The sequence below is a fragment of the Candidatus Fermentibacter sp. genome, assembly GCA_030373045.1.
In the GTDB taxonomy this organism is placed as follows: domain Bacteria; phylum Fermentibacterota; class Fermentibacteria; order Fermentibacterales; family Fermentibacteraceae; genus Fermentibacter.
This window is the reverse complement of the sequence record JAUCPW010000018.1, coordinates 1-57,671: the sequence shown is the minus strand read 5'-3', so window position 1 is coordinate 57,671 and position 57,671 is coordinate 1. Positions and strand designations below refer to the sequence as shown.

The following is a 57,671-nucleotide window of genomic DNA, read 5'->3' as shown; positions in this document are numbered from 1 at the left end:
GCACCTGACGCCCTCACCCTCACGAGGCGGGGCGTCGAGAGGGAGATGCCGATCCGCATGCCCGGGTAGTAGCTGCGGGTGAGCCTCGCGAGCTCGATCTCGGCCTCCGCGATGGTCAGGCCCTCGACGGAGACCTGCCCGATGCCCGATACGGCGAGCACGCCGTCGGAGGAAACCGTGCAGACCGACTGCGGGAACAGGCCCGAGGCCAGGACGGCCGGGGTGGCGCCTCCCTCCACGATGACGTCGAGCACGTCTCCGGGGCCGAGGATGTACGCATCCCGGTCGGCAGGCTCGAAGGCATGGGACGGGACCGCAGCCGTCGACGACGTCTGGGCCGGGAGCGACAGGGTCGCCGTGGCGGCGAGGAGGAGGGCCGTGTTCAGAGGCATAGCTTCTCCCTGAAGTACGAAATGGTACCGGAGACGCCCTCGTCGAATCCTACCCGCGGCGTCCACCCGAGGGATGATTCCGCCCGCGATATGTCTGGTCTCCTGATCCTGGGGTCGTCGACCGGGAGGGGCTCGAACACGATCCTCCCCGACCCGCTTATCATGTCCCTTATGGTCTCGGCGAAGCGAAGAACGGTCATCTCGTCGGGGTTGCCTATGTTGACCGGCCCGGGGTCGCCTCCGCGGGCCAGCCTGATCAGGCCGTCGACCGTGTCGGAAACGTAACAGAAGCTCCTGGTCTGGCTCCCGTCGCCGAAGACCGTCAGATCCTCGCCGCGCAGGGCCTGGCAGATGAAGGCCGGGACCACCCGGCCGTCGTCGGCCCTCATCCTGGGGCCGTAGGTGTTGAAGATGCGCGCGATCCTGACCCCGAGCCCGTGGTAGCGCATGTACGCGAAGGCCAGAGCTTCGGCGAACCTCTTGGCCTCGTCGTACACACCCCTCGGCCCCACCGGGTTGACGTTGCCCCAGTAGTCCTCGGACTGCGGATGCACGAGCGGATCGCCGTAGACCTCGCTCGTGGAGGCGAGCAGGAATCCGGCCCCCTTCTCGAGTGCGAGCCCGAGCGCCTTGTGGGTGCCCAGGGCGCCTACCTTGAGGGTCTGAATGGGATAAGTCAGGTAGTCCACGGGGCTCGCCGGAGAGGCGAGGTGGAAGACGAAGTCGAGCGGACCGCTCACGAAGATGTATTCGGTGACGTCGTGGTGGATGAACCTGAAGCGCGGGTTCCCGGCCAGGTGGGCTATGTTGTCCGTGCTGCCCGTGATCAGGTTGTCCAGAGCCACGACGTCGTGCCCGTCGGCCACCAGCCTGTCGCAGAGATGGCTTCCGATGAAGCCGGCCCCCCCGGTCACGAGAACCCTCAAGACCCGCCTCCCATGCCGCGGCTCGAAGCGAGCCTCCGCCCGTACATCGACAGGTAGTACTCGCGGAACCGTCCGCTCTTGATCTCCTCCCACCAGGCCCGGTTCCCGCGGTACCAGTCGACCGTGGCCGACAATCCCTCCTCGAATCCGACGGCGGGGGACCAGCCCAGTTCGCCTGCGATCCGGGAGATGTCCAGCGCGTATCTCCTGTCGTGCCCGGGCCTGTCCTCTATCATCCTCACCCTGGAGGGATCCGTACCGGTCAGCCGGAGCACGGCCCGGGTGACTTCGAGGTTCGTGTGCTCCTCGCCGGCCCCGATGTTGTAGACCCTGCCGGGGGTCCCCCTCTCGAGAACGGCCAGGAGGGCCCTGCAGTGATCCTCCACATGCAGCCAGTCCCTCCGGTTCAGACCGTCTCCGTAGACAGGCAGTTCCAGCCCCTCGAGGCAGTTGGTCACGAACAGGGGGATCAGCTTCTCGGGATACTGGCGGGGTCCGTAGTTGTTGGAGGCCCGGGTCACCACGACCGGGACCCCCCAGGTATGGAAGAAGCTCATCGCGAGAAGCTCCCCGCCAGCCTTGGACGCGGCGTAGGGGCTCCTGGGCGCGAGCGGGTCGTCCTCCGAGGACCTCCCCTCCTCGACGCTGCCGTACACCTCGTCGGTGGAGATCTGCAGGAAGAGGTCGCCTCCGGAACTCCTGAAGGCTTCGAGCAGGGTCCTGACCCCCTCCACGTCCGTTCTCACGAATGCCGACGGGTCGTCGATGGATCGGTCGACGTGGGTCTCCGCGGCGAAGTTCACGACGGCCGAGCACCCCTCGACAGCCTTCCGGGCATCGCCGGGATCGCAGATGTCACCCTGCATGAATTCGACGGGCCCGGGGGATTCCAGGCCGGCGAGGTTCTCGCGCCTGCCCGCATAGGTCAGCTTGTCCAGGACGCGGATGGACCATCCCCGGCGCTCGGAGGCCAGGTGCCTCACGAAGTTGCTGCCTATGAAGCCGGCGCCTCCCGTCACCAGGATCCTCATCCCGCCGTCCCTCCGCACGCCGATCTGCGCGAGAGTTCGGCCACCCTGACGTTGGCCTCGAGGTAGCCGTCGATGCTCGACCCGGCATCGCTCCACCAGCCCTCGAGGACATCGGCCTGGAGCAGCCCTCTTTCGAGATAGGCATTGTTGAGGTCGGTGACCTCCAGCTCGCCCCGGGCCGAGGGCTTGAGCCTCCCGATGAAGTCGAACGCGAAGCCGTCGTACATGTAGACGCCTATCACGGCGTGGCTGCTCCGCGGTTCGGCCGGCTTCTCCTGGATCGAGACCACCCTGCTCCCGTCGAGTTCGGCGACTCCGTAGTCCCTGGGATTGGGCACCTCCTTCAGCAGGATGCGCGCCCCTCCGGCCTGACGCTCGAAGGCCTCGACATAAGGCCTTATGGAGCCTTCGAGGATGTTGTCCCCGAGGATGACCACGAACCTGTCGCCGCCGACGAAGGCGCTGGTCAGCCCGATGGCCTCGGCTATCCCCCCCTCGCGGACCTGGTAGGCGTAGTTGAGGATGCGGAGACCGAACTGGGAGCCGTCGCCCAGCAGCCTGAGGAAGTCTCCCGCGCTGTTGCCGCCCGTCACGATCATCACTTCGGTGATCCCGGCACCGACGAGAGTGTTGATCGGGTAGAAGATCATGGGCTTGTCGTACAGGGGGAGCAGATGCTTGTTCGTGATGTTGGTGAGGGGTCTGAGCCTCGTACCCAGGCCTCCGGCGAGGATGACTCCCTTCATCGCGCCTCCTATCGGACCAGGGCCAGCCCGGTCAGGGCATCGTAGCCGTCCTGGACGACCTGGACGAGATAGACGCCCGACGATGCGGGCTCGCCGCCCGAATCCGTGCCGTCCCAGGCGATGCCGTCCCTGTCGGGGGACGCGAACTCATAAACAAGAGCGCCGGTCAGGTCAAACACCCGGATGGTCGTGGGGACGTCCGGAAGCCCCGCCACGCCCAGGACTTCGCCCTCGCCCGGCATGAACGGGTTGGGGTAGATGACAGCCCCGCCCCCGTCGCCGCCGAGCCCCTCGCCGAGATCGACCCGCCACATGCCGTGATCGGTGCCGATGTAGAGGAGGCCGGAGTCCCTGTCGCAGGCCAGGTCGTGCATCACGGTCGACAGCAGGGGGCAGTTGAGGGTGTTGTACTCCTCCAGCCCGCCTCCGGGCAGTATCCTGTACAGAGCCTCGTCGGTAGCCGCCCAGACGGATCCCGTGTTGTCCTCCACGAGGGCGGTGACCGCCCCGTCCACCCCTTCGACCTCTCCGGCCGTGAGGGCGCCCGGTTCGACCACGCCCAGGCCGAATGCCGTGCCCACGAACAGCCGACCCGTCCTGGCCAGGGCGAGGGCGGTGACCTCGTCGTCCGGCAACCCGTCCGAGGCATCCATGACGGCGGAGACCTGGCCGACGGCCGGGCCTGCGAGGGCCAGCCCGGTGGCTGTTCCGACCCAGGCGCTCCCTCCCGGCAGGCCGAAGACGGCCTGGACGGCGCCGGCAGGCAGCCCGTCGGAAGCCGTCCAGGAGACCCAGGAGGCACCCGACGTCTCGCCGGGGGTCCAGTCGAGGCGGGTGACCCCGGCCGCCTCTCCCGGGGCGACCTGGGTCTGTCCGAACCAGGTCTCTCCGGTCGGGGCCCTGTCGATCGCGCGGATCCTGTCGCTCAGCAGGCCGCTGTTCCCGATGTTCAGGTCGATGACCGTGTCGTCGGAGGTCTCCGGGGTGCCGGAATTGTCGAGCCATGCCACGCCGTAGGCGTAGGGGGAGATGAACACCGATCCCCCGGGCTGGCTCTCGCTCGTGAATACCTGGTGCTCGCCCGGGAGGACCGACAGGTAGGAGACCCACGAGCCGTCCATCAGAACCCCCGCTCCCATGTTCTCGGTCGTCACCCAGCAGGTCCCGTCGTCCGCGAGCGTCACGGAATGGATCGTGCAGGAAGGGATCCCGGCGGGCGCGGACAGAACGTAGAAATCGTTCCAGCGGACGCCTATGCCCGCCCCTGAATCGTCGGCGTCCAGCTCGTTGGAGACCCCGGCGCAGACGAGCCCGCCCGGGCCGAATGCGATGGCCTTCACGTCCTGCCCGCCCCTGACGGTACGGGATGTCCAGACGCCGCCCTCCCTGACGTTCGCGAGCCAGCCGGAGCCCGCAGCCAGGTCGGTGCCGTCGGAGGCCAGGCACAGGGCTTCGTCGAGCGGGAAGGTTGCATCCTCGGCCCATGTCCCGCTTCCCGGGGGCAGGAAGTACAGCCCGTCGTCAGCGGCGGCCCAGAGGGTGTCCGAGCACCATGCGAACTCACGGAGCTTCTTCCCGTCCATCTCCGGGTACATGGTCCAGGAGGAGGGGCTTCCGGGGTACAGCCCGGCCCCGAGATGGGAGATTCCGGCCTCGGTGCCGACGAACAGGCCCGAGTCGGAGGGAGCCAGGCACTTCACGATGTCGGACGTGAGCCCGCCCCCCGTGCTGAGCCCGGTCCAGGTCTGGAAGTACGCGTACTCCATTATCGCGAGCCCCTGGGTGGTGGCGGCGAAGACGGATGTATCGGGCAGTATCGCGTTGATCTGCTGGGAGATGGGAAGCCCCTCGAGCTGGCCGAAGTGGGTGAAGCCCGAGCCCGGCCTGAAGAGATCTATCCCTCCGCCCCAGGTCCCGACCCAGATCGATCCGTCCGGTTCGGCCGCCAGGCATCTGCAGTTGGAATGGGACAGCTCGCCGGGATAGGTCCACACGGAATCCCAGGCGGTGAGTCCGGCTTCACCTATCGTGCCGAAGGCCACTCCGCCGGTGGAGGCGCAGACCACCGAGCCTCCCGAGGAGACGATGTCCGCCACGCTGCCGAAATGGGCGTAGTGGGTCCACTGAGAAGGAGAAACCGCAGAGACGGCAGCCATCACCAGGAGGTTCATGTCCTCTCCCCCCACCAGCCGAGGAGGAGGCGCAGCCCCTCCTCGAGAGTGTATCTCCTCCTCCAGCCGAGTGCCTCCATGCGGGAGGCGCTGCCGACCTGGACGGAAACGTCGGATTCCCTCAGCAGGGAGGGATCGGGTACCGCTTCGACGGCCGATCCCGACATCCCGATCAGGATTTCCAGGATCGAGGCCATCGTGCGGCCCTCCCCGCTCGCGATGTTGTAGACCGTCCCGGCCCTCCCTCTTGCGAGGAGGATCGAGTAGGCCTCCACGACGTCGCCTATATAGGTGTAATCCCTCACGGGCGCGAGGTTGCCGACGGAGATCGAAGGCGGCCCGCTCCTGGCGGCCTCGAGTAACCTCCGGCAGAAGGAGGGGAGGGCGAACCGGGGATCCTGCCACGGACCGAAGTGGGGGAAGGGTCGGGCGATCACGATGTCCATGCCGGAGGACCTGGCGAACTGCCTGACCGCTTCCTCGGCGGCGGCCTTGCTGCCGCCGTATGCGTTCCTGGGCGCGACGGGAGAGGACTCGGTCAGCAGGCCGGACGACGAGCCGTAGACTTCCGACGAGCTCACGAAGAGGATCCTCGCGCCGGGGGACGACGAGACGGCCCATTCGAGCATGGCGGCCGTCCCGGCGGTGTTGACCGTGTAGATGCCCGCTGCGTCCATCCCCGAATGGGCGACGGAGGAGACTCCGGCCAGGTGGACGATGTACCTCGCGCCTCCGCCGAGCGCATCCGGAACAGGACCTCCGGGCAGCCTCCACGAGAGCCGGGCGACTCCCGGCGGCGCCTCGAAGGAGTCGCCGAGGTCGGTGGCGAAGTCGCCCGCGCCCATCTCGAGCTGATACATGAGGTGGCGCCCGACGAAACCCGCGGCGCCCGTGACGAGGATGGGGCCGTCATCGAGCACCATTCCACCTGCCAGTGTCCTTGCCATGGCTAACGCCCCTCGGTCTGTCCGCCGAAGCGGCCGAGATACCTGATCTCCTCGACCAGGGAGACCCCCGACGTCTCGTAGACCGCCCTCCTGGCATCCCCCACGAGGTCGGTGACGTCGCCCGATGAGGCACCTCCCGTGTTCACGATGAAGTTGGCGTGCAGGTCGGATATCATGGCTCCCCCCGCCCTCCTGCCCTTGAGCCCGGCCTCCTCGATGAGCCTGCCGGGGGGAGGAGCCCCCTCCGTCCTCCTGAACACGCTGCCTGCATTGGGCAGCTCGAGGGGGAACGACTCCCGCCGCTTCCGGAGGATGCCCGATGCGGACTCCATGAGGGCGGCCGCGTCCCCGGCGCGGAGTTCGAGGACGACCGAAGCCACGATTCCGGAGGACGACTGGAAGGCGCTCGTCCTGTACCCGAACCCGCATCCCTCCCTGCCCGCCGTCGCCCATCCCTTCTCCGACAGGAACCGGACGGAGGACACCAGTTCGGAGATGCTGGCCCCGTAGGCCCCGGCGTTCATGAAGACAGCCCCGCCGACGGTGCCCGGTATGCCCGCGGCGAACTCCAGCCCTGCCGCGCCCTTCATGCACGAAGCGCCGGCAAGACCCGGGAGCATGGCGGATGCGCCCGCCTCGACCCTCCACAGGTCGCCTTCCCTCCGCCACAGGACCTGGCGGAATGCACCGGAGAGCCTGATGACGAGCCCGTCGCAACCGGAGTCGGAGGCCAGGATGTTGGAGCCCCGGCCCAGGACGAAGATGCCGACGCCCAGATCCCTCGCAGTTCCGGTGACCTCCTCGAGCATCCCCGGCGAGTCGGCCTCCATGACCGAAGCTTCACCTCCGATGCGCCATGTCGTCAGGTCGGCCAGGTGGGCCGTGCGGATGCGGCCGGGGAAGGCTGCGGACAGGGCTCCGATGGCGTCAGGTTCCGTCATGGCTCCTCCGGGTGTAGCCGCGAAGACATGCTCCGACCGATAGATATGTGAACAGGAGGCCCGGACGGCCCACGAGCTCCATCAAGCGCAGGATCGAACGGTAGACGGGGTCGGAGACGGCGGCCTTCACCAGAGCGGCCCTCAGGCGTCCGGCCGGACCCCGCGCGTGCTCCGGGACCCAGGCGGTTCCCAGCAGCCCGACGAGCCCGGGGTGCTTCGAGAGGGTGTACGCCAGGCCTGTAGAACCGTACTCCTCCATCTTCGCGGAATGCCTGCGCACCGACACGTCGTCGAGATGGTCCGCCCTCAGGGACGGGTCGCGGAAGAACGAGGCCCCGGCGAGGTGGAGCCGGTATGCGAACTCGGTGTCCTCGCCCCCGTAGCCCGTTATCATCTCGTCGAAGAGCCCCGCCTCCACGGCCAGATCCCTCGGCACCGATGCGTTCCCGGTTACGAAGTGCCTCCAGGGCATGGCGGAGAGAGTGCCTCCGGCTCCGCCCGCCCTCGTGTCGAACCACTTCTGCCAGCGGGTGGCGGAGACCGACCAGGCGTTGATCCGCAGGCCGCGAAGCACGGCCCTGCCTCCGCGGGATCCGTGGAAGGCGGCGTGTCCCGCCAGGACGCCCGGAGCCAGCCTCAGATCAGCGTCGGTGAAGAACGACACCGGCGCCTTCGAGGCCTCGAGGGCCGCGTTCCTCGCCCGGGGCCTGTTGCCGCGCCCCTGGAGCCTGACGAGTTCCATCCTCGTGCAGCCCTCCGGGCGCAGGTCGAAGCGTTCGCCCACGGGTTCGTCGCTGCCGTCGTCGACCACGATCAGTTCGTATTCCGTCCCGCCCGCTCCCTGCACGGACAGCGAGCCGAGAAAGGCCGCGAAGGCGGCCCCCGGATTCCTGACCGGGACCTGCACCGATACTGCTGGCGTCTGATCAGGCATCCCCGCCCTCCTCCCGGGCGTCCTCCCGGAGCAGGGCGCGGCACAGGAGCGCCGAGCCGGCTGTCCACGCGACTGCGATCGTCGCCCTGAGCGGGAGGGAGAGCGTCGAGACGGGGCCCATCGCGGCCGGGACGGCCATGACGAGCGCGATCAGCGGAGCGTTCGCGGGGAACGATGCGCGGCCAGTCCAGAAGAGGCTCGCGGCCATGAAGAGATTGGTGCCCAGGGTGGCCAGTGCGGCGCCCGAAGCGCCGTAGAGCGGTATCAGCCTGTAGTTGAAGACGATGTTGCCGAATGCGCCTATGACCGTGGCCATCGAGACCTGCCAGGTCCTGCCCGAGAGCAGAGGGCCGGTCTGCGCCACGATGAACACCCCGTACAGGGCGGCCGATCCGGCGAGAATGGGGAGCACCCGGGCCGCACCAGAGTAGTCCGGGCCTCCGACCAGCTCCACGAGCTCGCGCGAGGACAGGGCCAGCAGCAGGGCGGCGGCCTCGAGCACGACGATGAAGGCGAGCGCCTGCCTGCCCAGCCTGGCGAGCCCTCCCGGCTGGCCGGCGGCTCCGAAGACCCTCCTGTGCCAGGCCATCCCGAATCCTATGGTCAGCGGCGTCAGGGCCATGCAGGCCGAAGACGACCATTCGTAGTAGCCGCTCTCGAGGAGATCGGGGGCCATGCTCCTGAGCATCATCATGTCCGCGGACGAGAGTACGAGCATCGCCAGCCCCGCGGGCACCAGGGGCAGGCTGTAGCGGAGGAGGCCCTTCGCGCTCCCCGGAGAGGGGCCTGCGAAATGCAGGGCGACCAGGATGGCGGTCGCGGCCGCCAGCATCGCCGGTACCCACCTCGCGGCCAGGAACGAGTTGACCCCTCCGGCCCCCGCGAGAAGGAGGAGGGGCAGCAGGGCCAGCGAGAGGAGCCCGCGCGCGGCCTGAACCCAGAAATAGCTCCCCGCCCTGCCGTCCGCCCTGTGGAAGGTGAGTGCGACCTGCACCAGGGCGGCCCCGGTACCCAGCAGGCAGGCGTGGAGGAGGCCCGAAGGCGTCGATATGCTGAGCACCGACCTGAGCCACGGCGACAGCAGGAATGCGGCCGCACCCAGGATCGCCGCCGCCGCGACGGTGCCTGAGGCGGCGCGGATCACCACCGCCCGCTTCGAAACACCATCCCGGCTCCAGAGCCTGACGATGCCCACGGGCAGCCCGAGCACCGCGATGCCGGCGAAGACCTCGGCGGTGATCCTGAGGACGCCCGACTCGCCCGCCTCCGCCGGATCGAGCCATTCCGACATGAAGGGCAGGAAAGCGAGCATCACGAGGCCGCTCACGATCGTCGAGAGCCCGTACAGCAGCGTCTCCCTGCGGAGCCCGTCAGCCATCGCTCTCCCATCCCATCCTGCGGTAGAGGGCGTGAATGTCGCGGGCCACCTTCAGCCAGTGGTGCCGCGCATCGATCCAGGGCGGGCCGGCGGCACCATATCTCGACCTCATGCCGGGATCGAGGACGAGCTCCCCGAGGACCGCTCCGAGGGTATCGGGGGTCGCCAGGACGAACGGGTGGTCGGGTATGAAGTCCCTGTACTCCTCCGACAGGTTGGTGACCGTGGGGATCCCCATCGAGAGGCTCTCCAGCGAGTTCACCCCGTAACCCATCTCTCCGCTCGCGATCTGGTCTATCGATATGTGGCAGGAAGCCTTGAGGGCGAGCGCCCTGGCGTGCGGCAGGCCCTCGATCAGCACCAGCTCCACGGGCATCCGGCGGGAGAGACGCTCGACCGCCTCGATGACCGTCGCGGTCCCCTTCACCTCGCGTATGCGGGGGGCATGGCAGATCCTCACGGTCCCTCCGTCGGGCCCCCGCGGGGGCATGAGCGAGGGGTCGAACGGCAGGAACATGTACTCCAGCTCGTCATATCTCCTGAAGAGGTCGAACTCGCACGTGACGTGGACGTCGGTGGCGTCCCAGACCGGCCTGATCGCCCCCCTCATCCTCAGATCGAGACCGTGGTAGTTCGACACGATCCTCTTCCCGGCGGCCTTCAGGCGCGTGACGTCCCTGCCGTCCCTGTAGAAGCTCATGCCTCCCTCGTAGTGGTAGATGTCGAAGTCGTCGAGGGACCAGCGCCTCCGCGCCCTGTCTATCCGGGGGGTCCAGACGGCGTTCCGGAGCGAGAGCAGGAGCCTTTCGAGCAGGCCCGGCGTCCAGGTGATCCTGTCACTGGTTCCGGTGAAGGGCACCCTCATGCTCCCGGCGCCCACCAGCCTCTTCACCTTCCAGAGCCACTCCATGGGGCCCACGAAGGGCAGCTCGAGGCAGATGTCCTCCTCGTACCTGTTGCCCGCCCTGAAGAACGTGACGAGGCGGCTCTCGTGGCCGAGGGCGCGATGCCCCTTCGGATACAGCGCGAGCACCCCGGTGTAGTTCTGGGGAGAGACGTGGAGGATTCTCATCCAGGGCCTCCCCTGCGGCGCGCCCCGGCCAGGGCCAGGGCGCCGAGGACCCATGCGCCCTGCATGATGCAGGCGGCCGTGCCGGCGGTGCGCGACTCTGCCAGCACCCCGAGGCAGAACAGGTCCGGGGTGCCCGAGCCGATCGACGAGACCGAGTGGAGCAGGGGCGATCTCGACGGCTGCCAGATCACGGCCTGCCTCGTCGGGTCCTCGAAGGCGTCGGCTCCGAGGGATCTCTCGATCACCGATGGATTGGACCAGACGGCGGCGACTGTCAGGATGACGCCCCAGGCCGCCGTCAGCCCGAAGAGGCCCCCCTCCCGGCGCGGAGCCGCAAGCGGGACGAGGAACGCCGGCAGGGCCGGGAACAGGAACCTCGGGCCCCATCCCGTACCGCCCGTCCAGTCGTGCAGCATGGAATGGAGGACGAGGCTGAATGCGAGCGGGGCGGCCAGCCTCCACCCCCTGTGGCGCGATGCCGCGGGGAGCACGACCGGAGCGAACCAGACGAGCCCCTTGCCCGGGCTGGCGAGAAGGCCCGCGAGCCCGGCCAGCCCGGGTTCCAGGGCCATGGCCGGGTCCTGGGAGTGCCCGTCCGAAAGAATCGATCCGAACCGGTACAGGTTCGCCGCCGCGATCAGCGCGAGGGCGCATGCGACGCCCGGGACGAGCCTCGCGCCCCGCCTCCACCCGTACACGAGCGAAGGGAGGAACACCGCGCTGTCGAGCCGCACCAGCAGCGCGGCCCCGATCAGGAAGCCGGCGGCACGGTCCCTTCCGGATGAAGCCGCACAGAGCGACGCCGTGCACAGGAGCGCTGCGGCGGTGACGTCGAAGGGAAGCCGGGCATATACGAGCGCCATGCCGCCGGTCATCACGGCGAGGGCCTTCCATGCCGGAGGCGGGGCTCCGTTCACGGACACGCACAGCGACCTCCATACCGCGAACAGACAGGCGGAAAGGGCTGCACACGTCAGAGCCGTCGAGATCCTGGCCACTGCCTCCCCGGCGGCGAGGCCCGCCAGGGCGGCAGGCAGCAGGAGGACGGAGTATCCGATCCCGTGGGGGACGTAGCTCCGCCCGTCGACGCCTTCGACCGTCCAGCCGTCGGAGGCGGTGAGGAAGGGCCTCGCCCCCGTGAACGACTGCGCGACCTGGAGCTGGGCGAGGACGTCGGTAGTGCAGAGCCTGCCCCCGAACACGAGCCCCGTGAGCGCTATCCATATCAGCAGCGACCGGGAGGCGGGAGGGATCATGCCCCTCCGGTCATCCGTCTATCCTGCCCGTGAAGGTGTCCCTGAAATGGCCCCTGGCGCTGAACGACTCCTTGAAGCGGCAGAGCCCGCGGTTCACCTGCATGTCGAGGGTGAATGTGCCGAGGTCGAGGTGCCTGTAGCCCGAGTCCCTCGCCCACCTGATCACCTCCTGGTACACCAGGTTGACCGGGCGCAGGGCCTGGAATCGCGCGTCGTGCGAGATGTAGAAGGCCAGGGTGACCCTGGGGTTGCACCTGAACATCACCATCCCGGCCAGGACGCCCTGCTCGCCCCTCGCCACGAACTGCGTGATCATGCCGGGGCCCAGGAGGTCTCTCAGCCTCTCGAGCTCCTCGATGGTGTGCGTCGGCCTCACCCCGTGGCGCTCCTGGAGGTTCGTCTCGAGCACCGGGTAGAAGGCGGAGAAGTCAGGCTCCTCGAAGACCTCGATGCCCATCCTCCTGGCCCGGGAGGCTCCCCTCCTGGCGGCGTCGCGGAACGCCAGCTCCACCTCGTCGCCCATCCTGCCGAGGTCGATGACCGCGGTGAGCTCCCTCTTCCGGTACGTGAAGCCGCGCCTGACCAGGGCGAAGTCGAGGTAGTTCGACGGGCGCCTGTGATAGACGAGGGGCGGGGAGGTCATCTCCATCCCGGCCGCGCCCAGGCCCCTCGCATGGGCGATCAGTGCGTCGACGCACTCCTCGACCGTCTCCAGCCCGGCGCCGTCGTTGAGTACCAGGCCGCCCCACGACGCCCCGGGATACGATCTGAACCAGCGCTCGCCGTTCACGGTGGACAGGGCCCCGGTGGCGATCGCGACGAACGAGCCGTCGCCCTCGTCCTCGAGGACCACGTGATGGTTGTCGAACCGCCCGGGCGGGTGGTAGTCGAAGAATTCCGGGAGGTGGAAGAGGGTGCCGTTGGAGGAGAGCCTGACGAATTCCGCCCACCTCTCCCTGTCACCGAACTCGAGCTGTCTTGCCCTGATCATCTGACTACCGCCAGCTTTGAGACTGCAGTTCCCGATTCCGACACGATCAATGCCAGATAGATGCCGCCTGCCACGGTTTCACCCCCGGAAGCCCCGTCCCAGTACCATTCGTCCGGGGAGGCGGCCTCCACCGACGTGATGAACGCTCCGTCCACCGAGTAGAGCCCCACCTCCACGGGCCCCTCGCCCGCCCCGGCGAGGCGCAGGACGCTCCCGTCGCCCGGCAGGAAGGGCTGGGGGTAGAACGAGGGCCCGCTCGAGGCCCCGGAGCCGGCTCCCGTATCGAGGACCCAGAATCCGATGGCCGAGGAGAGCATCATCCTTCCCGACTCCTCATCCCAGAGGGCGAACTCGTTCTCGACCCTGCCGGAGGGGATGAACGGCGAGTTCGACTCGGAGTAGTACGCCACCGAGGCTCCATCGACCGCCGAGATGCCGGAGGTGCCCAGGCACCATGCCGTGCCGTCGCCGTCCAGGGCGAGGGCCTTGATGGTCCCGGAAACGCCTTCGACGATGGAGAAGCCGGTCGACGGATCCCACCGGGCGAGCCCGGCGCCCGTCCCGACGAGGACGCCCCCCTGGGCGTCGTCGCAGAACGAGAAGACCTGGTTCGAGGGGAGCCCTTGGGATGCTCCGTACGCCTGGCCCGGTGCGGGGAGCCAGGTGTCGTCGGAGTGCACGAGGGGCGTGCCGGCGAAGTCGAGGTACTGGCACCCGGCGTCACCCGAGAATGCGATCCACAGGCCGCCCGCTCCATGCCTGTAAAGGGAGCGGATGTTGCCCGAGGCTAGCCCCTCTCCTTCCCCGAAGGTGGCCCACTGGAGGTCGCCCGAGGCGGGGTCGCCCACGCAGACCGAGATCCCGCTCGGTTCGCCGGGAGCGGACCAGAAGGGCTCGTGGCCGATCCAGAGCGTCCCGCCATCCGACACCAGGCAGACTACCTGGTTGTTGAGGAGAGGGCACTCGATCTGGGTGACCGAGGGCGGCATCCCGGTGCTGTCGCTCACGAATGTGACCAGGCTGTCGTCGGAACCTCCTGGCGTGCCTCCGTCGTCGACCCAGGTCAGGCCGTAGTGGTAGCTGGCGGTCCATACCGTCCCGCCCGGGGCCTCGACGGCCGGGTAGACGCGCAGCGTGGTGGGGAGGCCGTCCTCCTGGTCGAAGGTCGTCCAGGTGTCGCCGTAGCGGGCCATGAGCCCGGCGTTGTGGCTGCCGGAGTAGAACACGCCGTCGACGAAGGCCGGCTGATAGCAGCTCCTCGCGGGCAGCCCCGGGATCTGCAGCGTGGTCCATATCCCCGAGTCGAGCCGTGCGAGCCCCCTGCCGTAGTCGGTATTGGTCCAGTGGAGGGAGCCCTCGCCGCACCAGACCGAGCCCCCGCCCACGGCGAGGAACGTGGCCTGGGTGCCGGGGGGGAAGCCCTCTCCCCAGGGCTCCCAGACGGTTCCGGAGATCCTGCGGCGCACTCCGTAGCATGCCGCCAGGAGCCCGTCCGGGGTCTGGACGAGATCCATCACCGTGCTGTCGGCAGAGCCCGAATAGTCGAGGAGCACCGTCCATGCGGCGGCATCCCTCCTGAAGACGCCGCCCGTGCCGAATCCGTACAGGCTGTCGGGGGCGGCCAGGAATCCCTCGATCCCCAGGCCCTGCGTCCCCGGCCAGAGATGCCACGAATCCTTCGAGAACGGGCTCGCGCCCAGATCGAGCGAGAAGACTCCGAGCCCGGTGGCTATCCAGAGCGAATCGTCCCTCTGTGCGAGGGCGTCGACTTCATCCGCGGGGAAGCCGCCCTGGGTGAGATCCTCGTCGAGATGCAGGAACCCGGTGCCGTCCCATCGCGCCAGGCCGCCGTCCGACCCGGCCCAGATCCAGGACCCGGCCTGCTCCACATCCGTCACCGCGCCGGAGCCCGGGATCCCCTCGAAGGAGGTGTACACGGTCCACTCGCCGTTCTCGAGCAGGGCCAGGCCGTCCTCCGTGGCGCACCAGAGCCTGCCCTGGGTGTCGAGGAGGACGTCGTCCACGGCGAAGTGGGGAAGGTCGCCGGGGTAGCGGTACTCGGTCTGGAATCCGCCCGAGAAGGAATAGAAGAAGACCCCGCCCGACGTGGCGCACCAGAGGCCGTCGGGGGTGGCCTGCGCCGATCTCACATGGGTCATGGACGTCAGGAGGTTCCACTCCCCGACCTCCGGCGATGCAGCGAGGATGACGAGGGCCAGGGCCGGCAGGGTCATCGGGAGAGCCAGGGGAACTTCAGGCGCCAGACCATCCAGACCGCCTCCCAGACGATGCTCCTGGTCATCTTGGAGGTGCCCGCGTGGCGGTCGACGAAGATGATGGGTACTTCGACCACGCTGCATCCCGCCTTCGCCAGCTTGTAAGTCACCTCGATCTGGAACGAGTAGCCGTCCGAGCGGATGCCGTCGAGGTCGAGCTTCTCGAGGGCTTCCCTCCTGAACGCCTTGAATCCGCCGGTGGCGTCGGTGACGGGCAGGCCGGTTATCAGACGGGTGTAGACGTTGGCGAAATAGGACAGCAGGAGCCTGGACAGCGGCCAGTTGACCACGTTCACGCCGCTGCAGTACCGCGAGCCCAGGGCGAAGTCGTGGTCGGCCAGGGCCGCCGTCAGTTCGGGCACCTTGCCGGGGTCGTGGGAGAAGTCGGCGTCCATCTGGATGATGGGATCGTACCCGTGCTCGAGCGCCCAGCGGAAGCCCGCGACATAGGCCTGCCCGAGACCCTTCTTCTGGGGTCTGGTCAGGAGGTGGACCCTGCCTGTGTGCTCGAATTCGCGGACTGCGTCGCCCGTGCCGTCCGGGCTGCTGTCGTCGACGACGAGGATGCAGGGAGAGCCGGGCAGGTCGAGAATGGCGGGTATGAGCCGCCTGATGTTGGATATCTCGTTGTAGGTCGGGACGACGGCCAGAGGCCTCATCAAGCCAAGCCTCCTTGAGGGGTTCCGGTATGAGTATAAACCCCCGGACCGGATGCCTGCCATGCGGCGGGACGGCCCGATCTTCGAATATATGGCCTGATACTGGAGGGGGCAGATGAAGTTCCATCACTTCTTCCCACTGATGGCAGGAATGCTGTCGGCGGGCGCGGAGGCCGGCTGGGCAGCCCTTCCGCTGGTCAGCTACTCCTCCGGGTCGGGCCTGCTCTACGGAGGCAGGTTCGAGGCGGTCACGGGCGGGACGTCTCCCGCCTCGTTCTCCCTGACGGCCTACGGCACCACCCGCGGCGGCCAGTACGAATCCTTCGGCGTGAGGCTCCCGGCGGCAGGGAGCTCGTGGTACCTCACGGGCAGCCACGACCAGAGGCTCGGGAGGGACTTCTACGGCTGGGGCAACTCGGGCGATCCGGACTCCAGCCTCGAGTACGACAGGGAGAGGGACGCCGTCGCCATCGGACGCGCGCAGACCTTCGGCCCGGTGCAGGTCAGGCTCGGCGCCGAGGTGCGCCATTCCTCCGCCTTCGGTTTCGAGGAGGGCGGACTCTGGAGCGGGCTGCCGGGCCTCCTGGCATCCTCCGAGTGGACAGCGGGGCCGTCAGTGGAGATCCAGTCGAGCTCGTGCCCGATCCCGGTCTGTGAGGACATCCGGGTCCGCTTCGACTGGCAGCGCGGAGAGGCAGCGGAGTACTGGACCGGAGACCTGGAGAGGGTGGCCTACCTGCCGCTGGGCGGAGATGCGCTGCTCGCTCTAAGGTACGACCTGGCGCACCATCACGGCGTAGATGCCACGCCCCTCCCCTACCTTCCGTTCCTGGGTCCGGACCAGCTCCTGCGGGGATACGCAGACGACAGATTCTCCGGATCGTGGATGACGGTGGCCAACATCGAGCTCCGCAGGCCGCTCTTCGATCTCGCGGCCGACCCCGCGACCGGACAGCCGCTGGCGACTGTCGGGGCGGCCCTGTTCGGGGATGCCGGACAGGCGTCCGACAGTTTCGGCGGAATAAGATGGGACCGCTGGCATCCCGACGCGGGGGTCGGGCTCTCCCTCGCGGTGGACGGGATCGCGGTCAAGCTGGACCTGACGGCCCTTTCCCCCGAGGGCTTCCACATGGGGATGTCCCTGGGCTCCGGGGAGTTCTAGGAGCCGGAACACCCCGGGTCGAAGCCGAAAAGGGCCTCCTCGAAGGCCCTGCCGTCGGCGACCGGCACCTTCTCGAGCCAGCGCCCGAGCCTTCCGAACCTGTGGAGCAGGCTGCAAGCGAGCACGCTTCGAGCCGTCCCGGGGCTCCTCGGGAGCCCGTAGCCGGACAGCAGGCTCCATGTGAGGTCCGGTTCCCCGAAGCACATGTAGAGGAGAGGGGCTCCGAACTCGTACAGGGGATGCCCGGACATGGCGTCGCCGAAGTCGATGAGCCCCGAGAGGCGGATGCCGTCGCCGTCGCGCATGGCGAACACATGGTCCCAGGTGACGTCAGCGTGGAGGAGCACCGGCTCGAAGGGGCCCGGATCGAGGTGCGCGCGGTCCAGCAGCCAGTCCCTCCACCCGGCGGACGGCGGGTCGTTCCGGGATTCCAGCGTGGCTTCCAGACCGGATGCGAATGCGGGCCAGTCGGTCTGCAGGGCCGATGGAACCGGGGTCCGGTGCAGCCCGCGCAGCAGGCCGCCGAGTTCGTGCAGCAGGGATTCCTTTCCGCTGCGCGGCAGGAGCGGCCAGAGATCCCTCGCCGGTCTGCCGGGGATCCTGGTGATGACGAGATAGGGCCAGCTCTCCAGGGTGCCCTCGTGGGCTATCGCGGGGAAGGGTCCGCCGCCCATGGCTCGAAGCGCGGCCCGTTCCGCCTCGAAGTCCTCCGGCCAGAGCGGCGCGAACACCTTGATCGCCATCCCGGGAAGCATGAAGACCAGATGCGTCCCCGAATCCGCCCTCGCGAGCCCCGACTGCGGGATCCCGTGCCTGCGGCAGATCTCGGCCGCCGCAGGCACGAAGTCCGAACTGCTCTTCGCATCCCTGTAGGAGGCGGGATCGGCCGCCTCCGGCAGGAGCCCTCCGCTCACTCGACCACGATCGGCTGCATCAGGTAGAGCGGCCTGTCGAAGGCCGACACCTGCTCCAGCAGGCTCTCGAGATCGAGCAACGAGGCGCCGCCGAACGGGCTCATGCTGAATCCCTCGAACAGGCCCGGCCTGGGATACACCTCCACGGCGGGCACCCAGTCATCGTCCAGCCCGGCCATGCCCGCCGCGCAGCGCACCGCGTCGGCCAGACCGCCGATCCTGTCGACGAGGCCGATCTCCACGGCGTCGGATCCCGACCAGACGCGTCCCCGGCCGATCGAATCGACCTGAGCCGGGGTCATGCCGCGGCCTTCGGCCACCCTTTGAGTGAAAAGGTCGTAGCAGTGGCCGACCGACTCCTCGACGTTCTCCCTCTGGGCGTCGGAGAATCTCGAGAAGATGCTGAACATGTCGGCCATCGGATAGGGCGAGACCGTCTCCACGTCGACGCCGATCCTGTCGAGCAGGTCTCCCGCCGCGATCTTCCCCCCGATGACACCTATGGAGCCGGTGATCGTGAAGTCGTCGGCGAAGATGCTGTCGGCGCCGCAGGCCATGTAGTATCCCCCGGAGGCTGCGACGCCTCCCATCGAGACGACTACGGGCATCTCGTCGGAAACGTCCTCGATGCAGTGCAGCATCTCCTCGGAGGCGAAGCTGTCTCCGCCGCCCGAGTCTATGCGGATGACGACGGCCTTCACGCCGGGCCGCGCTGCCGCGCTCCTGACGAGCCCGCAGATCGTCTCGCTGCCCATGGTCTCGCCCAGGGGGAACGAGTAGCCGCTCGAGCCGCGGGTGATGAAGCCGGTGGCCACTATGACGGCTATTCGGGGTTCGGGACCCCAGGCGTCGCCGACCGGGATCGAGTTCCCGTACTCGTCCAGGCTCTGCACCGCTATTCCGTGACCGTTGGTCTCGGAAAGCCTCTCCTGGATCTCGTCGGGGTAGGCGGTGCTGTCGACGAGCCCGGCGCTGACGGCCTCGCGAGGGTTCAGCATCCCCTCCTCGAGCAGGGAGACCATCTGCGGCGGCTCGAGGCCGCGGCCGTCCGTCAGGGCCCGGAAGAGCTCGGTGTGGAAGGATTCTAGCAGGGCTGTCTCGGCGATCCTCTGGGCCTCGGACATGTCGGACCGGGTCAGCATGTCGGCGGCGCTCTTGTACTCGCCTATCCGCACGAGGTCCGGGTAGAGCCCGATGTTGTCGAGCAGGTCGCGGATGAAGATGCCGTGGGCGGCGAAACCGGTGAGGAACGTCTCGCCGGCGGGGTGCATCCAGAACTCGGTGCCCGAGCTGCCCAGGTAGCATTCGATGTTGCCGGGGGAACCGGAGTAGACCACGACCTGCTTGCCCATTCCCCTGGCCCGGGCGAGCTGGGTCCTCAGCTCCTCTGCCTGCGCGGCGGTGCCGGTTCCCCCGTCGGTCTCGACTATGAACCCGTCGACCGACGGATCCTCGACCGCCCGCTCCACCAGCAGGATCTCCTCGGAGAAGCTGCGCCCGACCGGGCCCAGGAAGGCGCGGGAGGGCTCCTCTCGGGTCGTTCCCGTCTCTATCCTCACGTATGTGTGCCGGCGCGGGAGGATGCCCGCACGGGGGGAGGACGTCAGCCGGATCTCCGCCCGGCCGCCTGAGTACTCGTCATCCTGGGCGAGGCCCGCGAAGGCGGCGCCGAGATGCCCGAAGTCGGTGGAGATCCCGGCGGACACACGGTCCTCGGCGAGGCCGAGCCTGATCGCGGCCCCCGGAACTGGCCTGTATTCCAGGCCTCCGTCGAACTCGAAATCGTCGAAGTCTTCGCCGGTCACAGCGTTGCCGGTGAAGGTCAGCCGGTCCCCCAGGGGTCTGACGGCCAGGCCGGCTCTCAGGGATGCGTCTCCCTCCACGGAACCGCCGTCGTATCCCCCGTGGCGGACCAGGCCGGCGGAGATCATGGCCGAGGGCCGGAACGAGAGACCGATGTCCCAGGATCCGACCCCGTCCCAGGGCCCGCCCGAGACCGGATCCATCCACGAATAGGCGGCTCCGGCGGCCAGGCTCCCGCCGATCCCGAAGGCGGATCCGGCGGTGAACCTCCTGAGATCGCCCCCGTTCTCCCACCAGCCCGAGAAACCGACACCGGGCGCGCCGAGGAAGACGCGGTCGGGCCGGTGCAGTGAGCTGTCGCTGGACGGGAGCCCGACCGAGAGGAGCATGTCGGGCTGCCACGCCAGGCAGGCCGGGTTGACCGTCTCGACCATGCCGGGCCCGGGGAAGGCCGGCCAGTCGAAAACATCGGCTGGCCCCGGAAGGCCCGCGATCAGAGCAACCGCCACCGTCATCACCATCATGCCCCGCCTCCGTCCGGTGTCAGAGGAAAAAATGTCAAGTAATCAGTTTCGTGTTATCGGACTATTATCGTCTTGCAGTTCAATAGATAGTTCACGCCCTGTCTGGTCATCCCGAGCAACCTGCCCGTTTCAGTGAAACTCAGCCCCGCCTCTGTCACGAGGCGTCTGGCCGCATATGCTCGAGCTTGTGTGACTGAACCCCTTCGAGAATTCCCTGTGAGAACCCCGGGACTCAGATTGAACCTCGAGAGAGTCTCGCTCAGGATTGACTCGACCTTTTCGTGTTCGGCCGCCCTGTTCCTCACATCGATCGAAACCGATCCGACCACAGATCTTGCGACAGCTGCACTGGACTCCACATCCCCCAGCAGTCCTGTCCGGCGAGGGGAGTCCATCGAGATCAGATCTGACAGCCTGCTGCTGACAACACCCTTCCTTCCGAGGATGAAACCCTCTCCTCCGTACTCCCATGCCGGAGAATCCGATTCCATCATGTTGAGATATGACGACAGGGCTTCACTCCTGCTCCCTCCGAAGAGCGACAGCACCCCGTCGATGTCCTGACCGTCGATCGCGACACCTGTGACAACGGCTCTATGGCCGGTCCAGGGATACTTCCCGAGAGTTTCCACGGAATCCAACATCCCCGACGCCACGGGATTGAGATGGATGTACCGGATGACGGACAGAAGGTAGCTCTCGTCGTTGACCAGGATCGATCTGAACCTGTCTTCGAAGAGATGGCCGGTCCTGTCGTGCCTCCGGTTGAAGCAGCGGGCATAGCTCGACAGAATCTGCTGCATGAAGCCGGAAAGGGGATACTCGGCGCATCTCACGAGGAGATGGACGTGGGTTCCCATCAGCGCCCAGGCGAGAATCCTCGTGCCGGTCAGCGAGCAGACCCTGGAAAGCACATCGAGAAATGCGACTCTGTCGGTGTCATCCTCGAACAGCGGCCTTCTCTCGACGGTCCTCGTCATCACGTGGTGCAGAGAATCCGTCTGATCGAGTCTCACTCGACGACCCATCCCCGCCCCTCCTTATAAGGACAGGCCGGTCATGCGACCGGCCTTCACATTTAAATTCGCTCGATCATCAATTACCCTGATTACTTTACATTTTTTCCTCTGACACCGACCGGATGGGGGGGTCAGCGGCGGGGGGCGATCAGGATCGCGATCGGTATCCAGAGCACCAGGGCCCCGAGAAGGAACGGGAGGATCGCCACGATCCCGAGCAGGCCGTGGTGAAGGGCCAGCACCCCGATGATCCCCCACCCGATCAGCAGGAATCCGAGCACCCCGTTCTCCCTGCGGTCGATCCCCCTGCAGAGCGATGCGACACCCCCCATCGACAGCAGGATCGGCCACCAGCGGCCCACGTGCACGCCGAAGCCCCAGAGCATGAGGAAGAGCCCGAGAGAACCGAGAACCACCGTCCAGACGACCCAGCCCCTTGTTACGCCCGGCATGCTATTCCCCTTCCTCTGCGGGTGGCGCGAGGCCCGTCAGATCGACCAGCCAGGCGCCTTCCACCAGCCTGACGGGGACCTCCTGCGGCCCCTCGCCGGTTCTCACCACTACCACGGCCAGGGTCGAATCCCTGTAAGTGACCGACCTGATAGATGTGCTCAGGGCGTGAGCGGTCTCCGAGCGAGCCACCATCAGGGAGAAGAGCCGGCGCCCGTCGAGGGCCTGGAACTCCTCCTCGGTCATTTCGCCGGCCAGCTCAGTCAGCGGCGTCAGCGCCTCCGCGTACCCGAAATGATGGAGTATCACGACGGTGGAGTCGTAGAGCTGCCTGCTCGAGGGCGTGACAAGCTGCCATGCCTCGTCGTAGGAGGAATCCGCCAGTGCATCCGCGAACCGCTCCACCGCGCGGGAGGCGTCGCTCCCCCCGCACGAGGCGGTGATCAGGGCGCAGGCAGCCGGGAGGAGGAGGATCCAGGCCGTTCTCATGGCTGCTTCGCTAGAGCTGGTGGACCACGAGCCCGCTGCGGAGCTTCGGCTCGAACCACGTAGACTTCGGCGGCATCACGTTCCCGCTGTCGGCCACCGACAGGAGCTGGTCCATGGTAACGGGATGGAGCGAGAAAGCCACCGCATACCTCCCGGAGTCGACGAGCTTCACGAGCTCGCCGGTACCCCTGATGCCTCCGACGAAGTTGATCCTCCTGCTGGTCCTCGGATCATCTATACCCAGGATGGGGGCCAGGAGGTTCCGCTGGAGGATGCTGGCATCCAGGCTCCCGACGGGATCGTCGGCCCGGTAGCTGCCGCGGAGGGCCTCCAGGCCGAGCCACCTGCCTCCGATGTACATCGAGAAGTGTCCGGTCTCGGCGGGAGTGGGGGCGGGGTCCTCGTAGATCCTGAAGTTGCCCGACACGAGCCTCATGAACTCCTCGGGGGAGTGGCCCGAGAGGTCGGCGACGACCCTGTTGTAGGGCATGATCTGGAGGTTGCTCTGCGGGAAGATCACGCTGAGGAAGAAGTTGTACTCCTCGCGTCCGGTATGGGCCGGATTGGCGGCCCTTCTCTTCTGGCCGATGATCGTCGCTGCGGCGCTCCTGTGGTGCCCGTCGGCCACGTAGAGGAACGGGATCGCCTGGAAGACGCGGACTATGTCGTCCACGAGCCCTGGATCCCTGACCACCCAGAAGGCATGGCCCACCCCGTCGGCCGAAGTGAAGTCGCAGTCGGGGGCTGCGGCACAGACCCGCGCCCTGGCCTCCTCCATCGCGGGCACGTCCCTGTAGGCGAGGAAGACTGGTCCGATCTGCGTGTTCTGGGCCTCGATGTGCCTTATCCTGTCGAGTTCCTTGTCCTTTCGGGTGAACTCGTGCTTCTTGATGACATCCTTCTCGTAGTCCTCGATCGAGGCGCAGGCCACGAGGCCGGTCTGGGAGTGGGTCCCCATGGTCTGCCTGTAGAAGTAGAAGGTCGGGACGTCGTCCTGGACCAGCACTCCCTCCTCGATGAACCTGCGGAGGTTCTCGGCCCCCTTCGCATAGACCCTGTCGTCGTAGAGATCCATCGAGCCGTCCAGATCGATCTCGGGCTTCGTGCAGTGCAGGATGCTCCACGGGTTCCCCGCGGCCATCTCCCGCGCCTCGTCGGAATCGAGGACGTCGTACGGCGGGGCGGCGACCTTCTCCGCCATGCCCTGTCGCGGCCTGAGACCCATGAACGGTTTGATAGTAGCCATATGAGAGATCCTCCGATGAATGGCTGTGGTTCCCCGGTCGAGCCGGGATTCGTATCCTAATCAGAAACGGCCGGTCACGGCACGGCCGGTTTCTTCTCCATCAGGGCGGCGACCAGCTTCGATTCCTCTCTGTACCGCGGATCCAGCACCGGCCCCTCGAATGACGCCAGGGGCTTCTTCCAGGGGTTCTGCGCCAGGCCGGCCTCCCTGAAGAGGATCATCCCTTCGGCCATTATCCGCCATCTCCACTCCGGTTCCGAGGCTCCCCAGCCGAGGACGATGTCCGGCAGGCCGTAGGGTTTCGCTCCCCTGTGGCAGGATTCGAGCACATGGAGCCCCTCGACGAGGAACCCCGACCCTGCAGGGGCCGCCGGTACGGATGAATCCTTCCCGGAGAGCCTGAGCGCCCTGGCATGCAGGGTGCGCCCCAGCAGGCCCCCGCCCGTTCCTGACGAGAGGCCGAGACATCTCCCGATGTCTCCCAGCCCCTCCGCGGTGCGGTATGCCGGACCGAGTTCGGTCCTGAGCGCCTCGGCCTCCTGCCCCGCCTCCCTCCTGAGGGCCGCGGCCCTGAGGAAGGCCTCCAGGGCGTCCCGCCAGGCGCCTGCAGTGGCGCAGGCGTCTCCGAATACCATCCAGGAGTAGGCCTTGTCCGGCTGCTCCCCGCACAGGAGCCTGGCCTCGTCCATGGCGGCGGCAGGATTCCCGAGCCTGAACAGCAGCCGTACCGCCTGCGCCCTCATCCGGCCGAGTTCGTAGGGGTTGGCCGAGGACATCTTCTGCCTCAGCGCAACGAGTTTCCTGCCATCGGAAGCCTGCTCGCCCGACCTGCTCAACGCGTCCTCCCGCCTGTCGACTCCCTGGGTTCCCTGTCGCCCGGTATCTTCGAACATGCTCAAACTGATCGAAGGACACTACAGGGCGCTCGAATCGGTCCTTCCCGGCGAGGTTTCCAGAGCCCTTGCCCTCGGCCCCGCAGCCCTCGTCCCGGCGGGATCGGCCCTCCAGAGGAGGGTCCTCCGGGTGCTCGCCGATGCCGGCGAGGGAATCCTGCCGGGGCTGGAGGTTCTCCCCGGATTCCCCCAGCTCGCCGCCAGGCTCGCTTCCGATCCCTTCTCCTGCGAGGACCCGGGCGAGGCTGACCGCACGCTGCTCGCCATGGATGCGATGGGATCCATCCCGGCCGGACTGCCCTACTCCGCGCTCTCGGGCGTCGCCCATGCCGCCCGCTCCCTTTCCGCATTCTTCGAGAAGGATCTGCTGGACAGGGGCATAGATCCCGCCTCCTACGACGTGAGCGCCTTCGTATCCGAATCCGGGGGCGATCCCGTCACCGCGGCTGAACGGAGCACGGTCGAGGCCGTCGGGATCGCGTTCCGGAAGTATGTGCGGCTCAGGACGGGCCTCTTCCCCGGCACTCACGACCAGGCCGCCATGTCGGCCCTGTCGTCACGGCCATCCCGGTACCGCTCGATCATCCTCTACGGGTTCCTCGACCTGAACCCCCTGCAGAGGCGCATGCTGAGGCACCTGGTCGAATCCCTCCCCTGCGTGGTCTTCATGTGCCCGGTCCCGTCCGCCCTCGAAGCCTGGAAGGGGATCGGCAGGCCGACGAGACTCCTGCTGGACGGCAGGGCCGGCGACAGGATGCGCGCCGACTCGAACCGCCCCCCGTCCCGGTTCCTCACGTTTGCCGATGCCCTCCTTTCGGGCGACATCAGGATCATCCCGGAGGGATTCAGGCTGGTGAACGCGCCCGGCCCGGCCGGGGTCGCGAGGGCCGTGATCGATTCTCTCGCGGGTCCGTCCGCATCAGGGATCCCCGCTTCGCAGACCGCGGTCGTAGGGAAGGGACAGGCCTTCGAAACCGTCGAGACGTTCCTCAGGGCGGAGGGGATCCCGGTCGCCCGGCCCTGGAAGTGCAGGCTCGGAAGCCTGCCCGCGGGTTCGCTCCTCTCTGACATCGCCAGGCTGAGGAACCTCGACTTCCACCACGGCCTGCTGACCCGCGTGTCCGGTTCGGCGGCGGTGGCGGACGCATTCCGGGCCTCGCCCGACGAGATCGCGCTCGCATTGCAGGCATCGGGGGTCAGAAGGGGCAGGGAGATGCTCGGAAGGATGGCGGCTCTCGACGGGGCCGTCCACGCACGGGCTTCCGCGCTCGCGAAGGCCCTCCTCGAAGGTGACGCACTGATCCCCGGCACCGCCCCGCCGGGGGTCATGCTCGAAGGTCTGTGCAGGGCCGCGATGATCCTCACCGGGCCGGACGGCCATGCCGGAGCGGCGGTCGGATCGCTCCCCGGTCTCGCCGCGCCCGTGTACCGCGGGAGCGTCGGATTCGACAGGTTCGCGGAGATGCTGGACGTGATCCTCGAGACGGTCTTCATGGAGAGGCCGGGCACCCCGGGATCGGTGGAGCTCCTCGAGATGGAGGAGGCCAGGGGCACGAGCTTCCGCCACGTCATCGTGTTCGGCCTCGAGGAGGACGTCCTGCCGGGGGTGGCCAGGAACGATCCCAGGCTGCCCGATGCTCTGCGGAAGGGCCTCGAGCTTCCTCCGTCGTCCCTGCGGGAGACGGAGCAGGCTCTTCTCTTCAGGCAGGTTCTGGAATGCGCTGGCGAGCGCCTCACGCTGGTGAGGATGACCATGGACGCCGCCGGCCGCGAGGTCTCCTGGTCGCCGTTCATCGAGCCCCTCGTGGAGCCTTCGGAGCGGATCGCCGGAATGCTCGCGGGATGTGCATCCACGCTCCCGGCCGACCCCGTCTCCATCCATTTCGGGGGCTCACGGGCCGGCCAGGCGGATACCAGGGACGCCTTCGGAGGGACCCTCCCCCTGCACAGGCCGTTCTTCGCCGAGGCCTGCGCCGTCGAGGCCTCCAGGCTCGACCGCGGATCGCCGTTCGGCCCTGGCGACGGAATCCTGGGCGCGATGCCCGGGCTGGCCGACGGCGCGTTCTCGCCCTCCAGGCTCCAGGACTGGGCGGCTTGCCCGTTCCGCTACATGGCCGCGAGGCTCTGGCACCTGGCCGAACCGTGCGATGCGGCGATCCTCTCGAAGCCTCCCCCCCTAGCGAGGGGCAACGTCATGCACAGAGCCCTCTCCCTCTGCCTCGCCGAGCCGGGCAGGCCGGCCTCCGGGGCGGTCGCGCAGGCCTGTGCGGAGCTCGATCTCGCAGGGCTGATGGGCAGCCCCGTGCTCGCCGGAAGGTTCGCGGAGGCGGCCGCGGCAGAGCTCGCAGGCATCCTGGCCTTCCTAGAGGACGAGGGGCTGGAGCCCGACGGGGATGATTCCATCGAGACGGGGCGCCGTGCACGCACCGGGGCGGGCGGCATCGAGCTCGCCGGAAGGATCGACATGATCCTGCGCAACGGGGCCGGGAGGGTCGTCCTCGATCTCAAGACGGGCAGCGCGACCCCGGGCCTCCGGGCCGTGCGGAAGGGCATCGACGGGGGCGAATACCTCCAGGTGCCTCTCTACGCCGCGATCCTCGAAGCTCTAGGAACGCCCGTGGACAGGGCCGGCCTGCTGTATGCCTCGAAGCCCTCCCTCGAGACCACATTCGGGCGGGACGAACTCGGGCCGGTGATGGAAGCCTCGCTGTCGCGCGCGGAGTCGGCGGTGCGCTCGATCCGTGCCGGCATGTTCCCACCCGCGGGAGCGCTCACCGGTGCCCCGTGCAGGGGCTGCTGGGCGGCCGGGCTCTGCAGGAAGGGGCCGGACGAGAGGATAGGGCCGAAGCTGGCCGCGACAAGAGGGCCCGGTGGCGAGCTGCCTTCCTGGGATGCCGGTACGGAGGGCGTCGATGAGGATGCCTGAGCCCCCCCGCCCTGCCGACGCCGTCGCAAGGGAGATGATAGTCTCCGAAGTGTCGCGGTCCGTGTCCGTCGAGGCCAGCGCCGGCACCGGCAAGACGTTCCTGATGACCGACAGGGTCATGCGGCTCGCGCGGCATTTCGGGGGCATCGACAGTATGGCGGTCCTGACCTTCGGCGAGGCGGCTGCGGCCGAGCTCAGGCGGCGGATCAGGTCGAGGATCGCGGCAATGCCCGACGAAGGCGGCGAAGGAGAGCTCAAGCGCAGGCTGTCGGCGCAGATCCCGGGGGCCTACGTGACGACGATCCACTCCTTCGCATCCTCGATGCTCAGGGAGTACCCGCACCTCACGGACACGGACCCCTCCTTCGAGATCTCTGCGTGCGCCTTCACTTCAGCCGACCTGTCGAGGCTCTGGGAGGAGCACCTGCTGGAGGACCCCGCGAGGCTCGCCGGGTGCGCCGACCTCGTCGCCGCCTGCGGCAGCAGCCTGCCGGGCATCGCGATGACCCTCGCCTCCAGGCCCTGGGCGGGGGATGCCGCCTCTCTGAGCAGCGACGGCGCCGGCGCCCGTGCCGCCGCGTCATCGGCGCTGGCCCGGCTGGAAGCTCTTGCCGGTGAGGCCGATCCGACCGATGCGATGGCCTCGAAGATCGCCTGCTTCATCGAACTTGCCCGGCCCGTGCTGGACGGCCACGCCCCGCCGGGCACGATCGACAGGGCCGTCGGCGCCATCAATCTCCAGGGCGGCAGGAAGGCCTCATGGCCGGACGGGACCCTGGCCGAGGCGAAGAGCCTCTTCGGGCGGTTCAAGGTGATCCTCCGCTCGCTGCCGCTGGCGGAGCAGTTCGAGCGCCTCGTCCCCCCGTTCACGGAGCGGCTCCGCTCGATCCGGGCATCCGACCGGTCGAACCTGTCCTTCGACGAGATACTCTCGCGCCTGTGCGGGGCGCTCGAGAAGTCGGAGGACCTGAGGAGGGCCATCTCCTCCAGGTTCGTCCATTTCCTCGTGGACGAATACCAGGACACGAGTTCAGAGCAGATCGCCATCTTCAGGAGCATCCTCGCGGGCTCCGGGGGCTACGGGCGCGGGTCGATAACGGTGGTCGGCGACCCGAAGCAGTCGATCTACGCCTGGAGGCAGGCCGATCTCGAGCTATACGCCGAGGAGCGCCGGGGCTTCGAGGCCGACACGGCGGGCACTCTCTCGGAGAGGATCACCGTGAGCTTCAGGAGCAGCCGCGCCATCGTCTCGCTGGTCAACGCGGCCGGGCCGTTCATCTTCGGCGGCACCTCCCCCTTCGACTGCGGATACTCGGATTTCGAGCCGCGGCCGGACGCTCCCGAAGGCCCCAGACCGGTCGTCGTCCTTCTCGACGATGCAGCGACCGGTGACGATCCGGGTCCGACACCCGGCGAACTCGTGGACATGGCCGCCGGATGGTGCGCCCGCAGCCTGGCGTGCGGGCCGGAAGGGGAGCCCGCCCGGGGCGGGGCCGCCATCCTCATGACGGCGGGGACACATGCGGGGATACTTCTCGCACGCCTGTCGGAGGCCGGCATACCGTACTCGGCGACAGTGGGGAGGACATTCAAGGCGAGGCCGGAGACCGTCGACCTGAGGGAGATGCTCTCCTGCCTTTCGTTCCCGGGTGACGGGAGGGCTCTGATCCACACTCTGAGGTCTCCCTTCTTCGGTGTGGAGGACGGTGAGATCACGAGAGCGGTGGCGGCGGGCCTCGCTGGATGGCCTTCGCTCCCGGAGGGCTTCGCCGGCAGGGTACCGCAGGCGGCCAGGGCCTGCGAGATGCTGTCGCGGCTCCGCAGCGCCTCCGCCCGCATGCCGGTCGGCGACTTCCTCCATCTCCTGCTCTGCGAGACCGAGATCGCACCGGTACTCGCCGCCTCGGGATGGGAACCCGACCGGAGGCTCTCTAATCTGGGCTTTCTGATCGAGCAGGCCGCGGGCGGGGCTTTCGCCTCGCTCGCCGACCTTAGGGAGGCCCTCGCCGATGGCCCCGGAGAGGGGATACTGGAGGAGCCTTCCCCCGTGACTGCCCCGGGGACCGTCTCGGTGACCACCATCCACAAGTCGAAGGGGCTAACGTTCGACGGCGTCATGCTCATCCCCCCCCTCGGGAAGCACGATTCGAGGAGGTCCAGAGGACCCGTCCTGCTCCACGAGAAGGCCCGCAGGGCAGCCGTCTCCTTCGGTGCGGACCTCGGCACGCCGCTGCTCGACGAGCTCAGGGAGAGGGAGGCGCAGCAGGATGCGGCGGAGGCCAGGCGCCTGGTGTACGTCGCACTCACGAGGGCAAGGACTGGGCTCGTGGTCTTCGTCCGGAGATCCGCCTGGGAGGATCCGCCTCGTGCGCCCGAAGGCTTCGACGGGATACTCGTGAATGCGCTGCGGGGAGCCTGGGAGGCGGACAACGGATTGCTGGACGTCTCGGAGGCCCCGGGAACGGGAGGTCTGGTGCACAGGGCGGTCCGGAGGATCGATCCTGCGCAGGTCCCTTCGGAGAGGCCGCTCCCCGTTCTGTCCGCCGTCGTCCCGGAGGAGCCGGCGCCTGACGCCTCCGACGGGTCTCCGGCCATCAGGCTGGGGCTCACCGTGCACAGGATCCTGGAGAAGATCGACCTGGCGGAGCCGGAGGCATGGCTGGATGCGAGGAGACCCCTGCGCGACACTTCCGGCGCCGACCCTGCCAGGGTGATCGAACTGGTCCTGAACCTCTTCGCGATGAAGCTGCCGTTCGACATCCGGAAGACGGCCCGCGCCCTCAGGGAGTATCCGTACATCACCCGGGGCCGCCAGGGCTGCCTCCGGAGCTATGTCGACATCCTCGCGGAACAGGGCGGGAGGCTCTTCGCACTGGACTACAAGACGGACTCCGTGACTGAGGCGGAAGTGCCATCCGCGGCTTCGGGATACATCGCGAGGCAGGCCGGCTACGGGCAGGACCTGGCCGACGCGCTCGGGCGCGAGGTCTCGGTGTGGCTGGCCTTCCTGTCACCCGGGGTCGCTCGTCACGTCGGGGACTTCAGGCCTTCCCCGCGGTAACGGAACCGGCCCGGGTCGCCCCGGGCCGGTTTTCGATCCTGTCCTGCAGGGAATCTAGCGGATGACCGTCACGGCGCGGGAGGTCGTCTCGCCCGCACCCGTCAGCCTGAAGAAGTAGACGCCGGAAGCCAGGCCCTCGGTGGCGTTCACGGACATCGTGCCGGAGACATCGCCCTGGAAGGGTCTCGCCACGATCCTGCCCGTGAGGTCGAACACCTCGAGCGTGGCAGCGCCTTCACCCGTGATGGCCACGACGCCGGCCGCGGGCATCGGATTGGCGAAGCTCATCGTGAAGGGGCCCGCGGGCTCGCCGCCCTCGATGCCGACGCCGGTGACGCTGATCGTGCCCATGTAGGGCTTGTAGTTGTGCCTGCGGACCGTGACGTTCATGGTGCCGGTGGTGGCGGGGCCGACGTACAGGGTCACGCTGCCACCGGTGGTCCAGTCGCGCTCGAGGACCTCGCCGGCCTTGTAGAGACAGACCAGCGCGTCGTCGGAGGCACCGGAGACCGTGACGGTGACAGGGCCTGAACCGCTGATCGAGGCGGGGTGCGAGACGCTCATGGTCATGGGCACGCCGCCCGAGGTCTGCCAGGTCCACATCTCCACGGACGGGTCACCCATCAGGTTGTAGCCCTCGAAGTAGTACTTGGTGAGGCCGCCGCCGCTGAGGTAGGCATACAGCGAGAGCTTGCCGCCGTTGAGGAAGCCCATCGGCCAGTAGATGCCGTTTCCGAGGAAGTTGAGATACTCGCCCTTTTCCTGGACGTCGTCCTCGGTCCAGTACGAGGAGGGGACGGAACCCCAGAACCAGAGGCCGCCCTTGCTCGGAGTCCTCGTCCAGGTCTCGCACCAGGCTGTGGCGGTGCCGTAGTCGCCTGTCAGGCAAGCGTGCGACAGGACGCCCGGGAACATGTTGTCGTTGGTGAGCTGGTTGAAGTTGCTCGATCCGAACGACATGTCGCCCCAGCTCGTCTGGGAGCCGTGGCCGGAGAAGGTCAGCATCGACTCGCCCTGGTTCACTGCGGTGACCACGTCCGCGGCGGTGGAGCCGTAGGTGGCCGGGTAGAGCTTGTCGGCAGTGAAGCCCAGCGGCGCGGCATAATTGGTGATGCAGTAGTTGTGGGTGCCCTCGGAGATGCTGGAGTTGTCGCTGCTTGCGATCCAGCCCTGGCTCTGCAGCCAGGCGCCCGAACCCGAGTAGGCCCACTGCTCGTAGTCTATCACCCTGTCGGCCATCATGATGGCCTGACCGGTGGTGGTGACGGAGAAGCGGCCGATGAACGCGTCGGGCACCCAGCCGCCGTCGTCGAGCGTCACGTAGTAGAGATCGGTGACGCCGCTGTAGGCGGTGGCGGTGTTGCCGGGGACGAAGCCGGTGTCGCCCACGAGGAGCACGTACTGCGGAGGCGTGCTCCAGGTGGAGAGGGCGTCGAGGATGTAGGCCTCGATCTCGGCGGCGGTGGAGCCGGTGGTGGCCGTGGAGACGAGCGTCACCTCATAGCCGCACATGGACTTCCAGGTGACGAAGTCATCCATGGAGGTCTCGTAGAAGTCGGGGTGGGCGATGATCAGGTAGCCGCCCATCGGGGAGTCGGTGCCGTCGAAGGAGTTGAAGGTGCCGTAGTTGACGGCCATCGAGGAGAGCAGGGGCTCGAAGCCGGAGGCGGCCATCCTCTCGGCCTCGGAGAACGTGGCGCCCAGGTCGCCGCCCGAGAAGCCGAGGCTGATCGTGGCGGAGTTCAGGACATCGACGGAGCGGTCGGCCGGGTTCCAGCGGACCGGGGCGACCTCGACGAGGATCAGCCGGCGGCCGCGCATCATCCCGGCGTCGACCAGGCGCACCCAGGAGGAGGGATAGGCCTCGCCCCGTACATAGACGGCGGGATCGAACACGAGATCATACGAATCCCTCGGCATGTCCTTCGGCACGGAAGGGATGCCGGGGGCGACGGCCGAGATGCCCGGGATGTTCATGGTGCTGATGTTCTCGCCCGAGAGGGAGACATCGATGTCGGCGCCGATGGGTGCGATGATCCAGGTCCTGAAGACCGGCAGGGCCGGGAGGCCTGCCTCGGCCAGGTTCTCGGCGCCGTCGACCATGACGCCGGTGTAGACTCCGCCGTCCAGCCCGGTCTCGACGAACCTGGGAGAGGGCGTGTCGAGGTCGAGGACGACTCCGTCGACCGATGTCTCGACGGTGGTGAGTCCGGCATATGAGCAGGTAGCCAGGACTGCCAGCATGGACAGCAGAAGCTTCACAGGGGCTCCCTTCTGAGTGTATGCGATCCTGTATGATAGGTGAATCCAAAGTAAGATACCCGACCGCCCCGGCCGGGTAAAGCCTCCGGAGGAGACCGATGCTGGGGATGCTGCTCATGTCCGCCGTGCTTTCCCAGGTGCAGGGGTACTCGGTCGCCCTGTCGGGGGGCGGGGCGAGAGGGCTGGCCCATGTCGGCGTGCTGCTCGCGTTCGAGGAGCGGGGAGTCCCGGTCAAGACGGTCGCCGGCACCAGCATGGGCGGTCTCGTGGCGGGCCTCTACGCATCGGGCTGGACCGCCTCCCAGATCGACAGCATAGCGCGGAGCATCGACTGGGGAGAGCTCTTCTCCGCCGAGCCCTCGCGGGAGATGTCCTTCCTGCCGCAGCGGCTCGAGGGCGAGATGGAGGTCGTCACGCTCGGCCTCAGGGGCATGACGCCGGTGCTGCCCCCGGGCGCGGTTTCCACACAGAGGGTGGCATCCCTGCTCGTCTCGCTCACCTCCTTCACGCAGCTCAGTGTGGGATACGGCTTCGACGACCTGCCCGTGCCCGTGCGCATCGTCTCCTTCGACCTGGAGAGCCGGAGCCGCATCGTCAGCGATTCCGGACAACTGTCCACCGCAATGCTCTCCTCGATGGCCTTCCCGGCTGTCTTTCCCGCGGTCAGGGACGGGGGCATGCTCCTGGTCGACGGAGGCGTGGTCGACAACCTCCCGGTCGACATCGCGGCGCGCACCTGGGGCCTGCCCGTCATCGCGGTCGACGTCTCCTCGGAAAGAGGCCCCCTGCCGGAGAAACCCACGCTGCTGGAGGCGGGGACGCTCACCCTGCAGGCTCTGATGGGCACACTGAACGGGATCTACGAACGGCGGGCCGACTACACCGTGAGACCAGACCTGGGCGGGGCCGCCCTCTGGGACTTCGGTGACGCCGATTCCCTGATAGCGGCCGGCTACAGGGCCGGGCTCGCACTCCTCGACAGCTACCCCGAACTGACCGGGAGGCCATTCCGCCGTCTCCCGGCGACCGGCGGCCGGACCGTGGTGGGAGACGTGATGCTCGGCGGGCTCAGGAGGCTCCCGGAGAGGGCCGTCTTCCCCTGGCTGGAGGTGTCGCGGGGCGACACGCTCACTCCCTCGAGCCTCAGGCACGAGGTCGAGCTGCTGTATTCCTCGGGCCTCTTCGGATCGGTGCGGCCGGAGATCTCGAGGTCGGGCGACGGGGCGGCCTGCCTCACGATGCATCTCGAGGAGCGCGATCCGTCGGAGATAGGTCTGGGCATGGCCTATCACAACGAGACCGGATTCGAGGGCAGGCTCGGCATCCGCACCAGGAACTTCCTGGACACGGGCCGGCGGGTCTCGCTCGGCCTCGGCGGAGGCGACGGATATGCGTTCGCCGAGATGTCGGGCACGGACCACGCGCCCCGCAGCAGGTTCTTCCAGCAGCTCGCCCTGTCGACCTGGCAGATGGTCGTCCCGGCCCCGTCCGACAGCGGTTCGGACCCGAGCGTCGAGAACAGGCTCTCGGCCGAGCTCGCGCACGGCATATCGCTGAGCTGGTTCGGGCTGTCGCAGATCGGGACGGGCCTCACGGCCAGGTGCTCCCCCGGCGCAGGCTGGAGTTCGTTCGGCCGGATCTTCGTAAGGGGCATGACGCAGACCTGGGACGACCCGATGAACCCGAGGGAGGGAGGGCTGGTGAGGGCCGAGATATCCCTGAGCCCTCTCAGGCACGTGCACCAGATCCTCGACATCGACTTTGCGAGGGTGCTGCCGATGGGGAGGAGGGCTTCGGCGAGGCTCTGGGGATGGACCAGGCTCTCGTCGGGGGACGTGGAGGAATGGCAGTACGACAGGCTCACAGTCGCCCACGCCATTCCGGGGCACGCATGGAACTCGCTCCCGGCCCGTGAGAGGTTCGCCCTGGGACTCGACCTCAGCAGGGACTTCAGGGGCCCGTTCTTCGCCTCGGTCCGGGCGGCCGGATCGTGGGACTGGGAGACGCCGCTCGAACCCGATGAAGGCTCGGAATCCTGGGGAGCCGGGCTTTCCGTGGGCGCCAGGACTCCGGCCGGGCCTGCCAGGATCTCATGGGGGACCGGTTCCGACGGCCAGTCGGCCTGGACCGTCAGCATCGGGCAGCCGGGGGCGTTCGGCCCCGGCCGGTAGCCTCAGGGTCCGGCGCCGCCTCCGGCCATGAACATGACCGTCCGCCTGAGCCCCTCCTCGAACGCCACCGAGGGCTCGTAGCCGAGTATCCTCCTGGCGAGGCCTATGTCGGCCCTGCTGTCGCGAACCTCCCCCGCCCTCTCCGGGGCGTGGACGGGCGCGAGGTCCTCCCGACCCAGCAGTTTCGCGATCTCGGAGGCGAGCGTGTTGACCGGGATGCTGCCTCCGCAGGCGACGTTCATCACCAGCCCCTCGGCGCCCCGGGCCTCGGCTGCCCTGAGATTGCCGTCCACCACGTTGTCCACGAAGGTGAAGTCGCGCGACTGGCATCCGTCGCCGTTCACCAGGGGCGGCAGCCCGTCGAGGATCCTCTTCGTGAATATCGGGACGACCGCGGCATAGGGGCTGCCGGGATCCTGGCGGGGACCGAAGACGTTGAAGTACCTCAGGCAGACGGTCTCGAGGCCGTAGACGCCGTGGAAGACCTGGCAGTACTTCTCGGCCGCGAGCTTGCTGACGGCATAGGGCGAGAGAGGCCTGGGCGGCAGGTCCTCCGACTTCACCGGCACGGGCTGGTCGCCGTAGATGGACGACGAGGAGGCGAACACCACCCTCCCCACCCCGCGGCGCCTCGACGCCTCGAGTACGTTCAGGGTCCCCAGCACGTTCACCTCGTTGGACCTGACGGGATCGGCGATCGACCTGGGCACGCTGGGGAGGGCTCCGAGATGGAACACCCTGAGGCATCCCGCCACCGCGGCATCGACCGCGCCGGCATCCCTGAGGTCGCCACGGACGAACTCGCAGTCCACGCCTTCCAGATTGGATGCGCGGCCCGTAGAGAGATCGTCCAGCACCCGCACCTCGTCTCCCCGTGCGACAAGGGCCCGCACGAGGTTGGAGCCTATGAAGCCCGCTCCTCCCGTCACGAGGCACTTCAAGAGGCGGCACCTCCGCGCAGGCCGAGTATCCTGACAGCAGCGGCAGCGGCTCCGAGGCCGTTGTCTATGCTGACCACGGTTATGCCCGGCGTGCCCGAGGCCAGCATGGACATCAGGGGGGCGATGCCGCCGAACGGCGGGCGCGAACCGCCCGAGGTCGGCACTGCGACGACCGGACCTCCGTAGAGACCTCCGAGTATCGAGGGCAGCCCCCCGTCCATGCCCGCGAACACGAGGCACACCGCCGCTCCGCCTATCTCCTGCATCGAGGAGGTCAGCCTCTGGATGCCGGTGGAGCCGAAGTCGACGAACATGTGACAGGGCACGCCGCATTCGGACAGGAGGAACTCGGCCTCGGCGGCCGCCTTCATGTCGGCCCTGCCCGACGTCACGAGCGCCACGAAACGCGGATCCGCCGGGGAGGGAGCGGGGGGGCCGGCGGACACGGCCATGCATTCCAGCGAGTACCTGCAGTCGGGGAACTCCTTCTTCAGCAGGTCGAGGGCATCGCTTCCCAGCCCTGCCGCGAACGCTCCGCCCGACCTCTCGATCTGGGCCTTGAAGAGAGCCAGCACCTCCACGGGCGAAAGGCCTCCGCCCATGATGATCTCGGGCAGGGGGAGGGTGGCGGGAGGGCCGGCGGGGGCGGTGGCGGCCTGCTCCGGCGCATCGGGAACCGGCGCGGCCGGAGCTCCCGATGGCGCCTCGACGGGTCCGGCGAGGGCGTCCCTGAGCTTCTCCTCGCTGTCCGCAGGGGGTTTGGAGCTCGAGGCCACCTTCCTGACGTACTCCTCGAAAGGATCGGGCTTCGCGCGCGGGGTCACTGGTTCGGCCCCGCAGCGATCAGCAGCACCAGGTCCCCGCCGCTTCTGTTCTGCATGTGGAAAACCTCCCAGGCCGGCACGGCGGCCGTGTCGCCTGCGTTCATCTCGTGGGCGAACCCGTCCGCATCGACGTATTCGCCACCGCCCGAGAGCACGTATATGACCCTCTCGCCCCTGGCGGCCTCCCTCGGGATGTGCCCGCCGGACTGGATCGTGAGCATCCTGAGCGTGATCTTGTTGCAGCCGTCCCGGGTGCCGGCCAGGAGCCTGCTGGCGACCTTCGAATAGCCGGTGTCCGAGAGATGCTGCGGCCTAACGTCGGAAGAAGACCTGATGATCATAGGACTCCCCCGTCCGCCTTTCCGGAGGCTTCTGCGCCTCTGCCGGGGGCCGCGAGCCTCCTGGTGTAGTGGAGCGGATCCCCGGGATCGTCAGGCACCAGGAGCCTCCTCACGGAGCCGCACCTGGCCTTGCCCGACCTGATGATCGTCTCCAGGTCGTCCCTGACGAGAGCCTTGCCCTCGTAGAGGTTGTAGTTCTCCCTGAACCTGGCCGGAGTGAGGTTGGGCATGAAGACGTTGGCTCCGGCCTGGAGCCCCTTCTCCAGACCATCCGGATCGAGGGTCTGGAGGGCGGTCGTGGCGGATATGTTTATCTCCGGCATCATGATGCGCAGAAGAGCGATCATCCTCAGGGTCAGCGACACTCTTTCCCTGACCGGAGGGGCCGAGTCCCGGGCCTCGAAGAGGGGCGTACCGGAGTGTTCTATCCACGGGCCCATGCCGCACATGTCGATGTCGATCCCGCGCAGGTACTCGAGATCCCCCGCGAGGTGCTCCACCGTCTGCCAGGGGAGTCCCACGAGGACTCCGCTCCCGGTCTGCCATCCCGAGGCGGAGAGGTATCCGAGGCAGGCGTCCCTCTCGCTCCAGCGGTGGATGCCGTCGCGGGGATGGAGCCTGCCGTACAGCTCCCGGTCGGATGTTTCGATCCGAAGGAGGAAGCGCCTCCCCCCCGCGGCCCACAGGCGGTCGAGAACGGCCCGGGGCAGCTCGCCGAGGGAGAGCACCATCCTGACGGAGTCGCCCCAGAGCCTGCCGCACTCCGAGAGCACCTGTGCGACGGTCTCGATGTGCTCGTCACCCAGCATCTCGCCGGACTGGAGCAGGAACGACCTCAGACCGGCCCGGAAGCCTTCCTGGAGAGCCTCGAGAACCTCTTCGGAGGACATCCTGTATCTGGCCACCCCGGGGTTGTCCCTCCGGAGCCCGCAGTAGAAGCAGTTCTTCTGGCAGGCGTTCGAGATCTCCACTATCCCCCTGAGGTAGACGGCGGGTCCGACCGTCCTCTCGAGAACGGCGGATGCCGCGTGGAAGAGGGGTTCGTCCATGGAGGGGCCTGCGCCGAGGATGTCCGTGAGGTCGCGCCTCGAGAGGTCGCAGGCATCCCCGGACCTGATCGCGGCGAGCTTCTCGTCCGCCAGCATCATCGCGAGCCGTCACGCAGAGATGGCGGGATGAACTCGCCCGGGCTGTTCTCGTACGGCTCGTTGGCCAGGGAGCGCCCCGCCTGCCCGAGCATCAGCACGTCGTTCACGACCCCCTCGAGGTCGGTCGTGGTCCACGATTCGTAGTAGCGCCCCGCGACGCGCCCGTGGGAGTCGACGACCTGCACGAGCGGATACCTGTCCGCCATCATGCTCTGCGACACCAGCCCGTCGGAATCCACGATCACGGGGACCCGGATCCCCCAGTCGGAGACCGTGTTCCTCCATGACTCGACGGTCGAGTCCGAAGGCACGAACACCACGATCATCTCAACGGGGCGATCAGCATAGATCCCGTCCAGGTCGTCGAAGAGGGAGAGATCCTGGACATCGGACAGGCGGCTGAACTCGCTGAAGAGCATCACCACGACATGGCCGCTGAGATCGTCGTAGAGGCTGATGGGAACGGGGGTGTTGAACCAGGCGTGGTCGGGAGGGAAGTCGCCCACGGCGGCATACCGTTCGGTGCCCTGCATCGGGGGCTGGAGCCCGAAGAGGAAGACGACGAGAGCCCCGCAGGCGGCGAGAGCCAGGGCGAACAGCAGCCCCGACTTCAACCTGCGGCGCGCGAGATCGAAGGCTGGAGTCTCGGGGTCGTAGCCCTCAGGGATCTCCGGCATCGCCGCCGCCTTCTCTGCCCTCCAGCTCGGAGGCCATCGTCTTGAGCCTGTCCAGGACCACCCTCACGGGCAGGCCTGCCCTCCTGGCGAGATCCTCGCAGTCCGAGAAGTCAGGGTTGACGTTGACGTAGCGCCGCCCAGCGACTCCGGCCCTCAGGCGCGCTGTGCCCCAGGGGGTGGACACCTCGATGAAGCTCCTGTCGAGGGTGCGGAATCCGGCTGATCTGATCCTCACTCCCAGCGTGGTGGAGTTTCGGAGGAGAGCGTCGATGGACGACTCGAGGGCTTCGGCCCTGCACACCACGGTGATCTCGACGGCAGGCCTTCCCTTGCGGCCGGTGCAGTGCGCCGCGTAGCAGTCGACCGCACCTGCGGCCATGACCGCCTCCTGGAGCCTCGGGAACAGCCTCGGGTCCATGTCGTCGAGGAGGGTGACGAGCTCCACGGCCTCGTCCATGCGCGGGCAGCAGGGCACACCGGGCGTCCCGAGCCTTATCCTGAGCAGGTTGGGGGACGGGTGGTCCGACGCACCGGCACCCAGGCCCGTGCGGTCCCAGATGGCCGGCGGAGGCGGGGTCCAGTGGTCGACCAGCGTGGCGAGCAGGACGGCGCCCGTCGGAGTGGTCATCTCGGCCTTCACTGCACCCGAGACGACCGGTATCCCCTCGAGGAGGACGGACGTCACCGGAGCGGGCACGGGCAGTTCGCCGTGGGCGCAGTTGACCGTTCCCCAGCCCGTGCAGACCCCGGGGCACCAGGTCTCCGTGATGCCCAGCATGTCGTAGCCGATCATCGTGCCCGCGATGTCCACGATCGAGTCGATCGCGCCGAGTTCGTGGAAATGCACGTCCGCAACGGCGCAGCCGTGCACCTTCGCTTCGGCTGCCGCGAGGGTCTCGAAAGCATCTCTGCAGAGGGTCGAGGCGTGGGCGGAGAGCCCCGCCCTGTCGATCATGCCCAGTATCTCGGCGAGGTGCCTGTGCCCGCCGGGACCGCCTGCCGGAGCGCCGGTCCCGATCGAGACCCGCGTGCCGGCCTGTCCGGCCCTCCTGACCTCGGACACGGACATGGCCCAGCCTTCGGGCACGACCTTCCTGACCCCGGCCTCGAGCCTCGCCATGTCCAGGCCGGCCCCTGCCAGCGCTCCGAGGAACATGTCCCCGGCTGCACCGCTCCAGGCCTCTATGGTTGCGATCCTCACCTCGCCGCGCTCCCCGCTTCCAGGCTCCCGACCTCGTGGTCCACCATCTCGTTCACCAGATCCTCGAATGTCGTGGCGGGCTTCCATCCCAGGACCCTCTCCGCCTTGGAGGGGTCGCCGCGCAGGGCGTCCACCTCGGTGGGTCTCAGGTATGACGGATCGGTGTCCACGAAGTCCCGGTAGTCCAGGCCGAGGCGGCCGAAGGCCAGCCCGGCGAACTCCCTGACGGTGTGCATCCTGCCGGTGGCGATCACGTAGTCGTCCCCCGAGGGCTGCCGGAGCATCAGGTACATGGCTTCAACATAATCCCTGGCATGCCCCCAGTCGCGCCCGGCGTCCAGGTTGCCCAGCACCAGCCGCTTCTGGAGCCCCTTCGAGATCCTGGCCGCGGCCAGGGCGATCTTCCTGGTGACGAAGTTCTCCCCCCGCCTGGGCGACTCGTGGTTGAAGAGGATGCCGCTCGAGGCGTGCAGTCCGTAACCCTCCCTCGCGTTCACCACCATCCAGTGCGCGTACAGCTTGGCGGCGGCGTAGGGGCTCCGGGGACTGAACGGGGACAGTTCGCTCTGCGGGGGGGGCGTCGATCCGAACATCTCGCTGGTGGAGGCCTGGTAGAACCTGCATTCCCGCGCCAGGCCCACCTCCCTCACTGCGTCCAGAAGCCTCGCGACACCCAGGGCGTCGACGTCTCCGGTGTACTCCGGCATGTCGAAGGAGATCCTCACGTGGCTCTGCGCTGCGAGGTTGTAGATCTCGTCGGGCCCGCACTTCTCGAGGATCCTGTTGAGCGCGCTGGAATCCGTCATGTCGCCGTAGTGCAGGAAGAGCCTCGATCCGTAGGTGTCGCCGTCCTGTATCAGATGCTCTATCCTGCTCCGGTTGAAGCTGGACGACCTCCGGACTATGCCGTGGACCTCGTATCCCTTCCCGAGCAGGAGCTCGCAGAGGTACGAGCCGTCCTGGCCGGTGATGCCCGTCAACAGGGCCTTCTTCATGGGGTGCTCCCCTTCCGCGGAGAACCGCTCCGAGGCTTCAGAGCCTCCTCGCGACCATAATCGTGAAATCGTCGCGAAAGGAGTCGCTCCCGTGGAAGCGGCGCACATCGGAGACGATCTCCCTCACGACCATGCACGTTTCGAGCCCGGCGGCGCTCCTCGCGGCCCCGGCCAGGCGTTCCGGGCCGTACTCCTCGCCGGAGGCGTCCATCGCCTCGGTGAGCCCGTCCGAGTACATCACAAGGAGGTCGCCGTGCTCCATTCGCACGGTTCCGCTCCTGTATGCCGCATCGCGTGACACCCCGAGCAGGAGTCCGCCCTCCGAGAGATCGAATATGCCTCCGCCGGCCCCGAGCAGGACGGGAGGGTTGTGACCGGCGTTCACCCACTCGAGGGTCGACGCGCCGGGATCGAACACCGCCGCGAACATCGTGATGAAGTACTCGGGGGAGGTGTTGGCATGGACCATCCTGTTGGCCCGCGCGACCATCTCCTCGAGCGGGATGCCGACGTCGGAGATGGACCTCAGAGTGGCCTGGAGGTTCGCCATGAGGAGGGCCGGCCCGACCCCCTTGCCGGTGGCGTCGCCCACCGCGAGCAGGGTCCGCCCGCCCGACATCGGGATCACGTCGTAGTAGTCACCCGCGACTTCCAGGCAGAACTGGATGGAGGCCGATACGGAGAGCCCCGGGGTGTCGGGCATCTCTCCCGGGAGGAGCCCCTTCTGGATGGACCTCGCGATGGAGAGCTGCTCCTCCAGCTTCTCCTTCTCCACCTTCTCCTCCATCAGCTCTATGTTCTCGGCCGCCATGGCGATCTGGCCGGACAGCGAGCCCAGGGTCTCCAGCTCGAACGCCCTGTAGTCCTCGCCCGACCTCTTCCGCCCGGCCGCCACGAAGCCGATGCCGCTGTCGCGGGAGGGCAGCGGGAGCAGCAGGGCGATCCTCCTCTCCTCGAACCAAGCCGCCTGGGCCGGATCCAGCCGGATCCTCCCGGAGGCCTGGATCTCGTCGAGCAGCAGCGGCCTCCCTTCGGAGCAGAGCCTCTGCACGAACATGTCGTCGGTGTCGAACGGCGCGGGGGCTCCGCTCCCGTCCGTGAGCGACGTGGACGAGGCTCCGGCCTTCGTCACCGGGATCACCGGTTCGGCATCGAGCCCCTCCGTGAGCCTTCTGGCCAGCAGAGACCAGAACTCCCCCCGGTCGCCTATGCCCCGGATCTCCTGCAGGAACCCGCTCAGAAGAGCCCTCAGGCGGCGCCTCTCGGGGAAGAACCTGTTCTCCAGGTCGTTCCTGATGATCCTCTGGACCGGTGCGAATCCGACAGCGAGGCTCAGGGAGATGAGCAGCACCGGCGTGGTCCCTCCTATCCCGGCCGCGGAGGACAGCGCCCTCCCGGCACCGTAGGCGAAGGCCACGATGAAGGCGAGCAGGAACACGTTCACGATCAGGAAGAGGGTGCCCTTCCTGTACTTCGTCTCGGCGTCGTGGAGCCTGAACCTGCCCATCGCCCTGGCGATGCTCAGCGGGGCCGGCAGGATCGAGAGGAACTGGGTGTTGGCGATGAGGAGACGGCCCGTGTACGACAGGGAGGCCATATCGCGCGCGAACAGGAGCTGAATCCAGGCGATCAACATGAATACGATGAAGCCGGGAGCGGCCCCCCACATCACCATCCGGGCCTCGCGCCTCTCGAGCATCCCTGCGGACTTCGACATCGCCCTGCGGAGCATCGCGAACCCGCCGGCGAAGTAGCATGTCAGGACCGGCACGGCAACGATGTTGATCTCCTGCCCGTCAATAAAGAAGTTGAACGCGACGAGCGCCGCGATGGGTATGTAGATCGCGGCCAGGGCGACCTTCCTGTGCTTCGCGAACCTCTCCCTCTCGAAGGGGAACAGCATGTGGAGATGGAGCCAGAACGAAGCGGAGAAAGCCCCGAAGATCCGCGTGGCGGTCAGGAGCCCGTTCTCGAAGGGAAACCTGAATGTGGCGTAGGCCATGGGGATTATCTGGGCGGAGAAGACCATCAGGGACGTTATCGCCAGGCAGAACAGGGCCATCACCCTCGCTGCCGGGTTCCCCGGCCGCCTGGCCAGGGTGTATGCGGCCGTGTAGAGGAATCCGGCCGTGATCAGCACCCTGACGATGAAGAGCAGGATGATCTGCACCTTGTACACGGCCGGGATGGACCGCGTCACGACGGTGGTCGACACGGGCGGCGGCGCTATCACCATCCAGCTTTCACCCTCGCTGACCGAGTCGGCGATCCCGGTTCCGAGCGCGGCATCGATCGGCGTCGCGAGGAGCGCGGCCATGGAGGAGGAGAGCGTGCTGTCCATGCGGATCCTCGACGGCTCCCTGTAGACGATCCCGACCTCGCGGCCCGCCGGGGTATCGGTCGAGAACACCGTGAAATAGTTGGAGACCGTGGCCGTGAGGCCGTCTACCGAGAGCAGGGAGTCGCCGGGCTCGGGCACGGGCCCTTCCGGGAAGTCCTCGGGGTCGACCGACGTGAAGATACCGGGCCCTTCGTCACGGAGGTCGAGGAGGCTCCAGATGTCGCCTATGCGGCACATCACGTCCACCTTCGTGAACTCCTGGACCAGGTAGAGCCCGGCATACAGCGTGAAGAATACGGTCAGGACCCGCACGGCGGTGTTCATGGACTCGAGGGCCCTCCTTCCCCGGGATCAACTATACCCTCGCACGGTCCGGGGGGAGAGGTTTCCGGCCGTCCTCTCCCCCGGCCGCGGCGCTTGCTTATAGTCCTCTGCCGATCATGTGCCGGCGGGTTCCGCAGACGGTGAACCCGAGCTCGATATCTGTCATCCCGGGCATTGGAGGCCGATGGCGGAGGAGAGAGTCGCCCCGGAGCGGCTGGACGGGTCCGAACAGGGCCCGGATGCCAGGTACTGCTACAGGTGCAAGAGCCTTCTCAAGCACCGCAGCGAGTGGTGCGGCACATGCGGGGCCGACCAGTTCTACCGCTGCAGGAGCTGCGGGCAGGTCTTCAGCAAGGCCAGGCACAGATGTCCCGAGTGCGGCGCCAGGCGCAGGCGGAGCTCCCACAGGAGCGGCATCTCGCGCGTCAGCACCTCCCCCGCCACGCTCGACTGGCTCAACAGGCACCGGCACATGCTGTTCTACGTCGCGGCGGGGGTGACGGGCGGGATACTCCTCGGCGCGATCATCAAGGCGCTCGCATCCCACTCCGGACCAGCCAACGAGCAGGGCTACAGCCTGACCTCGATCATGTACTGGCTCGATCCCTTCATCAGGGCGGCCCGGACTGTATGGCACCTCATCTCGGAGGCGGTCTCGGCGGTGTTCCGCTGGACCAGGGACCTCATCCTCAACAACTTCAAGACCACGGTGCTGGCATTCCTGGGCGGCCTCGCCGGCTTCATCGTCGCGATCCGCGACAAGAGGCGGCGGCACAGGAAGAGGAAGCACAGGAACGGCGGGGAGGCCCCAACTGAGGATACTGGGACAAAGGCTTAGCGACGGCTCGGTCGAGGTCGTCGAGGCTCCGGACCCCATGCTCCAGCCGGGTTCCGTGAGGGTGGCTACGGCGTTCTCCGCCGTGAGCCCGGGCACCGAGGGCGGCAAGGTCAGGGCCGGCCGCATGTCCCTGCTCGAGAAGGCCCACGCCAGGCCCGAGCAGGCCAGGCAGGCCGTCGGCATGGTCCGCACACTCGGCCTCGTGAACACGATCCGGAAGGTCAGGTCCAAGCTCGAGGGGGCGCAGCCCCTGGGATACAGCCTCTCGGGCCGCGTCACGGAGACCTGCGGCGACTGCGGAGGCCTCGCCCCCGGCGACCTCGTGGCCTGCGCGGGGGGCGGATACGCCAACCATGCCGATCAAGTCGTGATCCCCGTCAATCTCACGGCCAGGGTTCCCGCAACGGTCGGGCTGGAAGACGCCGCATTCACCACCCTGGGCTCGATCGCGCTGCAGGGAGTGCGGCTCGCCTCGCCGACACAGGGGGAATGCGCCCTCGTGATAGGCCTCGGGATCATCGGCCAGCTCGCCTGCCAGCTCCTCAAAGCCGGCGGATGCAGGGTCATGGGGGCCGACATCGACCCGGCGGCCGTCGCGCTCGCAATGTCGGCCGGCAGTGCCGACGAGGCCGTAGATTCCGGATCCGACGCGGTGTTGCCCGCCATCGAGGCCTTCTCCAGGGGCAGGGGCGTCGATCTGGTGCTGATCTGCGCCGGCACCGGCAGCAACGGACCGGTGGAACTCGCGGGCGCGGCCTGCCGAAGGAGGGGCAGGGTCGTGGCGGTGGGCGCCGTGGGGATGGACATCCCGCGCGAGGACTACTACCGCAAGGAGATATCCTTCACCGTCTCCTGCTCCTACGGCCCCGGGCGCTACGACCCCTCGTACGAGGAGGGGGGGATCGACTATCCGCTCCCCTACGTCCGGTGGACCGAGGGGCGGAACATGGAGGCCTTCCTCGATTCGGTCGCATCCGGTTCCGTAAGGCCCTCGTCCCTCGTCACGCACAGGTTCCGGCTCGAGAACGCCCCGTCCGCCTACGCCATGATCGCCGACGCATCCGAACCGTTCTGCGGGATCCTCCTCGAGTACCCGGCGGAACCGCAGGTGCGTCCGGGCGCGCCCGTCATCCTCGACGGCGGCAGGAAGGCCGCGGGTGGCGGGATCGGGGTGTCCTTCATCGGCACGGGCTCCTTCGCGCAGACCTTCCTTCTGCCGGTCATCACGAAGAACAGGAACGCCCGCCCGGAGGCCATCTGCACGAGGTCCGGCCTCACTGCGGCGGATGCAGGCAGGCGGTTCGGCTTCGCCAGGGCGGTGGGGACCCCCGGGGAGGTATTCTCGGACCCCGCCACCGACGCGGTCTTCATAGCCACGAGGCACGACAGGCACGGGCCCGGGACTCTCGCGGCGCTCTCGGCAGGCAGGCACGTCTTCGTCGAGAAGCCGCTCTGCCTCACGATCGAGGAGCTCGCGGCGATCCGGGACGAATACATGAGGACCGATGAGCCGCCGATACTCATGGTCGGCTTCAACAGGCGCTTCTCCCGAGCGGCCGCCATCGCGCGCGACTTCCTCCGCGAGACCGGGCAGCCCATGGTGATGAACTACACGGTGGCCGCGGGCAGGATCCCGCCCGACCACTGGACCCAGGACCCGGCGCAGGGCGGGGGCCGGATACTCGGCGAGGTCTGCCACTTCGTCGACCTCCTCCAGTTCCTCTGCGGAGGCGAGCCGGTCAGGGTGGCCGCCACCTCGCTCAGGCGCGACGACGCGGCGGTGCCCTCGCGCGACAACTCGGTCCTGCTCCTCGACTTCTCGACCGGCTCGGCGGGCACGATCTCGTATGTGGCCGATGCCTCGAAGAGGCTGCCCAAGGAGAGGATCGAGGTCTCGGCGGGCGGCAGGACTGCCGTCATCGACAACTTCGGCAGGGTGGACCTGTACGGCCCGTCTGGCAAGAGATCGGTGAAATGCCGCGGCAAGGGCCACGAGGAGGAGGTCGGCGCCTTCCTCGGATCTATCGCTTCCGGGGTCAGGCCAATCGACTTCCGGTCCGTGGCCGCGACCACCCTGGCCTGCATCAGGGCGGAGGAGTGCCTCGCCGCAGGCGGAGGAACCGCCGGGATAGACGCGGGCGCCTTCCTGGCAGCCGCCCGGGATGCATGACAGGATCTGACGCCCGGCGGACCGCGCTCGACATCCTCGCCCGGGAGAGGGCGTCCGGATTCAGCGGGCCCGACCCCTACGACGCCCTGTCGAGCCGGCTCCTCGCCCCACTCGTGAGGAGGTCGCGGCTCTTCCGCCTCGCGCTGACGCAGGCGGTCAAGCGCTGTCCGTTCGATCCCAGGCGCCTTCTCGGCATATCTCCTGGGAGGAATCCAAAGGCCCTCTCCCTCTTCCTCTCGGGCCTGTCCGACATGCCCGGTGATGATCCCGCGAGCGCGGCCCTGCTCGAGTCCCTGCTGCTGGCCTCGGCTTCGCGGCCCGACGGTTCGCCGGTCGCCCGGCCGGGCTCCGAGGGCCGGCCCGAAGCCTTCACCGACGGGATCGAGGCGGGATGGGGCTACGACTTCCCCTGGCAGGGGCGGGCTTTCTTCCAGCCGTCGGGCTTCCCGACCGTGGTCTGCACCAGCTTCGTCATCGACGCACTCTCGGACGCACGCTCGGAGTCGTACGGGGCCGCCCTCGGCTGTGCCGTGCGCTTCGTTCAGAACTCCCTGGAGCGCCAAGAGTGCGACGAAGGGATCTGCTTCAGCTATTCGCCGAGGGACGGGTCGAGGGTCTACAACGCCTCGCTCTTCGCCGCGAAGCTGCTCTCACGGGGTCATGCGGCGGGCCTCCCCGGCGGACTCGACGAAAGGGCATCCCGGGCTGCCGACTATGTCGCCTCCCGCCAGTCGCCCGACGGTTCCTGGGCCTACGGCGAGGCCCCCCACTGGCACTGGGTGGACGGCCTGCACACTGGCTTCGTGCTCGAGACGCTGATCTTCCTCGGGGGATCCCTGGGCTCGGAGAGATGGGACGGGGCGATAGAGAGAGGTCTTCGTTTCTATGCCTCGGAGCTCTTCGGGCCGGACGGCACCGCCCTCTACCATCCCGGGCGCAGGTATCCCGTCGATCCTCACACATACGCGCAGGGCATCCTCACCTGGCTCGCGGCGGGCAGAGCAGGATTCGACGTCGAGGTCGACCCTGCAGCCATCGCGGACAGGGCGGTCGAGCTTCTCTGGGACGGGCGCCGGAAGGGCTTCCTCCTGAGGCGGAACCGCCTCGACGCCTCGCGCACGATCCACACACGCTGGGCGCAGGCCTGGATGTTCCGGGCGCTCGCGGCCCTGTCACGGGCGGAGGCGGGATGAGGATCTGGTTCGACGCCGACAACGCCCCGCACGTGCCCGTGATGAGGCCGGTCGCCGCAGAGCTGACCCGCCTGGGCCACGAGGTGTTCTTCACGGCGAGGGACAGGGCCTCGACCTGCGAGCTGCTCGACCTCTACGGGTTGCAGTACATCCGCACGGGGGGCGGTTCGTCGAAGAGCAGCGCGGGCAAGGTGATCGGCACGCTCGCCAGGGCCCTGTCACTCGCCGCTGCCGTGCGCGGTCGCAGGCCGTCGCTGTCTTTCGGGCACGGCTCGCGCTCGCTGCCCCCCGCCTCGGTGATGCTGGGCGTCCCCTCGGTGACGATGTACGACTACGAATGGGTGAACCCGTCGATCTTCAACAGGCTCTGCCGCACCATCCTGCTGCCCGAGGCGGTCGGGATCGAAAGGGCCCGCGAGGCCGGGATCGACACCCGGAAGGCCCGGTTCTTCCCGGGGCTCAAGGAGGAGCTGTACCTGTCTGGCCGGGAGTTCGCCGGAACTCCCCGGGAGATAGCGGAGTTGACCGGCGGCGAACCCTATGTCCTTCTGCGCCCGCCGGCCGTCACCGCGCACTACCACAATCCCGAGAGCGAGAGGATCTTCCACGCCCTGCTCGAGAACCTCTCGAAGCGGAAGGGCACCCGCATCCTCTTCGTGCCGAGATCGGGCGACGACCCGCTGGCCGGGGCCGCGAGACTGGCCGGAGCCGTCGTGCCCGACCGCGTGCTGGACGGGCCCGACCTCGTCTGGAACGCCCTCGCGGTCGCGGGCGGCGGCGGCACGATGACCCGCGAGGCAGCCGTCCTCGGGGTCCCCTCGATCAGCTTCTTCATGGGCAGGCCGGGGCGCGTGGACGAGCACCTGGCCTCGCTTGGCCGCCTCGGGTTCGTCCGCGACGTCCCTTCGGCGCTCTCTCTAGACCCCGCGTCCTTCGTGCGGCTTCCCCGCATGGAGAACCCCGGCCTCCCGGCGGTCGTCGCGGAGCTGCTTCTGCGGTGATCCCTCTCTAGTCCGATCCGGGTTTCGTCGAGGTCTGCAGACAGAATGGGACTGCTGGTGAAACCCGGTCATGGCGGTAGCGCTGCGGTCCTCTCATCGCCCGCCATTCAGTTGAACCGGAAAGCTGGCGGGCGACTGTCGGACCTGCTCATCCCCGCGTTCGCGGGAATGAGCGAGTCAACAGCGTTCCGGAGTCGGGGGGACGTCGGAGACGGCGAAGGAGAACTTGCCGGAGCTGTTCACGGGGATGGAGGGGACGCAGACGACGTTGACCGACACCCCGGCGGGCAGCACCTCCAGGACCTCCTTCCGGAGGTTCTCCACGTCCTCGTCGTTGAAGCCGAGGTCGGGCACTATCCTGATGACCAGCTCCTCCGGGACCCTCTGGTAGATCTGAGACTGGCGGATGTGCGACATCCCCTTGAACGGGTATGTCAGGTTCGAGGCCGACAGGAGCGAGCCGTCGGGCATGACCAGGAGGTCCTCGACCTTGGTGTCGATGGCCTCGACCCTCGGAGATATCCTGCCGCACGAGCACTCCCCCTCGAGGAGGCGGGTCATGTCGCCGGTCCTGTAACGCAGCAGGGTGAAGCCCGTGTTGCTCAGCGACGTCCCGACGAGCTCGCCCGCTCCTCCGGGTCCGACGTCCCTTCCCTCCGGACCGAGGATCTCGAAATACGAGTTCTCCCAGTTCAGGTGCAGCCCGTTCCTGCACTCGAACTCGCTCGCCGAGACTACCCTCTCGGTCAGCCCGTAGTAGTCCCACAGGTAGCAGCCGAAGACGTCCTGCACGGCCTCGCGCTGGAAGTCGTGAAGGGGTTCGGCACCGAAGAAGGCACCCTTCATCCTGGCTGAAAGCCCGCGGCGCCGGAACGCCAGCGCCAGGGCGTAGAGCGCCGACGGATAGCCGGACAGAAAGGCTATCTGCTTCTCCTCCAGATATTTGTGATAATGGACGGCATTGTCGGGGGAGATGTGGTAGGTCGAGAGATAGGAGAGCCTGGCCGGCGGGCACTCCCTCCAGTACGGAGGGGCGGTCTGGTCGATCGGGACGATGCGGTGACCGCCCAGCATCGCCACCCAGTCGTGGCCGAACCTGCAGCCCACCGAGAGCCTGTGGCGCCAGATGAGGGCGCGCTCCATGTCCATGGACTCCCTGCTCCAGTAGACCCTGAGGGGCAGGCCGGTGGTCCCGCTGGTGCCGTGCTTCACGAGCCCCGCCGGATCGACGTCGATGGGGATGAAGTCGCCGGGGCGTTCGGCAACGGTGCGCTTGTCCAGTATGGGCAGGGACTTGAGCACGGCGACGGGGTCGCTGTCGACGGTTTGGGCGTCGGGGATCATGCCGTCGTAGAAGGGGGTGTTGGCTGCGGCCCCGAGGACTTCGGCCAACCTGCGGCGCCTGTAGTCCTCCATGTCGTCCGGCGGCCAGTACTGCATCTTCCTGAGCTTCAGGACCAGCTTGCGGAACCCCGGCGAGGATTCATGGTTCCACCTCACCGAGGATATGGCCGATACGGCGAGGTTCTGAAGCCTCACGGGAAGGGCCCTGTAGACGCTGTAGCTCAGCCCGGAGTACATCGGAACGGCATCCCCCCCCTCGAACGCCCCCTGAAGATGCACCCCGGAATATAGCGGGAGTTATCCTTTGCGCACTCTTGGCCCATATTCGTGGCATCGGGAGGTGGAGATGACCGAGTCTTGCCGTGTCGCGATCGCCAGGGCCGTGGAAGCCTCGTATCCGTCGACGCCCCCCTTCGACCCCGACACGGACTTCCCCGAATACCCCTGGGGAGCAGCCGGATGCGACGGGGCCAACCATGCCTATACCGCTGTCAGGGCAGCCCTCGCGGCTCTCGGGATGGACGGGGGGAACTTCGGCACCCCGGCCTGGAACCCTCTGGGGGAGGTCGTCCGCAGGGGCGACATGGTCCTGGTCAAGCCGAACCTCGTATGCGAGGCACGCGAGGGGCATCCGGACCAGTACGAGCAGATCGTCACCTCCGCATCGGTCGTGCGCGCCGTGCTCGACTACGTCCTGATCGCGCTGGGCGGCAGGGGCAGGGTCGTGATAGCCGACTCGCCCCAGACCGACTCGGACTTCGGCCTGACGGCCCGGAGGACGGGCCTCGCAGCCATGGTCGACACCATGCGTTCGAGGGCGGGGGTGCCCGTCGACCTCCTCGACCTCCGCACGGAGAGATGGATCGTGCGGGACGGCGTGTGCACCGGCAGCGTCAGACTCCCCGGCGATCCGGCGGGATACGTGACGACCGACCTTGCCGTATCCAGCCACTTCGAGGGGAGCCGGGGCTCCGCGTCGTTCTACGGCGCCGCATACGACACAGGGGTCACGAACCGGAGCCACTCGGGCGGGAGGCACGTCTACGAGGTCTCGGGCATGGCCCTCTCGGCCGACGTCGTGATAAGCATCCCGAAGCTCAAGACGCACAAGAAGTGCGGGATGACGGGATGCCTGAAGGGCATGGTGGGCCTGGCCGGCAACAAGAACATGCTGCCGCACTATCGCTTCGGCCCTCCCTCCGAGGGCGGCGACCAGTTCCCCGACGGCAGGCGCGGAGGAAGGCTCGAGAACCTCGCGGTGAAGGCCGCGAAGAGGATCGTGCTTTACGGAGGCAGGGTGGCCGGGACCGCGGCAAGGGTGCTCAAGCCTCTGGGATACGGCATCTTCGGGTCCACCCGCGAGGTGGTCAGGAGCGGCAACTGGCACGGCAACGACACTACCTGGCGCATGGTGCTCGATCTGGCGGCGATAATCACGTTCTGCGGGCGTGACGGAGTCATGGGCGACACCCCGCGCCGCAGGTTCTTCAACGTGGTCGACGGGATCGTGGGCGGACAGGGGAACGGACCCCTCGATGCCGATCCGGCGCCGTCGGGCGTGATCCTGGCGGGATGCTCTCCGCTCGCCGTGGATGCGGTCTCCGCCGCGGCGGCGGGCTTCGATCCGATGGACATCCCGCTGCTCAGGGGCGGGTTCGGGAGCCCCCTGGGTCTCGCCCCCTGTCCTCCCGGGGAGGTGGAGACCGTCTTCGAGAGCGACGGATCCCTGCTGACCGGCTTCGGCTCCTTCCCCCCGGTGTTCGAGTTCGAGAAGCACTTCGGGTGGCGGAATCCGAGGCAGGACAGATGACCGGAAACGGCCGGGCGGAGGCTGCCTTCTGAGAGTCCTGCTCGCCATAGACGGCCTCGGTCCGGGCGGGGCCGAGCGCCAGTTCCACATGCTCTGCGAAGGCCTCGCCGGGAGGGCCGAGGTTGCGGTCTGGGCGCTCCACGGCGGACCGTATGCCGGGGCGATCGAGGATCTCGGGATTAGGCTCGTGACCGCCCCGGGAGACGGAAGGGATCCATTCGGAGCCATACGATCCGCCTTCTCGTTCGCGACGGGCTTCCACCCCTCCGTGATACACTCATGGGGCTGGGTATCCGCCTCGCTGATGTGCCTCCCTTCCAGGGAGGCCGGTGTGGCGCACGTCACGGGCCTCGTCAGGATGGGCACGCTCCCCCGCAGGAAACGCGCGCGGCTGCTCCTGGCGGCGAGGCTCGGAGATCTCTGCACCGGCAACAGCGCGTCCGGGCTCTCGGCATGGAGGATCCCCGCGAGGAAGGCCAGGCTGATCAGGAACGGCTTCGACGCCCGCCGGGTGGAGGGCGTCCATGCATCTCCGGGTTCTCACGAACGCTTCACGTGCGTCATGGCCGGGTCGATGTCGGGCCACAAGGATTTCGCGACTCTGATAGACGCCGCGGCCATCCTCGAGAGGGGGTGTCCCGGGAGGTTCCGCTTCGACCTGCTGGGCGACGGGCCGGACAGGGAGATCCTGGAGGAGAGGGCACGCGCCGCCGGGTGCCTCCTGGCGGTGTGCTTCCATGGCCGGACTGCCGACTCCATGCGATATCTCGCCGAAGCGGACGCGGGGGTGCTCCTCTCGCCCCTCGGGGAGGGCATGTCGAATTTCCTGATGGAGTGCATGGCTGCGGGGCTCCCTGTGGTTTGCACCGATGGGGGGGGGAACTCGGAACTGGTGCGTGAATCACGGGACGGCTGGATGGTGCCGCAGAAGGATGCGGGGGCCCTGGCCGACAGGCTCGCGGCGATGGCGTCGGACCCCGGTCTCTGCGCCCGCGCCGGCGAATCCGGCAGGGCCAGGATCCTGGGCGAGTTCTCGTCCCGCAGGATGCTCGAGGCGACGCTCGGGGTGTACGAGGAGGCCATCGTCGGGAGGGCCCGGAATGGGAGCTGACAGACCCAGGATCCTAGTGGTCGGCAACAATTCCGGGGCGATGCACGGCTCGCTCGTGATGAACAGGTTCCTGGTGCGGGCTCTCCGCGATAACGGCTGCGAGGTGTCCATCCTGGACAGGGCCTTCTCCAGGCGCAACACGGAGATAGGCAAGATAAGGCTCCACAAGCTCGCGCGCGCCGCGGGGATGGGACTGGAGGCAGGCGCTCTGGGGCTCTCCGGCCGGTACGACGCGGCTTTCTATCTCCCCGCGTCCCTGCCGCCGGCCCTCACCTTCGACTACTTCTTCCTCCCTCTGCTCCGGCACCTGTCGCGCAACTGGATAGGCTACTCGCACATGGTGAGGTACAGGTCCCTCTCGCTGGGGCCGAACCGCTTCCAGGCCATGAATGCGGTGAGGTTCTGGAAGTCCTTCGACCGCTGCATCGGGCCGAGCGAGGCTGTCGCGGAGGATCTGAGGGCCGTCGGCGTCGCGCCCGGCCGGGTGCGGGTGCTGCTGAACTGCCTCCCCCCGGGCTGGAGGTATTCCGATCCCGCCGAGGTGTCCCGCAGGGCCCTCCTCGAACCGTCCTCCATCGTCTTCCTGTCGACCGTCAGGGCCCGCAAGGGGGTGTGGGACATCCTGGAGGCCTACCACCTCCTCGCATCCCGGCGGCCCTCGATGCCCCGGCTCGTCCTGATCGGCCCGGAGACGGAGGCCGGCATCTTCGCAGCCATCGGGAGATGGGTCTCGGAAAGGGGCCTGGACGGCTCGGTCGACCTGCGCGGAGAGCTCGGCCACGATGAGATCGAGGCGGGATTCGAGTCGGAGCCGTGCGTGTTCGTCTTCCCCACGAGGCGCGAGGAGGCGTTCGGCCTCGTCCTCGCCGAGGCCATGAGCAAGGGCGTGCCCGTGGTCGCCTCGAACATAGGGGCCATCCCCGAAGTGCTCGACGACGGGGCTGCCGGAATCCTGACCCCGTCGGAGGATCCCCCGGCCCTCGCCCGGGCGCTCGGGGGGATGCTGGACGACGCCGGTTCGAGGGAGGCGCTGGCGCTCAGGGGCCTCGAAGCCTCGAGGAAGTACTCCTTCGAGGCGTACTCCCGCAGCGTCGGCGAGGTGCTCAGGTGGGCAGGGATAGCGCCCGGCGGGCCCTCAGACCGACCCGGGACCGCAGATCCTCCTGAATAGCCCGTCCAGCATGGCGGCGGCCGAGGCGGCCGAGTAGGACTCCGCCCGGGCCCTGATCGCACCGCGGTCCCACCGTGCCGTCATCGCCCTCTCCATGGCCCGTGCCAGCTCCGCCGGGGATGCCGAGGGTCCGACCAGCATGCCGCAGGATTCGTCCAGCAGGCCGGGAACCCCGCCGACAGCCGTGGCGACGGAGGGCACACCAGCAGACATCGCTTCGAGGATCACCAGCGGCACCCCCTCGGCCGCAGAGGGCAGCACGAGGCAGTCGGAGGCCGCGTAGAGCGGGGGCATGGCGCCCGGGCCGAGCGCACCGGCGAACACGGTTCTCACGGATCCCGGCGAGCCCGCCGCCCTGCGCGCCAGGTCGTCCCTCCTCGATCCGTCCCCCGCGATGACCAGCCAGGGAGAGCCGTCGAGCAGTGCGAACGCGTCGACGAGCAGGTCCACCCTCTTCACGTCCTCCAGGCGCCCGGCGAAGCAGAAGAGGAAGGCGTCCGGGGGTATCCCCGCCCCCTCCCTGAAGCTCCTGCGCCCCTCCCCCGAGGGCGAGAACAGACCGGTGTCCACCGCGTTCGGCAGCAGCGTGACCCGTTCACGGGGGACGCCCCACCGGACGTTCTCCTCGAGGCATCTGCCGTCGATGGCTATCACGTGGTCGACGGACCTGTGCATCCAGCCCAGCACGCGGCCGTATGCGGCGGGAAGCCCGAAGCGCCTGCCGATGCGGAAGGTGGCGTAGGTGAGGGGATTCTCCGAGCCGTGCTGGTGGTGCACGAGGCGCCACTTCGCGATCCCGAGAGACCGCAGGAGGCACAGCAGCATGGAGGCCTCGTTGCTGTGCGAATAGACGAGGCCGGGCTCCAGCCTGGACAGCGTGCGCAGGCGCAGCAGCAGTCTGGCGGGGAAGACGATCCTGTGGGGGAGCCTGCACCCGGCCAGGGACGGACCCAGGCGGGACGGCCCGCCCTCCGCATCCGGCGAAGGGGTCAGGAGGGTCCAGCTCCGGGGCATGTGCGCCGAGAGGGCCCTGAGGTATCCGCTCACGCCCCCGACGGCCGCCCCGTCGGAAGGCGAGGCTTCGGCGAGCACGACGACCCGGGGGCTGTCAGCGCTCCGGGTCACGGCCCCCCGGGGATGCGGTCCCGGCCCTGGCGCCCGAGGCCGCGTCGGCCTTCGATATCGCCCAGTCGACCCAGAGATCCTGGGGCCAGGTATGACCCTCCACGAACCTCAGGCAGCCGGGGGATTCGAGCCTCCAGTATCCGGCGACCCCGTGGACGGCGGAGTCGGAATAGCCGTAGGACATCTCGGAAACCAGCATGCGTCCGTCGCGGAAGAGGATGTCGTAGGCCATGGAGTCGAAGCCGAAGCGCCTGTTGATGCCCAGGCAGGCCAGCATGGCCTCCTCCGGCACGGGCCTGTCGTAGTCGATCCTGCCGCTGCCGCTGGCGCGGAAGTCGCCCGGCCGGTTGTTGCGCCAGAACCCTGTCGCGAAACTGTCGCCGATTGCTGTGATGCGAAGGTCGGCATCGTTGCCGGGGACGAACTCCTGCCAGTACGCGACGCCGAACGGCTGCTCGCCCCTCCGGCGCCTCCGCAGGAAGTCCGCGAACCAGTCCCTCCCGATGCCGGAAGCCAGCCTCGAGAGCCTGCCGCGCCCCCCGGCCGCCGTCCGGTCCCACAGCGTCAGGCTGAAGGCGCGGCGGACGATGCCCATGAGCTCCTCCCTGCTGCGCACCGCCCTGACGTTCACGCTCCCCGCCCCGGCCGAGCCCTTGAGGACCACGGGGAACTCCTCCAGGCCGGCCTGCTGAGCCGCCTCGTCGTAGTCGAAGGTGACGAAGGTCCGCGGAGTGGGTATGCCCGCGAGGGACAGCAGGTAGCTCTGGGCGGCCTTGCTCTCGAAGTGCCAGACCGTCTCGAAGCCCGGGACGACCGTCAGCCCCGCGTGATGCTCGAGGAAGTGGATCTTCTCCTTGACGTATCCCGCGAATTCATGGCCCATGTAGGGAGGCTTCCAGATCACCAGGGTGGCTCCGGCCACCCGGGCGAGCCAGTCGCTCCTGTCCAGGTTCACGAACCCGTACTCCAGTCCGGGGCGATCGAGGGCCCGGCGCTCGACGGCTTCGGCGAACCTCCGGTGCCATCCCCCCCTGTCGGTCCCGATGGCTATCTTCAGAACCTGTTCCCCCAGTCGGTAGGGATCGTGCAGCCGGCCCCCCTGCGGGACCGGTTCGATTATGCAGACTGCGCGCCCCCGGGGGTATCGACGGTCTGCCGGAGGGCCTGTGACGGGTCTAGCCTGCGCCCTTTCGATGGGCATGCCGGAAACGGAGTGGTACTCCCGCGAGGCGCTCGCCCGGCTCGTCCGCGAGGCGGCTGCAGGTGCCTCCGGCGGGCAGCCCCTCCGCATGGCCCCCGGCTCCAGGGTGCTCATCAAGCCCAACTGGGTCTACCACAGAAACGCCTCGGGCGGCGGGGTCGACTGCATGGCGACGCATCCGGAGTTCGTGCTGGCCGCGCTCGGCCTCGTGCTGGAGTCCGACCCTTCGTCGGTGGTCATCGGAGACGCACCCGTGCAGGGCTGCATCTGGGATTCGCTCGTCACTCCGGAGCTGCGGGACCGGATCGCCGGGGCGGCCCGGGGCCGCAGGGTCGATGTGATCGACTTCCGACGCACCATCATGCGGGGGGCGGGGCTCGATGCGGGCCATGACCGGGATGTCCGTCCGGAGGACAGGTTCGTGCTGTTCGACCTGGGGTGCGACAGCCTGCTCGAACCGGTGTCCAGCCCGCCCGGGCGCTTCAGGGTGACGATGTACGATCCCGGTCTGATCTCCAGGAGGCACTTCCCGGGCCGGCACCAGTACCTGATCTCGAAGGAGGCCCTGGAGTCCGACGTCATCCTCAGCCTGCCCAAGCTCAAGACTCACCGGAAGGCGGGCATAACCGGCGCCCTCAAGAACCTGGTGGGACTCAACGGCAACAAGGAATTCCTGCCGCACCACAGGAAGGGCGGAGCGCGGGACGGGGGCGACTGCTACCCCGGCCGGTCGGTGCTCAAGTCCATCGCGGAGAACCTGCTCGACGCCTCCAACCGGAGGATCGGGCGGCGGTCCTTCCCCGCCATGCTCGCAGGCGTGAGGATCGCGCTCGAACTGCAGAGGCTCCTCCACGGCGAGGCCGAGATAGACGGAGGCTGGTCGGGGAATGACACGGTCTGGCGCACGGTGCTCGACATAGACAGGATCGCCCTCTACGGGAGGATCGACGGGACGATGGCCGACGTCCCGCAGAGGAGGGTCGTCAGCCTGACCGACGCGCTGGTCTGCGGCCAGGGCGACGGGCCGATGATGCCCGACCCCCTCCCGCTGGGTTTCGTCACGTGCTCGGACAGCCCGGTGGACGCCGACATCCTGCACTGCCGGCTTCTGGGCTTCGATCCCGGCCTGATCCCGATGGTCCGGGAGGCTTCGTCGGGCTTCAGATGGCCCCTGCCGTCGGGGGAGGGCATCCCGGAGATCCCCGGCGCATCCGGCGGCGTGGCTCCCATCGAGGCGGTCCCCCCCAGGGCTGTCTCTTATACACATCTCCGAGC

Annotated in this window: 45 protein-coding genes (1 of these 45 running past the window's edge); 12 read left to right on the top strand and 33 right to left on the bottom strand. The window is 68.0% G+C overall.

All coding sequences use genetic code 11. The features are described 5' to 3' along the window. The 14 genes in view from QUS11_03730 to QUS11_03665 are tightly spaced (at most 10 nt apart) and all read right to left on the bottom strand, a layout consistent with a single transcriptional unit that may run on beyond the window. Positions 1–392: the 5' portion of a polysaccharide biosynthesis/export family protein gene (locus QUS11_03730; protein MDM7992400.1), read on the bottom strand. 778 nt of this gene lie to the left of the window's left edge; only the first 392 of its 1,170 coding nucleotides appear in the window; the start codon lies at positions 390–392; the stop codon falls past the left edge of the window. Then, positions 383–1,318 (bottom strand): SDR family oxidoreductase, encoded by a 936-nt coding sequence (locus QUS11_03725; protein ID MDM7992399.1) that lies wholly within the window; start codon positions 1,316–1,318, stop codon positions 383–385. Before QUS11_03725 ends, QUS11_03730 begins: the two co-directional genes overlap by 10 nt. Continuing rightward, the gene (gene rfbB / locus QUS11_03720) at positions 1,315–2,349 is read right to left on the bottom strand and encodes a dTDP-glucose 4,6-dehydratase (protein MDM7992398.1); all 1,035 of its coding nucleotides are present in this window, start codon (positions 2,347–2,349) and stop codon (positions 1,315–1,317) included. Before rfbB ends, QUS11_03725 begins: the two co-directional genes overlap by 4 nt. Continuing rightward, a complete protein-coding gene (locus tag QUS11_03715) occupies positions 2,346–3,095 on the bottom strand; it encodes a sugar phosphate nucleotidyltransferase (protein MDM7992397.1) in 750 nt (249 codons plus the stop codon). The genes rfbB and QUS11_03715 overlap by 4 nt, the downstream gene beginning before the upstream one ends. Before the next feature lie 8 nt (positions 3,096–3,103). Then, positions 3,104–5,266, bottom strand: a complete 2,163-nt coding sequence (locus QUS11_03710; GenBank protein MDM7992396.1) for a T9SS type A sorting domain-containing protein — start codon at positions 5,264–5,266, stop codon at positions 3,104–3,106. Beyond that, entirely contained in the window at positions 5,263–6,213 is a 951-nt protein-coding gene (locus tag QUS11_03705; protein MDM7992395.1) for a GDP-mannose 4,6-dehydratase, read from the bottom strand. Before QUS11_03705 ends, QUS11_03710 begins: the two co-directional genes overlap by 4 nt. Positions 6,214–6,215: 2 nt before the next feature. Continuing rightward, the gene (murB, locus tag QUS11_03700) at positions 6,216–7,154 is read right to left on the bottom strand and encodes a UDP-N-acetylmuramate dehydrogenase (GenBank protein MDM7992394.1); all 939 of its coding nucleotides are present in this window, start codon (positions 7,152–7,154) and stop codon (positions 6,216–6,218) included. Then, positions 7,141–8,088: a glycosyltransferase gene (locus tag QUS11_03695; protein MDM7992393.1), complete on the bottom strand. Its 948-nt coding sequence runs from the start codon at positions 8,086–8,088 to the stop codon at positions 7,141–7,143. The genes murB and QUS11_03695 overlap by 14 nt, the downstream gene beginning before the upstream one ends. Continuing rightward, positions 8,081–9,466, bottom strand: a complete 1,386-nt coding sequence (locus QUS11_03690) for a polysaccharide biosynthesis C-terminal domain-containing protein (GenBank protein MDM7992392.1) — start codon at positions 9,464–9,466, stop codon at positions 8,081–8,083. The genes QUS11_03695 and QUS11_03690 overlap by 8 nt, the downstream gene beginning before the upstream one ends. Next, positions 9,459–10,538, bottom strand: a complete 1,080-nt coding sequence (locus QUS11_03685) for a glycosyltransferase (protein ID MDM7992391.1) — start codon at positions 10,536–10,538, stop codon at positions 9,459–9,461. The genes QUS11_03690 and QUS11_03685 overlap by 8 nt, the downstream gene beginning before the upstream one ends. Beyond that, positions 10,535–11,794 (bottom strand): hypothetical protein, encoded by a 1,260-nt coding sequence (locus QUS11_03680; protein MDM7992390.1) that lies wholly within the window; start codon positions 11,792–11,794, stop codon positions 10,535–10,537. Before QUS11_03680 ends, QUS11_03685 begins: the two co-directional genes overlap by 4 nt. 10 nt (positions 11,795–11,804) lie before the next feature. Then, positions 11,805–12,785 (bottom strand): GNAT family N-acetyltransferase, encoded by a 981-nt coding sequence (locus QUS11_03675; GenBank protein ID MDM7992389.1) that lies wholly within the window; start codon positions 12,783–12,785, stop codon positions 11,805–11,807. Next, a complete protein-coding gene (locus QUS11_03670) occupies positions 12,782–15,019 on the bottom strand; it encodes a hypothetical protein (GenBank protein ID MDM7992388.1) in 2,238 nt (745 codons plus the stop codon). The genes QUS11_03675 and QUS11_03670 overlap by 4 nt, the downstream gene beginning before the upstream one ends. After that, positions 15,016–15,720, bottom strand: a complete 705-nt coding sequence (locus QUS11_03665) for a polyprenol monophosphomannose synthase (protein MDM7992387.1) — start codon at positions 15,718–15,720, stop codon at positions 15,016–15,018. The genes QUS11_03670 and QUS11_03665 overlap by 4 nt, the downstream gene beginning before the upstream one ends. A 115-nt stretch (positions 15,721–15,835) precedes the next feature. On the opposite strand from QUS11_03665, the gene QUS11_03660 reads away from it, so the two are divergent. Next, positions 15,836–16,882 (top strand): hypothetical protein, encoded by a 1,047-nt coding sequence (locus tag QUS11_03660; GenBank protein ID MDM7992386.1) that lies wholly within the window; start codon positions 15,836–15,838, stop codon positions 16,880–16,882. Here QUS11_03660 and QUS11_03655 read toward each other — a convergent pair. The 7 genes from QUS11_03655 to QUS11_03625 all read right to left on the bottom strand — a co-directional run bounded on the left by QUS11_03655 (position 16,879) and on the right by QUS11_03625 (position 24,163). Then, positions 16,879–17,796 carry an aminoglycoside phosphotransferase family protein gene (locus QUS11_03655; protein ID MDM7992385.1) on the bottom strand — a complete coding sequence of 306 codons (918 nt, stop codon included), beginning with the start codon at positions 17,794–17,796 and terminating at the stop codon, positions 16,879–16,881. The two genes, QUS11_03660 and QUS11_03655, sit on opposite strands and share 4 nt — an antisense overlap. Next, positions 17,793–20,123, bottom strand: coding sequence for a signal peptide peptidase SppA (gene sppA, locus QUS11_03650; protein MDM7992384.1), 2,331 nt, complete (start codon positions 20,121–20,123; stop codon positions 17,793–17,795). The genes QUS11_03655 and sppA overlap by 4 nt, the downstream gene beginning before the upstream one ends. Positions 20,124–20,176: 53 nt before the next feature. Continuing rightward, positions 20,177–21,139 (bottom strand): transposase, encoded by a 963-nt coding sequence (locus QUS11_03645; protein ID MDM7992383.1) that lies wholly within the window; start codon positions 21,137–21,139, stop codon positions 20,177–20,179. 134 nt (positions 21,140–21,273) lie between these two features. Further along, the gene (locus tag QUS11_03640; GenBank protein ID MDM7992382.1) at positions 21,274–21,594 is read right to left on the bottom strand and encodes a hypothetical protein; all 321 of its coding nucleotides are present in this window, start codon (positions 21,592–21,594) and stop codon (positions 21,274–21,276) included. 1 nt (position 21,595) lies between these two features. Continuing rightward, positions 21,596–22,081 (bottom strand): hypothetical protein, encoded by a 486-nt coding sequence (locus QUS11_03635; protein MDM7992381.1) that lies wholly within the window; start codon positions 22,079–22,081, stop codon positions 21,596–21,598. Between the two features lie 10 nt (positions 22,082–22,091). Then, entirely contained in the window at positions 22,092–23,327 is a 1,236-nt protein-coding gene (locus tag QUS11_03630) for a DUF1015 family protein (protein MDM7992380.1), read from the bottom strand. A gap of 74 nt (positions 23,328–23,401) precedes the next feature. Then, positions 23,402–24,163 (bottom strand): hypothetical protein, encoded by a 762-nt coding sequence (locus QUS11_03625; GenBank protein MDM7992379.1) that lies wholly within the window; start codon positions 24,161–24,163, stop codon positions 23,402–23,404. Positions 24,164–24,218: 55 nt separating this feature from the next. On the opposite strand from QUS11_03625, the gene QUS11_03620 reads away from it, so the two are divergent. Then, entirely contained in the window at positions 24,219–27,146 is a 2,928-nt protein-coding gene (locus QUS11_03620; protein MDM7992378.1) for a PD-(D/E)XK nuclease family protein, read from the top strand. Beyond that, positions 27,133–30,207 (top strand): UvrD-helicase domain-containing protein, encoded by a 3,075-nt coding sequence (locus tag QUS11_03615; GenBank protein ID MDM7992377.1) that lies wholly within the window; start codon positions 27,133–27,135, stop codon positions 30,205–30,207. Before QUS11_03620 ends, QUS11_03615 begins: the two co-directional genes overlap by 14 nt. A gap of 54 nt (positions 30,208–30,261) precedes the next feature. Here the strand turns inward: QUS11_03615 and QUS11_03610 are convergent, their stop codons facing one another. Next, positions 30,262–32,469, bottom strand: coding sequence for a C25 family cysteine peptidase (locus QUS11_03610; protein ID MDM7992376.1), 2,208 nt, complete (start codon positions 32,467–32,469; stop codon positions 30,262–30,264). Positions 32,470–32,567: 98 nt separating this feature from the next. Here QUS11_03610 and QUS11_03605 point away from each other — a divergent pair, with 98 nt between their 5' ends. Further along, positions 32,568–34,640 carry a patatin-like phospholipase family protein gene (locus QUS11_03605; protein ID MDM7992375.1) on the top strand — a complete coding sequence of 691 codons (2,073 nt, stop codon included), beginning with the start codon at positions 32,568–32,570 and terminating at the stop codon, positions 34,638–34,640. Positions 34,641–34,642: 2 nt separating this feature from the next. Here the strand turns inward: QUS11_03605 and QUS11_03600 are convergent, their stop codons facing one another. The 8 genes from QUS11_03600 to QUS11_03565 are packed head-to-tail and all read right to left on the bottom strand — an operon-like array spanning position 34,643 to position 43,432. Beyond that, complete coding sequence (locus tag QUS11_03600; protein MDM7992374.1) at positions 34,643–35,581, bottom strand: SDR family oxidoreductase; 939 nt, start codon at positions 35,579–35,581, stop codon at positions 34,643–34,645. Continuing rightward, positions 35,578–36,405, bottom strand: coding sequence for an AIR carboxylase family protein (locus tag QUS11_03595; GenBank protein MDM7992373.1), 828 nt, complete (start codon positions 36,403–36,405; stop codon positions 35,578–35,580). Before QUS11_03595 ends, QUS11_03600 begins: the two co-directional genes overlap by 4 nt. Next, positions 36,402–36,746 carry a cupin domain-containing protein gene (locus QUS11_03590; GenBank protein MDM7992372.1) on the bottom strand — a complete coding sequence of 115 codons (345 nt, stop codon included), beginning with the start codon at positions 36,744–36,746 and terminating at the stop codon, positions 36,402–36,404. Before QUS11_03590 ends, QUS11_03595 begins: the two co-directional genes overlap by 4 nt. After that, positions 36,743–37,894, bottom strand: coding sequence for a [FeFe] hydrogenase H-cluster radical SAM maturase HydE (gene hydE / locus QUS11_03585; protein MDM7992371.1), 1,152 nt, complete (start codon positions 37,892–37,894; stop codon positions 36,743–36,745). Before hydE ends, QUS11_03590 begins: the two co-directional genes overlap by 4 nt. Then, positions 37,891–38,571 carry a hypothetical protein gene (locus QUS11_03580; protein MDM7992370.1) on the bottom strand — a complete coding sequence of 227 codons (681 nt, stop codon included), beginning with the start codon at positions 38,569–38,571 and terminating at the stop codon, positions 37,891–37,893. The genes hydE and QUS11_03580 overlap by 4 nt, the downstream gene beginning before the upstream one ends. Continuing rightward, the gene (gene larC, locus QUS11_03575; GenBank protein ID MDM7992369.1) at positions 38,555–39,772 is read right to left on the bottom strand and encodes a nickel pincer cofactor biosynthesis protein LarC; all 1,218 of its coding nucleotides are present in this window, start codon (positions 39,770–39,772) and stop codon (positions 38,555–38,557) included. The genes QUS11_03580 and larC overlap by 17 nt, the downstream gene beginning before the upstream one ends. After that, positions 39,769–40,767, bottom strand: a complete 999-nt coding sequence (gmd, locus tag QUS11_03570) for a GDP-mannose 4,6-dehydratase (GenBank protein ID MDM7992368.1) — start codon at positions 40,765–40,767, stop codon at positions 39,769–39,771. The genes larC and gmd overlap by 4 nt, the downstream gene beginning before the upstream one ends. Positions 40,768–40,804: 37 nt before the next feature. Continuing rightward, complete coding sequence (locus QUS11_03565) at positions 40,805–43,432, bottom strand: PP2C family protein-serine/threonine phosphatase (protein MDM7992367.1); 2,628 nt, start codon at positions 43,430–43,432, stop codon at positions 40,805–40,807. A 184-nt stretch (positions 43,433–43,616) separates the two neighbouring features. Here QUS11_03565 and QUS11_03560 point away from each other — a divergent pair, with 184 nt between their 5' ends. The 4 genes from QUS11_03560 to QUS11_03545 are packed head-to-tail and all read left to right on the top strand — an operon-like array spanning position 43,617 to position 48,634. Further along, the gene (locus tag QUS11_03560; protein ID MDM7992366.1) at positions 43,617–44,270 is read left to right on the top strand and encodes a hypothetical protein; all 654 of its coding nucleotides are present in this window, start codon (positions 43,617–43,619) and stop codon (positions 44,268–44,270) included. Positions 44,271–44,307: 37 nt separating this feature from the next. Continuing rightward, a complete protein-coding gene (locus QUS11_03555) occupies positions 44,308–46,440 on the top strand; it encodes a bi-domain-containing oxidoreductase (protein MDM7992365.1) in 2,133 nt (710 codons plus the stop codon). Next, positions 46,437–47,633: a hypothetical protein gene (locus tag QUS11_03550; GenBank protein ID MDM7992364.1), complete on the top strand. Its 1,197-nt coding sequence runs from the start codon at positions 46,437–46,439 to the stop codon at positions 47,631–47,633. The genes QUS11_03555 and QUS11_03550 overlap by 4 nt, the downstream gene beginning before the upstream one ends. Continuing rightward, positions 47,630–48,634 carry a DUF354 domain-containing protein gene (locus QUS11_03545; protein ID MDM7992363.1) on the top strand — a complete coding sequence of 335 codons (1,005 nt, stop codon included), beginning with the start codon at positions 47,630–47,632 and terminating at the stop codon, positions 48,632–48,634. The genes QUS11_03550 and QUS11_03545 overlap by 4 nt, the downstream gene beginning before the upstream one ends. A 177-nt stretch (positions 48,635–48,811) precedes the next feature. Here the strand turns inward: QUS11_03545 and QUS11_03540 are convergent, their stop codons facing one another. Continuing rightward, a complete protein-coding gene (locus tag QUS11_03540) occupies positions 48,812–50,215 on the bottom strand; it encodes a hypothetical protein (protein ID MDM7992362.1) in 1,404 nt (467 codons plus the stop codon). Between the two features lie 109 nt (positions 50,216–50,324). Here QUS11_03540 and QUS11_03535 point away from each other — a divergent pair, with 109 nt between their 5' ends. From QUS11_03535 to QUS11_03525, 3 genes are read left to right on the top strand one after another with little or no spacing between them, the layout of a single operon-like run. Further along, on the top strand, positions 50,325–51,788 hold the full coding sequence (locus QUS11_03535; GenBank protein ID MDM7992361.1) for a DUF362 domain-containing protein: 1,464 nt from the start codon (positions 50,325–50,327) through the stop codon (positions 51,786–51,788). 46 nt (positions 51,789–51,834) lie between these two features. Next, a complete protein-coding gene (locus QUS11_03530) occupies positions 51,835–52,899 on the top strand; it encodes a glycosyltransferase (protein ID MDM7992360.1) in 1,065 nt (354 codons plus the stop codon). Further along, the gene (locus QUS11_03525; GenBank protein ID MDM7992359.1) at positions 52,889–54,070 is read left to right on the top strand and encodes a glycosyltransferase family 4 protein; all 1,182 of its coding nucleotides are present in this window, start codon (positions 52,889–52,891) and stop codon (positions 54,068–54,070) included. Before QUS11_03530 ends, QUS11_03525 begins: the two co-directional genes overlap by 11 nt. Here QUS11_03525 and QUS11_03520 read toward each other — a convergent pair. Beyond that, a complete protein-coding gene (locus QUS11_03520) occupies positions 54,035–55,195 on the bottom strand; it encodes a glycosyltransferase family 4 protein (GenBank protein MDM7992358.1) in 1,161 nt (386 codons plus the stop codon). The two genes, QUS11_03525 and QUS11_03520, sit on opposite strands and share 36 nt — an antisense overlap. Beyond that, a complete protein-coding gene (locus tag QUS11_03515; GenBank protein MDM7992357.1) occupies positions 55,179–56,396 on the bottom strand; it encodes a hypothetical protein in 1,218 nt (405 codons plus the stop codon). The genes QUS11_03520 and QUS11_03515 overlap by 17 nt, the downstream gene beginning before the upstream one ends. Between QUS11_03515 and QUS11_03510 the strand changes: the two genes are divergently transcribed. Further along, positions 56,362–57,671 (top strand): DUF362 domain-containing protein (locus tag QUS11_03510; protein MDM7992356.1); only part of this gene is annotated, 1,310 nt, incomplete at its 3' end. The genes QUS11_03515 and QUS11_03510 overlap by 35 nt on opposite strands.

Coding starts and splice junctions, on each gene's coding strand:
- rfbB (MDM7992398.1), bottom strand. CDS start 2,349: ATGAGGATCCTGGTGACGGGAGGCGCCGGCTTCATAGGCAGCAACTTC.
- QUS11_03715 (MDM7992397.1), bottom strand. CDS start 3,095: ATGAAGGGAGTCATCCTCGCCGGAGGCCTGGGTACGAGGCTCAGACCC.
- QUS11_03710 (MDM7992396.1), bottom strand. CDS start 5,266: ATGAACCTCCTGGTGATGGCTGCCGTCTCTGCGGTTTCTCCTTCTCAG.
- QUS11_03705 (MDM7992395.1), bottom strand. CDS start 6,213: ATGGCAAGGACACTGGCAGGTGGAATGGTGCTCGATGACGGCCCCATC.
- murB (MDM7992394.1), bottom strand. CDS start 7,154: ATGACGGAACCTGACGCCATCGGAGCCCTGTCCGCAGCCTTCCCCGGC.
- QUS11_03695 (MDM7992393.1), bottom strand. CDS start 8,088: ATGCCTGATCAGACGCCAGCAGTATCGGTGCAGGTCCCGGTCAGGAAT.
- QUS11_03690 (MDM7992392.1), bottom strand. CDS start 9,466: ATGGCTGACGGGCTCCGCAGGGAGACGCTGCTGTACGGGCTCTCGACG.
- QUS11_03685 (MDM7992391.1), bottom strand. CDS start 10,538: ATGAGAATCCTCCACGTCTCTCCCCAGAACTACACCGGGGTGCTCGCG.
- QUS11_03680 (MDM7992390.1), bottom strand. CDS start 11,794: ATGATCCCTCCCGCCTCCCGGTCGCTGCTGATATGGATAGCGCTCACG.
- QUS11_03675 (MDM7992389.1), bottom strand. CDS start 12,785: ATGATCAGGGCAAGACAGCTCGAGTTCGGTGACAGGGAGAGGTGGGCG.
- QUS11_03670 (MDM7992388.1), bottom strand. CDS start 15,019: ATGACCCTGCCGGCCCTGGCCCTCGTCATCCTCGCTGCATCGCCGGAG.
- QUS11_03665 (MDM7992387.1), bottom strand. CDS start 15,720: ATGAGGCCTCTGGCCGTCGTCCCGACCTACAACGAGATATCCAACATC.
- QUS11_03660 (MDM7992386.1), top strand. CDS start 15,836: ATGAAGTTCCATCACTTCTTCCCACTGATGGCAGGAATGCTGTCGGCG.
- sppA (MDM7992384.1), bottom strand. CDS start 20,123: ATGATGGTGATGACGGTGGCGGTTGCTCTGATCGCGGGCCTTCCGGGG.
- QUS11_03640 (MDM7992382.1), bottom strand. CDS start 21,594: ATGCCGGGCGTAACAAGGGGCTGGGTCGTCTGGACGGTGGTTCTCGGT.
- QUS11_03635 (MDM7992381.1), bottom strand. CDS start 22,081: ATGAGAACGGCCTGGATCCTCCTCCTCCCGGCTGCCTGCGCCCTGATC.
- QUS11_03630 (MDM7992380.1), bottom strand. CDS start 23,327: ATGGCTACTATCAAACCGTTCATGGGTCTCAGGCCGCGACAGGGCATG.
- QUS11_03620 (MDM7992378.1), top strand. CDS start 24,219: ATGCTCAAACTGATCGAAGGACACTACAGGGCGCTCGAATCGGTCCTT.
- QUS11_03615 (MDM7992377.1), top strand. CDS start 27,133: ATGAGGATGCCTGAGCCCCCCCGCCCTGCCGACGCCGTCGCAAGGGAG.
- QUS11_03605 (MDM7992375.1), top strand. CDS start 32,568: ATGCTGGGGATGCTGCTCATGTCCGCCGTGCTTTCCCAGGTGCAGGGG.
- QUS11_03590 (MDM7992372.1), bottom strand. CDS start 36,746: ATGATCATCAGGTCTTCTTCCGACGTTAGGCCGCAGCATCTCTCGGAC.
- hydE (MDM7992371.1), bottom strand. CDS start 37,894: ATGATGCTGGCGGACGAGAAGCTCGCCGCGATCAGGTCCGGGGATGCC.
- QUS11_03580 (MDM7992370.1), bottom strand. CDS start 38,571: ATGCCGGAGATCCCTGAGGGCTACGACCCCGAGACTCCAGCCTTCGAT.
- gmd (MDM7992368.1), bottom strand. CDS start 40,767: ATGAAGAAGGCCCTGTTGACGGGCATCACCGGCCAGGACGGCTCGTAC.
- QUS11_03565 (MDM7992367.1), bottom strand. CDS start 43,432: ATGAACACCGCCGTGCGGGTCCTGACCGTATTCTTCACGCTGTATGCC.
- QUS11_03560 (MDM7992366.1), top strand. CDS start 43,617: ATGGCGGAGGAGAGAGTCGCCCCGGAGCGGCTGGACGGGTCCGAACAG.
- QUS11_03555 (MDM7992365.1), top strand. CDS start 44,308: ATGCTCCAGCCGGGTTCCGTGAGGGTGGCTACGGCGTTCTCCGCCGTG.
- QUS11_03550 (MDM7992364.1), top strand. CDS start 46,437: ATGACAGGATCTGACGCCCGGCGGACCGCGCTCGACATCCTCGCCCGG.
- QUS11_03545 (MDM7992363.1), top strand. CDS start 47,630: ATGAGGATCTGGTTCGACGCCGACAACGCCCCGCACGTGCCCGTGATG.
- QUS11_03540 (MDM7992362.1), bottom strand. CDS start 50,215: ATGTACTCCGGGCTGAGCTACAGCGTCTACAGGGCCCTTCCCGTGAGG.
- QUS11_03535 (MDM7992361.1), top strand. CDS start 50,325: ATGACCGAGTCTTGCCGTGTCGCGATCGCCAGGGCCGTGGAAGCCTCG.
- QUS11_03525 (MDM7992359.1), top strand. CDS start 52,889: ATGGGAGCTGACAGACCCAGGATCCTAGTGGTCGGCAACAATTCCGGG.
- QUS11_03515 (MDM7992357.1), bottom strand. CDS start 56,396: ATGCCCATCGAAAGGGCGCAGGCTAGACCCGTCACAGGCCCTCCGGCA.